Annotated in this window: 44 protein-coding genes, 1 tRNA gene and 1 pseudogene; 18 read left to right on the forward strand and 28 right to left on the reverse strand. The window is 37.8% G+C overall.

The features are described 5' to 3' along the window. Positions 1–192 precede the first annotated feature (192 nt). The 4 genes from H6G69_RS30795 to H6G69_RS30810 form a co-directional block, all read right to left on the reverse strand. Positions 193–2328 (reverse strand): polysaccharide biosynthesis tyrosine autokinase, encoded by a 2136-nt coding sequence (locus H6G69_RS30795; protein WP_190693095.1) that lies wholly within the window; start codon positions 2326–2328, stop codon positions 193–195. A gap of 573 nt (positions 2329–2901) precedes the next feature. After that, positions 2902–2973 (reverse strand) — tRNA-Gln (locus H6G69_RS30800). 70 nt (positions 2974–3043) lie between these two features. After that, positions 3044–4444 carry a hypothetical protein gene (locus H6G69_RS30805; protein WP_190693097.1) on the reverse strand — a complete coding sequence of 467 codons (1401 nt, stop codon included), beginning with the start codon at positions 4442–4444 and terminating at the stop codon, positions 3044–3046. Positions 4445–4532: 88 nt separating this feature from the next. Further along, on the reverse strand, positions 4533–4898 hold the full coding sequence (locus tag H6G69_RS30810; RefSeq protein WP_242072250.1) for a hypothetical protein: 366 nt from the start codon (positions 4896–4898) through the stop codon (positions 4533–4535). A gap of 902 nt (positions 4899–5800) precedes the next feature. Here H6G69_RS30810 and H6G69_RS34585 point away from each other — a divergent pair. Then, positions 5801–6040, forward strand: coding sequence for a peptide chain release factor-like protein (locus H6G69_RS34585; protein WP_190693170.1), 240 nt, complete (start codon positions 5801–5803; stop codon positions 6038–6040). Here the strand turns inward: H6G69_RS34585 and H6G69_RS30820 are convergent, their stop codons facing one another. Both H6G69_RS30820 and H6G69_RS30825 read right to left on the reverse strand, forming a co-directional pair. Continuing rightward, positions 6041–8785 (reverse strand): S-layer family protein, encoded by a 2745-nt coding sequence (locus tag H6G69_RS30820; RefSeq protein WP_190693101.1) that lies wholly within the window; start codon positions 8783–8785, stop codon positions 6041–6043. 378 nt (positions 8786–9163) lie between these two features. Further along, the gene (locus tag H6G69_RS30825) at positions 9164–10768 is read right to left on the reverse strand and encodes a hypothetical protein (protein WP_190693104.1); all 1605 of its coding nucleotides are present in this window, start codon (positions 10766–10768) and stop codon (positions 9164–9166) included. 253 nt (positions 10769–11021) lie between these two features. Here H6G69_RS30825 and H6G69_RS30830 point away from each other — a divergent pair, with 253 nt between their 5' ends. Next, positions 11022–12656 (forward strand): glycosyltransferase family 39 protein, encoded by a 1635-nt coding sequence (locus H6G69_RS30830; protein ID WP_190693106.1) that lies wholly within the window; start codon positions 11022–11024, stop codon positions 12654–12656. 217 nt (positions 12657–12873) lie between these two features. Here the strand turns inward: H6G69_RS30830 and H6G69_RS30835 are convergent, their stop codons facing one another. Further along, complete coding sequence (locus tag H6G69_RS30835) at positions 12874–13275, reverse strand: fasciclin domain-containing protein (protein WP_190693107.1); 402 nt, start codon at positions 13273–13275, stop codon at positions 12874–12876. Positions 13276–13872: 597 nt separating this feature from the next. Between H6G69_RS30835 and H6G69_RS30840 the strand changes: the two genes are divergently transcribed. Together H6G69_RS30840 and H6G69_RS30845 are read left to right on the forward strand one after the other, a co-directional pair. Then, entirely contained in the window at positions 13873–14358 is a 486-nt protein-coding gene (locus H6G69_RS30840; RefSeq protein WP_190693109.1) for an allophycocyanin, read from the forward strand. Between the two features lie 187 nt (positions 14359–14545). Beyond that, positions 14546–14968 carry a hypothetical protein gene (locus H6G69_RS30845; protein WP_190693111.1) on the forward strand — a complete coding sequence of 141 codons (423 nt, stop codon included), beginning with the start codon at positions 14546–14548 and terminating at the stop codon, positions 14966–14968. Between the two features lie 352 nt (positions 14969–15320). Here the strand turns inward: H6G69_RS30845 and H6G69_RS30850 are convergent, their stop codons facing one another. Beyond that, entirely contained in the window at positions 15321–15527 is a 207-nt protein-coding gene (locus H6G69_RS30850; protein WP_190693112.1) for a hypothetical protein, read from the reverse strand. Positions 15528–15839: 312 nt separating this feature from the next. Between H6G69_RS30850 and H6G69_RS30860 the strand changes: the two genes are divergently transcribed. Together H6G69_RS30860 and H6G69_RS30865 are read left to right on the forward strand one after the other, a co-directional pair. Beyond that, complete coding sequence (locus H6G69_RS30860; protein ID WP_190693117.1) at positions 15840–16445, forward strand: hypothetical protein; 606 nt, start codon at positions 15840–15842, stop codon at positions 16443–16445. Between the two features lie 110 nt (positions 16446–16555). Beyond that, entirely contained in the window at positions 16556–17038 is a 483-nt protein-coding gene (locus tag H6G69_RS30865) for a hydrogenase maturation protease (RefSeq protein ID WP_190693119.1), read from the forward strand. Positions 17039–17068: 30 nt separating this feature from the next. Here H6G69_RS30865 and H6G69_RS30870 read toward each other — a convergent pair whose 3' ends face one another. The 4 genes from H6G69_RS30870 to H6G69_RS30885 all read right to left on the reverse strand — a co-directional run bounded on the left by H6G69_RS30870 (position 17069) and on the right by H6G69_RS30885 (position 19943). Beyond that, positions 17069–17437 carry a hypothetical protein gene (locus H6G69_RS30870; RefSeq protein ID WP_396020674.1) on the reverse strand — a complete coding sequence of 123 codons (369 nt, stop codon included), beginning with the start codon at positions 17435–17437 and terminating at the stop codon, positions 17069–17071. A 30-nt stretch (positions 17438–17467) separates the two neighbouring features. Then, on the reverse strand, positions 17468–18754 hold the full coding sequence (locus tag H6G69_RS30875; protein ID WP_190693121.1) for a nitroreductase family protein: 1287 nt from the start codon (positions 18752–18754) through the stop codon (positions 17468–17470). Then, entirely contained in the window at positions 18741–19205 is a 465-nt protein-coding gene (locus H6G69_RS30880) for an ankyrin repeat domain-containing protein (protein ID WP_190693123.1), read from the reverse strand. Before H6G69_RS30880 ends, H6G69_RS30875 begins: the two co-directional genes overlap by 14 nt. Positions 19206–19316: 111 nt before the next feature. Beyond that, positions 19317–19943 carry a CBS domain-containing protein gene (locus H6G69_RS30885; protein WP_190693130.1) on the reverse strand — a complete coding sequence of 209 codons (627 nt, stop codon included), beginning with the start codon at positions 19941–19943 and terminating at the stop codon, positions 19317–19319. 766 nt (positions 19944–20709) lie between these two features. On the opposite strand from H6G69_RS30885, the gene H6G69_RS30890 reads away from it, so the two are divergent. Beyond that, complete coding sequence (locus tag H6G69_RS30890) at positions 20710–20919, forward strand: molybdopterin-binding protein (protein WP_190669937.1); 210 nt, start codon at positions 20710–20712, stop codon at positions 20917–20919. Positions 20920–21039: 120 nt separating this feature from the next. On the opposite strand, the gene H6G69_RS30895 is transcribed toward H6G69_RS30890, so the two are convergent. The 13 genes and pseudogenes from H6G69_RS30895 to H6G69_RS34265 form a co-directional block, all read right to left on the reverse strand. Next, positions 21040–21291, reverse strand: a complete 252-nt coding sequence (locus H6G69_RS30895) for a FeoA family protein (protein ID WP_190693132.1) — start codon at positions 21289–21291, stop codon at positions 21040–21042. Positions 21292–21466: 175 nt separating this feature from the next. Beyond that, positions 21467–21766: a 2Fe-2S iron-sulfur cluster-binding protein gene (locus H6G69_RS30900; protein ID WP_062292521.1), complete on the reverse strand. Its 300-nt coding sequence runs from the start codon at positions 21764–21766 to the stop codon at positions 21467–21469. A 180-nt stretch (positions 21767–21946) separates the two neighbouring features. Beyond that, positions 21947–22315, reverse strand: coding sequence for an iron-sulfur cluster assembly accessory protein (locus H6G69_RS30905; RefSeq protein ID WP_190589853.1), 369 nt, complete (start codon positions 22313–22315; stop codon positions 21947–21949). Between the two features lie 113 nt (positions 22316–22428). Then, positions 22429–23229, reverse strand: coding sequence for a ThiF family adenylyltransferase (locus tag H6G69_RS30910; RefSeq protein WP_190693134.1), 801 nt, complete (start codon positions 23227–23229; stop codon positions 22429–22431). 10 nt (positions 23230–23239) lie between these two features. Next, the gene (gene nifW, locus H6G69_RS30915) at positions 23240–23557 is read right to left on the reverse strand and encodes a nitrogenase-stabilizing/protective protein NifW (protein ID WP_190589855.1); all 318 of its coding nucleotides are present in this window, start codon (positions 23555–23557) and stop codon (positions 23240–23242) included. Further along, positions 23554–23751 carry a CCE_0567 family metalloprotein gene (locus H6G69_RS30920; RefSeq protein ID WP_190589856.1) on the reverse strand — a complete coding sequence of 66 codons (198 nt, stop codon included), beginning with the start codon at positions 23749–23751 and terminating at the stop codon, positions 23554–23556. Before H6G69_RS30920 ends, nifW begins: the two co-directional genes overlap by 4 nt. A 173-nt stretch (positions 23752–23924) precedes the next feature. Continuing rightward, positions 23925–24401, reverse strand: a complete 477-nt coding sequence (locus tag H6G69_RS30925; protein ID WP_190693135.1) for a NifX-associated nitrogen fixation protein — start codon at positions 24399–24401, stop codon at positions 23925–23927. Then, the gene (gene nifX / locus H6G69_RS30930) at positions 24398–24811 is read right to left on the reverse strand and encodes a nitrogen fixation protein NifX (protein ID WP_190693138.1); all 414 of its coding nucleotides are present in this window, start codon (positions 24809–24811) and stop codon (positions 24398–24400) included. Before nifX ends, H6G69_RS30925 begins: the two co-directional genes overlap by 4 nt. 262 nt (positions 24812–25073) lie before the next feature. Further along, positions 25074–26393: a nitrogenase iron-molybdenum cofactor biosynthesis protein NifN gene (nifN, locus tag H6G69_RS30935; protein ID WP_190693140.1), complete on the reverse strand. Its 1320-nt coding sequence runs from the start codon at positions 26391–26393 to the stop codon at positions 25074–25076. Positions 26394–26531: 138 nt separating this feature from the next. After that, complete coding sequence (gene nifE, locus H6G69_RS30940; RefSeq protein WP_190693142.1) at positions 26532–27965, reverse strand: nitrogenase iron-molybdenum cofactor biosynthesis protein NifE; 1434 nt, start codon at positions 27963–27965, stop codon at positions 26532–26534. A gap of 592 nt (positions 27966–28557) precedes the next feature. Next, positions 28558–28875 (reverse strand): Mo-dependent nitrogenase C-terminal domain-containing protein, encoded by a 318-nt coding sequence (locus tag H6G69_RS30945; RefSeq protein ID WP_190589861.1) that lies wholly within the window; start codon positions 28873–28875, stop codon positions 28558–28560. A 140-nt stretch (positions 28876–29015) separates the two neighbouring features. Further along, positions 29016–30554: a nitrogenase molybdenum-iron protein subunit beta gene (gene nifK / locus H6G69_RS30950; RefSeq protein ID WP_190693144.1), complete on the reverse strand. Its 1539-nt coding sequence runs from the start codon at positions 30552–30554 to the stop codon at positions 29016–29018. A gap of 201 nt (positions 30555–30755) precedes the next feature. Then, a pseudogene (locus H6G69_RS34265) lies at positions 30756–30905 on the reverse strand (nitrogenase molybdenum-iron protein subunit alpha); the annotation flags it as partial. A gap of 110 nt (positions 30906–31015) precedes the next feature. Between H6G69_RS34265 and H6G69_RS30955 the strand changes: the two are divergent. Both H6G69_RS30955 and H6G69_RS30960 read left to right on the forward strand, forming a co-directional pair. Next, on the forward strand, positions 31016–32434 hold the full coding sequence (locus tag H6G69_RS30955; protein ID WP_190693146.1) for a site-specific integrase: 1419 nt from the start codon (positions 31016–31018) through the stop codon (positions 32432–32434). 265 nt (positions 32435–32699) lie between these two features. After that, positions 32700–34511, forward strand: a complete 1812-nt coding sequence (locus tag H6G69_RS30960; RefSeq protein ID WP_190693148.1) for an AIPR family protein — start codon at positions 32700–32702, stop codon at positions 34509–34511. A gap of 135 nt (positions 34512–34646) precedes the next feature. On the opposite strand, the gene H6G69_RS30965 is transcribed toward H6G69_RS30960, so the two are convergent. After that, the gene (locus tag H6G69_RS30965) at positions 34647–34823 is read right to left on the reverse strand and encodes a hypothetical protein (protein ID WP_190693149.1); all 177 of its coding nucleotides are present in this window, start codon (positions 34821–34823) and stop codon (positions 34647–34649) included. Positions 34824–35053: 230 nt separating this feature from the next. Here H6G69_RS30965 and H6G69_RS30970 point away from each other — a divergent pair, with 230 nt between their 5' ends. From H6G69_RS30970 to H6G69_RS30990, 6 genes are all read left to right on the forward strand, one after another. Then, entirely contained in the window at positions 35054–36193 is a 1140-nt protein-coding gene (locus tag H6G69_RS30970; RefSeq protein ID WP_190693151.1) for an AAA family ATPase, read from the forward strand. Further along, positions 36186–36950, forward strand: coding sequence for a hypothetical protein (locus tag H6G69_RS30975; RefSeq protein ID WP_190693153.1), 765 nt, complete (start codon positions 36186–36188; stop codon positions 36948–36950). Before H6G69_RS30970 ends, H6G69_RS30975 begins: the two co-directional genes overlap by 8 nt. Then, positions 36947–37072, forward strand: a complete 126-nt coding sequence (locus H6G69_RS34590) for a hypothetical protein (protein ID WP_277883505.1) — start codon at positions 36947–36949, stop codon at positions 37070–37072. Before H6G69_RS30975 ends, H6G69_RS34590 begins: the two co-directional genes overlap by 4 nt. 170 nt (positions 37073–37242) lie before the next feature. Further along, positions 37243–37455, forward strand: coding sequence for a hypothetical protein (locus tag H6G69_RS30980; protein ID WP_190693155.1), 213 nt, complete (start codon positions 37243–37245; stop codon positions 37453–37455). Positions 37456–37762: 307 nt separating this feature from the next. Further along, positions 37763–38179 carry a XisH family protein gene (locus H6G69_RS30985; RefSeq protein ID WP_190693158.1) on the forward strand — a complete coding sequence of 139 codons (417 nt, stop codon included), beginning with the start codon at positions 37763–37765 and terminating at the stop codon, positions 38177–38179. Further along, positions 38167–38502 (forward strand): XisI protein, encoded by a 336-nt coding sequence (locus tag H6G69_RS30990; protein ID WP_190693160.1) that lies wholly within the window; start codon positions 38167–38169, stop codon positions 38500–38502. The genes H6G69_RS30985 and H6G69_RS30990 overlap by 13 nt, the downstream gene beginning before the upstream one ends. A gap of 53 nt (positions 38503–38555) precedes the next feature. Here H6G69_RS30990 and H6G69_RS30995 read toward each other — a convergent pair whose 3' ends face one another. After that, positions 38556–39998 carry an SAM-dependent methyltransferase gene (locus H6G69_RS30995; RefSeq protein WP_190693162.1) on the reverse strand — a complete coding sequence of 481 codons (1443 nt, stop codon included), beginning with the start codon at positions 39996–39998 and terminating at the stop codon, positions 38556–38558. Then, on the reverse strand, positions 39995–40657 hold the full coding sequence (locus H6G69_RS31000; RefSeq protein ID WP_190693164.1) for a restriction endonuclease: 663 nt from the start codon (positions 40655–40657) through the stop codon (positions 39995–39997). The genes H6G69_RS30995 and H6G69_RS31000 overlap by 4 nt, the downstream gene beginning before the upstream one ends. A gap of 114 nt (positions 40658–40771) precedes the next feature. Between H6G69_RS31000 and H6G69_RS31005 the strand changes: the two genes are divergently transcribed. The 3 genes from H6G69_RS31005 (at position 40772) to H6G69_RS34595 (ending at position 42049) form a co-directional block, all read left to right on the forward strand. Next, complete coding sequence (locus H6G69_RS31005; RefSeq protein ID WP_190693166.1) at positions 40772–40888, forward strand: element excision factor XisI family protein; 117 nt, start codon at positions 40772–40774, stop codon at positions 40886–40888. A gap of 194 nt (positions 40889–41082) precedes the next feature. Next, positions 41083–41829, forward strand: a complete 747-nt coding sequence (locus tag H6G69_RS31010) for a Shedu anti-phage system protein SduA domain-containing protein (protein WP_190693168.1) — start codon at positions 41083–41085, stop codon at positions 41827–41829. Positions 41830–41917: 88 nt separating this feature from the next. Then, on the forward strand, positions 41918–42049 hold the full coding sequence (locus H6G69_RS34595; RefSeq protein WP_277883506.1) for a hypothetical protein: 132 nt from the start codon (positions 41918–41920) through the stop codon (positions 42047–42049). Positions 42050–42488 lie beyond the last annotated feature (439 nt).

The raw sequence follows: 42488 nt of genomic DNA on the forward strand, positions 1-42488 counted from the left end.
TGCGAATCCACGCATGATAGGGACGTGAACGCCGCAGTTAATATTAAAGTTGCCGGAGGACATTCGGAAACTCAAAACTGACGTGGAGGAAAGCGTCAGACTGCCGTAAAGGTAGCAGCATCCTGTGAAGCGTCAACCCGCCAAGAATTCATACAGTTCAGTCTGTTTGATTAGATTGGAATCCTCACGCCTTCAGGCTGAGGAGGATGTCAAAACACTGATTGTATCTGGGGAATGTTGCTGATAGTGCTGTTGAACAACAGGTTTGGCATCTTTGGATTTGTTCGCAACTATACCTAATAAGGAAATCCCAGATACTTGGATTTCTGACAAAACTTGCTGGAGAGCAGTACGTTTTAAATGACCTAAACCTGCCACAAGCACAATACCGTTACTATTAGCCGCTAATAAGTGGGCATCGGCAGATTCTAATAAAGATGGCGTGTCATAAATGACTAAATCAAAATTGGCTTGCAGTTCGCTCATTAAATGCTGCATTTTTTGAGAAGCCAGTAATCTCGCAGAATCAGGAGGAATTTGCCCTGCTGTCAGTATATACAAGTTGTCTTTAATAGGCGATCGCTCAATTATATTTTGCCAGTCCACACTTTGGGTAATGACATCTGTTAACCCCTGAATATTCAATACACCAACGCGCTGATGCAGGCTGGGACAACGCAGATTAGTATCTACTAACAATACTCTTTTTCCCATTGCCGCAGCGACCTGGGCTAAATGTACCGCCACGGTAGATTTACCTTCTCCTTGACTGGCTGAACTAATGACAACAGAGGAGATAGGCGAGTCTGCACCCAACAGCATCATGTTGCTGTAAAGGGAATGGAAAATGTCAAACAATGAGGCGCGATTTGTTTGCAGTAAACGTCTCGAAAGATGAATTTGAGATGCCCTATTTAGTTCTTTTCTCCAAGCAACTGTGCCTAGTAATGGTAGTTTAGTATGATTTTTTAGTTCTTGAGCCGAATAGAATATATTACTCAGTTTATCTACAACTAAAGCTGCACCTACACCTAGTATTAACCCTAAAGCACCTTCAAGGGCGAAGTTTCTCTTGGCATTATCTGAAATTACAGCAGGTTGATTTACCGGGGTTAATTTTTGCTGGAGTAATTGCCAAGGTTGTTGTTTTTGGGCTTTTTCGATTTCTAATGCTTGTTGTTTGGCTGTAATTTGAGCTAAACGACTATTAGCTGTTTGCAATTGTTGTTGAATATTATCGTAATTGCGGCTGAGAGTGACTATATATTTTATGTCATGATTGAGAGTTTTAATTTGGTTTTCCAAAAAGCGATCTCGTCCTGCAAGGCTACGAATCTGGCTTTGTAATTCCCTTTGGACTCTAATTTCTTCCCCAGCCAACAAAGGTAGTAAATAAGCTTTCTTTTCTTTGAGGGTAATTATTTCTGGATGAGTTTCCCAAAAAACTGCTGACTTTTGAGCAATTTCCACATCTAAAGCTTGGATTTGCTCAAGTATTTTCTGATAACGTTGATTCTCACTCAGCAATGAATTACTTGCTCTTTCGCCTTGTTTTTGTGAAATTTCTTTTTGTAAATCCTGATATTTAGCTGTTAATTCTTCTAGTTGTAAGCGATTTTCGGTCTGTTGCTGTTGTAAACTAGCAACTTGACTAGTTAATTCTTGATATTTTTGTCCTGGTTCAATTAAATTATTTTCTGTTTGCAGTTTGCGTAATTGCTCTTGCCAATATTTTACCTGTGCTTGAGTTGATTTTGTTTGTTGATTAACAAATGCCAATACTTGATTAACATTCAACTGAGTTTCTTTTAAACTATATTGTAAATAAGCATCCGCCAATAATTTTGCAACATCATCAGCTAGTTTTTGGTCGGAGCTAGTATATTGTACATTGACAATATTTGGCACTTCTGAATTAATAACTAAGCTATCAGCTAGCTGATGATAATCAAGGGCAGGATATTTTTGTTTTAGTTTATCAACAATCGGCTCAATAACTTGGGGACTGCGTAATACTTGAATAATTGTTTCAACGCTGCTGATTTCTTTGGTAGAGCTAATTTTAGCATCAGCAGTGTTTTGATTACTATCTATAACGTGAGTTGCTTGAGTAAGTGGTTTTGTTAAAATTTCAAACGAACCTATATAAATGGTTGGTTTTTGTTCAGCCTTTGGTAATGATGTGGTCGCTACTAAAGCAGTGACACCTGATATCAAGAAAAAACGACGACGCAGCACTGATAAAATTTGTTTAATATGCAGTTCATTGTCATCTTTATGATTAAAAGTAACGGATTTAGTCGGTAATGGATAATCTGTATTCAACATAGAGTTAATAAATTAAAAGCTGAGGTTTGATGCAAATAAAACTGCTAGGTCATTTTGGGATAAATACTTAAAATGCTTAAATTTCAACTCTGTCTACTGTTGCGTCTTAGCAAATTCATTTAATGTTGAATTAATCAGTAAGCTAGATGATTAGAAGTAAGCAGATATGTGGTTAAAAATTTACAAATAAATCTGATTAGCAATTACGTAGTATAAATACAGTAACATTGCATCCCAAAAATGTGTTACTTAGATTCTGTATTCAATCTTAGCTACACAAAATTTTTACAAAAATAACAACAACAATTTAATATAGCAATTCCCAGTTAAGTGAGGTACAGGTAATATTTTGAAACGCAGAGGGTCGCAGAGTTAAGCGCAGAGGTACGCAGAAATTTGTACTTCAGCAGACTAGGAAACGCTATATTCCAGCTAATATGCGTTCAAGTTGCACATTAGCTAATAAATATGTTGTAGCTCGAAGTTGTCATTTTGTGTTGCACAGATGTGCTGAATCATCGCTGATTAGTCGGACATAAAAAAAGAAGGGTAGTTTTTACCCTTCTTTTACTACTGGGGCGCTAGGATTCGAACCTAGGGATGGCGGGACCAAAACCCGCTGCCTTACCACTTGGCTACGCCCCATCGCTTCACATCTGCTAATATAGCAGTCCCTAGTGGGGTAATGTCAAGTATTTTGTGCAGAAAATTTTAATTATTTAGCGCGGTCTTCTATTGGTAAACTGTACCAGCCATACCAGTGACGCACTGCTAACCAAACTGCGCTTAACAAGCCGGCGACGCTTAAGGTCAGACCGCTAAACGGAACCAATAACCCAAAGACAGGTAACACTGCACCAGCAATAGTGCAGATAATAGCAGCTAGAGAAGCACTGCGGTTTAAGCCTAAGCCCCAACTTAGCGTGAGAAAGATGAGGGAAATCATCGTCCAAGCTAATTCGGCATTCATAAAGCGGGACAGGTAGGTCAAAGTTAACATACAAGCAAAAAAGATACCAGATGCGATCGCTACATTTTTCAGACTCATAGGCAAAGATAAATACAGCAGCAATATCCACCACAGAAATATTGCGGGTGTCAGCAATAACAAACGCGGAATAATCCCCGTGTTACGAATAGGTGCAGTGTTGGTAAACACGCCAAAGGGATTTTTGACAGAAACATTGTCTTTAAATATCCAAGTGTATTGGGTACTGTTGCGATCGGCTTTAATTTCGGTTGGTACAATACCGCTGGCAAATTCAACAGGTGTGTTGGCTATTGCTGTGAGCCGAAAGTTAGTGAGCATTTGTCCTGTGGCGTTATAAACCCAACGCGGCCCGCTTTGCGCTTGATAAGTCACGCGAAAGTTTGTCTGTTCTCCTGGTTGCAAGTTAAAAGCATAGCGATACTCTCCAGGATTTAGTGGTTCGAGTCGAGTACCAGAACGCTCTACTTTGTAGTTAGCAAGTAATGAGTAGCCGTCGGGTGGCGGTGCTTCAAAGAAAAAACTTTTAATATCATTAAGTCGATTGACGACTTGATAATCTGCACCATAATCTACACGATAAACGGCACTGCGACCTTGAACATCTACGTTTTGTTCTAGCTTGACTTGAACTTGTGAACTAGCTAGTGACAGTAAACGCTTAACTTCTCGTTTGTCGTTAACTTTAATTATCTTGCCGTTAACTTGGGTGTCATAAGTAAACGGTTCTTGAATGACATAGCTAATTTGAGGTGCGATTTGTTCTAGCTTATCACCAGCGACACTTTGAGCAACTTGCGTGACTTTTGCTTGTTCCCAGTGGTGATAGCGATTACCTAAAGTTGCAGATAGAAAAAATCCGACCACCAACAGAACTAATACCAGTGTGAGATGCTGCAAACCCCGAAGAAGTTGAGAGTAACGAAAAGACCATTCACTCAGAGAAATTACGGTTTCTGGTTGCTGTTGGCGTAAAGCAAAACTGACAAGTGCGATCGCCACTCCTAAAGCTAAAACCAGAAATACTAATACAAGAAAAGCTTTTAATCCTTGACTACCAAACTGGATGAGTTCTGCTGGATGTGTCAGATCGGGTAATCCAGGAATACCCTGATTAGAAGGAGGCATTGACGTTTTTTTTACATAATTTGGAAACTCAGACTGAGGAAATCTCGCAAAAGTTTCACAAACACATGAATTATGACATTGCTAATACTTATTGACCAGTACCATTATTTGCTGCTTGACAAACAATCTCCATCGAATTAGCTTCTGGAGTTCCAGGTTGAGGAGAAATTTCTTTTTGGGTTTGCCGTTCTCTAATTAACTGTCCAGATGCGTTGTAGACTGAAGATTTTTCTGTAAATAACCGACCTTCACTACAAGCAGCACGAAAAGTAGTTTTTTCTATACCGTTACCTTGTTTTTGTAAGATTGTGTATTGGCTGCCTTGGACTGAATCTGCATCTAAAACGATGGGATTACCTTCGTTGTCAGCACCTACTTGCATATGAAAAGCTACTTGATTATTGGTGGTCTGAGCAATAGCTGTACCGCCTACTGATAAAGTAATCGCTATCATTACGCTACCAAAGCTTTTGTAAAACATACGGTTTAAACTTGCTGAACTCTATATTCTTTTGTATTCATATTTTCTTAATTTTTGGTGCGGTGAAATCACTGGAAATTTTCTCGAGTAAAATTAGATTTTCGGGAAAATTCTGATAATTACGTCTAATAAATCTGATTTTTTGCTACACTTAAAAATGACTAAATTTAAGTTGTTTTACGTATTAGATTTACTAATTGCTTTGGATAAAAATGTTTTACTAAGCAATTTCAAATTTGTCAAATTATTGAAAATATCTGCTTTACTTATTTCTTGAAATAATAAAAAAACCGTAGGGGAACAGCTACGGTTTTTTAACTTAAATACTGAACTCTAACCTATGTTAAAAGCTGGTGTCTTACAACTTCAGCTCTTTACCTAATCTCTAATCTCTTCGGCAATTAGTTTAACTGTTGAAAATTTATTCGTCATCACTGATTTTGCTAACAAAGGATTGTGAAATATTCATCTGTATATCTAGTAAATTATGTTGATTGTGTAAACTTTGAAGAATAAAATGAGAATTTTAGACAGTAATTTTACTGGGCTTTAAAAATTAAAATATACTTATATCCCAAAATTCTGCAGAAAAAATGTTATAATTATTACACATATAACCAAATAAAAATCAGTAAGCAAATTTTTGCAAAACAGCAAAATCTTACACAGCCGCCGAAATAACACTGACTGCACAAGACTAAAAAAGTGCAGCAATTATTAGGATCAAGTTAATATTATTCTATTATTCGAGATAATCTATCTATTTGCTGTGTATTTAGGTATATATAGGAATCCGGTTTAATTGTTGAAATTATTGCGTCGTCTGGGAGTAGGGCGTGGGGAATGGGGAGTAGGAAAGAGTGAGTATAGAAGTTATGCTGCAAATTAAGAATAAAATCATCATCCCCCATAGCGAACTCGAAATTAGCGCGATTCGTTCTCAAGGAGCAGGGGGTCAAAACGTCAATAAAGTCGCTACAGCTATTCACTTAAGCTTCAATGTCGAAGCTTCATTACATTCTCAGACACGCAGGCACTTGGCTAAGGGCTACGCCTACGTTCCAAAAACAAGACACCCGACTTTGTGGAAAAGTCGGGTATTGATAACTAAGTAATTAAGCAATTAAACTGAAATCGCTACTACTTAAAGCAATATCAGGATTACCTAAACGGGCAAACTCAAACACGGTACTTGCACCCAAAAGACTACCATCCTGGTTGTAGAACAAGCTACCACTACTTTGGCTAAAGACAATCCGCGCACTACTGGCGTTGACAAATTCATTATCACTGACAACCGCAAAATCAGTTAAAGCTTGTCCCGCAGCATTAGTAATTGCATTAAAAGTCGCTTTACTTAACACAATTTTGTCTTGTCCCACCTCAAACAGGCTAATGTAATCAACCCCTAAACTGGAACTAAACGCACCACTAGCTTGGAATAAATATTGATCGTTACCAGTACCGCCCGTCAAAATATCATCCCCTAGTCCACCCCAGAGGGTATCATTTCCGCCTAACCCTTGCAGTTGGTCATTTCCACTACCACCAGCCAGGAGATTATTTAAGCCATTACCTGTGAGACGGTCATTGCCTGTACCACCTGTAGCATTTTCGATGACGTTGTTAGCAGAGAGAATTAGCTTGAGATTGCTATTCACTGTTTGTGATGTAGTCACTCCCAGATTAGCTTGGACAGCTACAGTAGTACCACTGAAGTTAATAGTATCAACACCACCTGTAGCGGTTTCAACAATTGTGTCAGTTCCCAGAGCAGTATTAGCTACGTAGGCATAAGTATCATTTCCATTTGCACCAGAGAGAGTATTATTGGCACTATTACCTGTAAGGACATTATTTCCGGCATTACCTGTACCATTAATAGCTGCTGTTCCTGTGAGAGTGAGATTTTCGACGTTGGTAGGCAGAGTAGTAGTCGAAGAAGTTGAGAGAGTATCGGTGATAGTTGTAGTAACAGTGTTCGTACCCAAGCTGGCATTAGTGGGAGAAGTCAGGCTGAGTGTAAAGGTTTCATTTGCTTCATTGGTGGAATCATTGAGAATGGCGATATTAATGACTTTACTAGTTTCCCCTGGGTTGAAAGTTAGAGTTCCAGTGGTGTTGGTGTAGTCTACTCCTGCTGTAGCTGTACCATTAGCAGTGGCATACCGCACAGTGATAGTTTGGCTACTGGCTTGGGACAGACTAACTGTATAGGTGGCGTTTTGAGGGCTAGTTAAGCCTTCGACTATGGTTTGGCCAGCACTAAGATTTATGGTGATGCCGGAGGGATCATCATCAGTAATGGTTCCGGTTACAGGTGTTGTCGTACCGATGGTGTAACCTGTACCGCTTGCTAAAGTCAAAGCAACGGTTTCATTACTTTCATCGGTGGTGTCGGCCGTGGGGTTAATAGTCAGGATGGCTGTACTTGCACCCGCAGCAAAGGTAATTGTGCCTGTGGTAGTGGTGAAACTGGCTGCACCGCTTTGAGTGTAGTCAGTGTTCAAGGTAGCTGTACCAGCAACTCCAAAGTTAATTGTTAAGGCGTTGGTAGTACTGCCTGTGCGGGTGAAGGTGTAAATCAGATTGGGAGTACCGTCTTCAGTTACGCTACTGGGAGAGACGGCTAGTGTGATAGAGGGTAAAGCAGTGCCAATGGGGATAGTTTGATCTAAAAATTGTGCTTGTTCGATGTCATTCAATATATCTACACCATCACGATTAGCCACTGTATCGGTAATTGTGAATACTCCATTTGAACTTGTAATTTGATATTGGGAACGATTACCTGAATAAACAGCGATATCATTACCCGCACCACCGTAGAGGGTATCAGAACCAAATCCACCTAATAATCTGTCATTTCCTTGTTCCCCAAACAAACGGTCATTACCATCATTGCCTTGAAGAGTGTCATCACCCAAACCACCAAACAAATCGTCATTGTAGTCTGTGCCTGTGATATTGTCATTCACCACTGCCGTACTGAAAATGAAATCCGTGGTTAGCAGTTGGGTTTTACTCAAGCCATTGATTTTGAGTTGGTAGTTGCCACTGGAGAAGTTGTTGAAGCGCGCCGCAATGGTGGCATTTCCTACTGAGTCATCATTGAGGAGTAGTTGCAGGGTATTGTTGTCGCTAATGCCCACAGTTCTCAAGTCGATTTTGTCTTGTCCCTGTACAAAATCTGTGACTACATCCACCGACTGGGCCGATGTGAAACTGTTGAAGGTCTCAAACACAAACACGTCATTACCCGCACCACCGTAGAGGGTATCAGAACCAAATCCACCTAATAATCTGTCATTTCCTTGTTCCCCAAACAAACGGTCATTACCATCATTGCCTTGAAGAGTGTCATCACCCAAACCACCAAACAAATCGTCATTGTAGTCTGTGCCTGTGATATTGTCATTCACCACTGCCGTACTGAAAATGAAATCCGTGGTTAGCAGTTGGGTTTTACTCAAGCCACTGATTTTGAGTTGGTAGTTGCCACTGGAGAAGTTGTTGAAGCGCGCCGCAATGGTGGCATTGCCGGCTGAGTCATTATTGAGGAGTAGTTGCAGGGTATTGTTGTCGCTGATGCCCACAGTCCTCAAGTCGATTTTGTCTTGTCCCTGTACGAAATCTGTGACTACATCCACATCCTGGGCCGATGTGGAAGTGTTGAAGGTCTCGAACACAAACACGTCATTACCTGCACCACCAGTTAGCGTATCAGAACCAGAACCTCCTGATAATTGATCATTTCCACCTAGTCCAGAGAGTGTGTCATTACCAGCCAATCCCTGAATAATATCGCCTCCAGATGTCCCTATTAAGTTGTCGTTGTTGTTGGTTCCTAGAATATCCATGTTTATCTTGTCCTTTTGAGTATCAACCTCATTTCATGAACACAATCAATAGTTGGCAGAGAGATTTGTTAGCAATCTCTGTCAATCACATTGCATGTTCATACAAATTCGGTGGCAATGTATAACCTGGCAATGCCTATAGAACCTATTGGACATCTTTTACGGTATTAAAGTAAAGTGGGGTACGGATTTTTTTCAAAAATCAAATATGAGTCCTATAGTTAGATAACTCTCAGAATTATTTCCCAGAGGACAAGGAACAAGCAATAGACCATAAAGAAATCCCCATAATTAAAATTTGGGGATTTGAAGTACAGGTCTACACAAATTTTCTCTCAAGTTCTCAAAGCTATTCCCTGAATAAACAGCTTCATCGCTTTAATTGCTACTTTCTCCTTCAGTAGTCTGTTCATTAGTTGATACTACGGGTTTTTTACCTGAATTTCTGACATTAACGATTTTACTTAGTAAGTCGAACCAAAAAGGCGCACCCATCGAAATTGCAATTCCACTAATAAACCAGCCACTAAGCATTACTAAATAATTAGTGAACCGCACAGGTTTATTTTTAGTTACTCTATCAAGTTGTTGATTTAAATTATTTTCGTTCCAGCCAAGCGGCAGAGATACTTCTGTCAAAGCTTGGTCAGTTTCTTTTTTAAGCAATTTTAAATCTGGTTGTGCATTACCACTATTTCTTTCAACTATTGACCCAGCATTATTGACAATAGCTGTGCGAATGGCAGTATCTTTAGATAATCTGCTGATAATATGGAAGGTATCAGCATTGGCAATAATGGCGATCGCCAAGCCAATTAACAATGCTACACCTTTAGCATTCCGCTTATAAACTCCCGAAGCTCGCTCCATTGAGTTATTAAAAGTTTGCTCAATTTCTCGGCGGAGTATATTAATACCTTCTTCTGTTGACTCGGCTTTCATTTGAGCGCGCTTTGCTAATGTCGCCATGTTCTCTACTACAGATGGCGGGAGTTTGCGACTCAGATTTTCGAGCTTTTGAGTTACTTCATAAAATGTTTGGTATGCTTCGCTATCTTTATCTTTAAATTCGTTGACAAATTCTTGATGAATATCGCTGCCGACATTAATTAATTGCACAACTTCGTTAATATTAGGACGCAATGCTTTCAAACAGATAGTCTGCTCAATATCATCAAAAACATCTTGTCTTAAAACTTTTAATTTCTGTAGACTTTTATGCAATAATTCATGTTCAGGCATGTCAGCTTCAAATAGCCCTATATATCTATCTACACACTTAGCCATACGTCGAATGCTAGTATGTAAATCAGCTTTATTTTTGTGAAAATCAGTCATAATAGTTCTAAAATTACCTTCAACTATTTGACTAAAATCTCCACGGGTATTCTCTAAAAATTGGCGGACATAATCATCGTTTTGATCGACCCTTTCTTGTAACCTTAACAAGACATTTTGAATTTCATCTAATTGCTGATCTGTAAAATTGATGAGTCTAGATTCTGTTAATTTTTGCACTAGTTGGGGCAACCCTAAAGTATCCATTAAGGTTGTTGCAAAAGTTTCTGCTGGTATATAAGAAGGCGCGCTGTGCTTTAACTTGGTTTCATTTCGTTGACCATTTCTGACATAGCCAAAAATGCTTTGGTTTCTTTTCTCTCCTGACAGAGATAGCTTGATAGGAATAGAAGATAATAACCAAATAAACTTACGAGGTAATGTAGTTAAAAATCCTTTAGCTTCTTGATTGACACTTTGCAGTAACGGATGATTATATAAATCGTTGACTAGTTCTAGTACATTATTATCATCTGATTTACTGACATCCCCAGCTATAAGAATTTCAATGGATTTTTTTAAGTGTACAGCCCGCCACTGCAAGATTGTAGTAATTAATTCTTGAATTTCTGATGCTAAGAGACTTAATATTAAGTAAATAAATACTAATCCAATTGTTATATCTAGTATAAAAGGTAGATTCATTGACTGCTTCCTAACGATTAATTAACACACCTGGTTGCTCATAGTTGTATCATTTCTATCATTTAATGAGTGTTAAAAAAAGTGAAAAAAAGATTATATTCTACCTCAAAAAATTTATCGCTAATCAGAGAAAATTGAGTTAACCTTGGAATCTAGCAATTGTAAAGACAAATGTTGTTACTGGGTGCAAAATTAGAGATGCGATTTGGTCTCTATGTAATTAAACCAGCTAGTAAAAAGATGATCGTAGAATATGCAACAAGGAAGCTTTATTTGGGGTCATCGAGAAAAGCAGCATCGCGCGCTTGACAAATGGATTGATCGAGTTTGGCTAGTCGTACTTTTATTAGCGGCTGTGGTTCTGTTTAGTGTCAATTTAGGAAGTTTACCGCTACGAGATTGGGATGAAGGAACGGTAGCCCATGTGGCGCGGGAAATTTGGAATGCTCCAATAGGTTCACTGCGTTGGCTTTATCCTACTTTAGGCGGCGAACCTTACTATAACAAGCCACCTTTAATGCATTGGCTGATTGCTGGGGTTTACTCGATTGTCGGGGTGAATGAGTGGGCAACTCGTTTACCAGGAGCAATTTTAACAGCAGTTTCCGTACCATTACTGTATTGCATTGGGCGAGAAATATTTCGTCAACGTTGGGCAGCTATTTATAGTGCTTTAATTTACTTAACGATGCTGCCTGTGGTACGTTATGGCAGATTGGCAATGTTAGATGGCGCAGCAGTCAGCTTTTTATTAGTGATGATGCTGTGTTTGTTGCGATCGCGGCGTGATTTGCGTTATTGTTTGGGCGTTGGTGTAAGTTTTGGATTAATTTGCTTAACTCAAGGATTTTTTGGTATATTTCTTGGTGCGATCGCCATTGTCTTTTTATTTTGGGATACCCCTAGATTGCTGAATAGTTACTATTTCTGGACAGCAATTTTCATTGGGATTTTACCTGCGATCGGTTGGTATATCGCCCAGATATGGCATTATGGGTATGAATTTGCCAAAGTGGGTTTGTTAAATCCATCTCTGAACCGGATTGAGACATTTTTTGCTAAGGATTCTCAAGCACCTTGGTATTACATTTTAGAATTGCTCAAGTGGACATGGCCTTGGTTAGTGTTTTTACCGCAAACGGTAAATTTAACGTGGGAAAATCGGAATCTTAGCTGGTCTAAACTCATTCTGGTATGGTGTGGCGTTTATTTGCTGATGATTTCGCTGATGGATGCTAAATTACCTTGGTATATCTTCCCCATTTATCCAGGTTTAGCTTTAGCTTTGGGTGCTTTGTTAGCCGAGACAGAGAATTCATCTTTTTTATCATCTTCTTACCCGCGTAGTTGGGTAGTTAGTTTGTCTATACTTGCGGTTGTGGCTTCTGCGGGTAGCATTTATTTTAGTTGGGGTATACCACCAAAAACTGACTTACAACTAATTTTTGCTGCTGTAGCTTTAACAATGATTTTGGCAGCGATTTTAGCAGAACGAGGCGACGGTCAATTTTTAAGAATTTTGTTTTGGGGAAGTTATATTTCACTATTTTTATTAATGAAATCTAACTATTGGGTTTGGGAATTATCTGAGGCTTATCCCGTTAAACCAGTCGCCGCCATGATATCCCGTGCGAAATTACCTCTGAATGTGAAAAAGATTTATACGTCTTTTCCTTACCATCGTTCTTCGTTGGATTTTTATAGCGATCGCACAATCATTCCCGCTAAAATTGGAGAACTGCAATATTATTGGTACTACAACGGCAAAGACCAGCCATACTTTTTACTAAACGCATCTGCGCTTCACAACCTGCAACTAGAATCGATGGAAATAATCGATCAAGCTGAAGGCTGGAAATTAGTTACAAAAGAAACTCCTCGTTTATGAAGGTATCAGGAATTGGTTGCTGGGGATAGAGAAATTTTTTATTCTCTGCTACTCAATAGTCCCTAGTTTCCAGTTCCTTACTGCCACTAACCAACTATCTCAAAATATCTCTAAATAAATTTGTTTTTAAATCAAATATAATCCTGTATAAAAATGTGCGGCAGCAATTATAAATAGTTGCTGCCACACATCTAATAATCTCTATCTAAGAACTTACTTAGGCAGGAATTAATACGGTGTCAATGATGTGAATGACACCATTATCAGCAGCAACATCGGCGGTTGCAACTGTAGCATCATTAATTTTGACACCATTAGAAGCATCAATTTTCACATCAGAGCCTTCAACTGTAGTAGCTGATTTTAGCTTCACTACATCACCTGATAATACCTTGCCGGAAACGACATGATATGTCAGAATTTTCGTGAGTTTTGGAATGTCTTTAAGTAGTGTATCTACTGTGCCTTCTGGAAGTTTAGCAAATGCTTCATCAGTAGGTGCAAAAACAGTAAATGGCCCAGCACCTTTAAGAGTATCTACCAGATTAGCAGCTTTGATTGCAGCAACTAGGGTATTGAAAGAACCAGCCTCAACGGCAGTATCAATTATATCAGCCAAGGTTTTTACCTAGTTTTGTGTAATCTATAATCACTATAGCCTACTTTTAAAAAAATAGTAGCTATAGTTACAGATTAGTCAGATTTAATTTAAGTGAAATTAATAAAATTAGTGTACCTATTTTTTTATACAAAAAAATACAATACTCTAATGCTAAATCGATACCATAAATACTGACCTGTAAAAAATTGAAGTATAACTGCTATAGTAAATAAGGAAAGTCAAAAATCACCTAAACTAATAGTGTAAAAAGTAACAATTAAGTTGCATTTTACGAGGATGTCAGTAAAATTTTGAGGCGATTGCAGCTATCAAAAATCGCTAATTTACTCAATTTTTGCCAGATTCAAGATACTTTACAGGCATTAAATTTTCCTAAATAAAGTGGAAATATCTTAGATTTTCGTACGATATTTCTGCAATATTAAATGCCGATTCTTGCCTTCATAACTTTTTCATTTAAAAGATGAAGGTTTTCAGCCTTGATGCAAAGTCACTAGAACTCTGGACTAGTAGCTTATTTTCAGCTAACTAGCTAGTAACCATTGGGATTTTGCGGTAGTAAACATAATTTCACGTTTTTAAGGAGTCTATATAATGAGTCTGATTATGAAGTTAATTCTCAACGCAGATGCAGAAGCTCGCTATTTCACCCCTGGAGAATTAGAGCCAATTAAAAACATTGTTAAGACTGGGGAACGTCGTCTGCGCGTGGTTCAGGCTTTAACAGAAAACCGCGAGCGCATAGTTAAACAAGCGGGAAATCAACTGTTTCAAAAGCGTCCAGATATTGTCTCGCCTGGTGGTAACGCTTACGGCCAAGAGATGACTGCAACTTGCTTGCGTGATATGGATTATTATCTGCGTTTGATTACGTATAGTGTCGTCGCTGGAGATAGTACACCTATTCAAGAAGTTGGAATTCTAGGCGCTCGTGAAATGTATCGGTCTCTTGGTACTCCAATTGAAGCTGTGGTAGAAGGTATCCGTGGGATGAAAAATGCCACCACCTCTATGATGTCATCAGAAGACTCTAACGAAGTTAACGCTTACTTCGATTATCTAATTGCTGGTCTTCAGTAGAGACAATAGGATTTGGATAAAAAGTTTGTTTGTGAAGACAAGCAAAGAGCGTTATTACATCAGGGCAAAGTCTAACAGCTTCACTATTTATTCAACAGTCGTAGCGTAACACACTAAAACCACTGGAAACAGTGCGTTAGGCTTGCCTTAATAGACTTCAAAAACATGAAATTTATAAGGTAAGCTTGTGTCTGATTTAGAACTACACAAATATCTTCCCAAACTTCCCGAACCAGCCCTGCAAGAATTTACAGAATGGTGTGTTTTAGAACAATCAAAAGCCGCAGGTATAGAATTTACGCCTAACAAAACCAAGTTAGAAAATCTCATACCAAACGAGTATATTTGGCAACTAATTGATCAGTTCATGAAAGAGAAACCAGACCCAATCAAAGCGGGTTTAGTAGCAACAATGGCTGGTCAAGAAGCTGATAGTCATGGTTTGATAGGTTCAGCAATTATGGCTGATTTTATCGCTATTTATGTGAAGTACTTAATTCCTGCAAATGGCACAACGCCAGAAGAGGCGAAACAGTTAATCACGGAAGCCGCTATTCAGCAGTATGAAAAAATATCTGAACTAGCTGATAAATATAATGTAACGTTCTAAGGATGATTTGTTAATTATTCTGAGGCTTTGTCTATTTCACAAGGCAGAGCCTTTGTACTGCTATTTTGAATAGAAAAAATATTTCTTATTACACTTCATTATGACTACCAACATCTACAAATACAGCATCTCCATCATCTGTAAAGTAAAATATTACTCTCTCATCATAATCAATACTAAAACTCCACAATTCATTTAATTTCCCTGATAATTTATGAGTTCTCAAGCTTTGCTCAAATAGATCAGATGTAAACAGTTCTAGCTTTTGCCAAAACCTTTGTTCTAAATCAATATTGCCTCTGATTTTTTTTGAAAGCTCGTTTAAAGGCAGAAATAAAGCTGATTTTAACCATTACTCCTCAATCAATTGTCTCAGTTCGTTAATATTAGATGAAAATTTTAATTCTGCATTTTCTTCTTCTAGCTGTGCTGTTTTAAAGTTATTAACTATTTCTTCTCGAAGTTCTTCACGTAGATACTGTTTTAGTAAAAGTTCAAGTTCTTGCTTTTCTTCTAAGGAAAGGCTTTTGATTGCCTCGACTACATCACTAAAGCTCATAAAATAAAATGCTTGTTTGAAATCTTATTTATTCAATTTAACATGATCAATGTTTGTTAGGGCAACGATAGTATATTCTTACTTCTTATAACTGATTCTAACCATTGATGCTGAAATTATTTGAAGGTTTTATTCACGAGACTGGTGTAGTTTGTTTGAAAGAACTTAACCCAACATCCACACATACTTTGTTAGGTTACGCCTATTGCTACACCCAACCTACTATTCTCTTAAATGAAAAGTATTGTATTATGAGGCAAAGCCATTAAGTTGTAACATAAGAATACAACAAAGCAGATTAAGAATTCAATTATGCCCTACAGTGACTTTACACTCAAAAAGGTAAAAAAAGATTTTGTGCTGACGGTGATTGAACCTTTTGATTTTCTCCAAGATATTCAATCTGTAACTCCTAGCCAATTTTTAACAGAAACTATTAATAAACGCTTAAGTTTAGCTTTAGCAGTTAATACCGAAAAAGCTAGAAGTGAGTGGTTGGTGTCTCCCATTCTTTCAGAATTAAAAGATATTCTATCTAACGAAATTAGCTTATTTTCTGGCACAGATTTCACAGTAGATCCGGCTTTAGGATTAACTGGAGTTTGTGATTTTTTGATCAGCCGTTCTCCAGAACAATTAGAGATTGAAGCCCCCGCCGTTGTAGTAGTTGAAGCGAAAAAAGCCGATTTGAATCCGGGTATTGGTCAGTGTATCGCTGAAATGGTCGCAGCCCAGAAGTTTAATGAAATTAATAATAGTCCAATACCTATAATTTACGGTGCAATTACGTCAGGCGATCGCTGGAAGTTTCTCAAACTAGAATCCCAAACCGTCACAATTGGTCTAACAGAGTACAACATTCCTCCAGTCGATAAGGTTTTGGGGATATTGTTAAGCTTTGTTTCTAGTGGCAGTTGAGTAGTTTTTATTCAATTTGGACAGGTAAATAAATGTTCTTGTGACATAAACTGCTTTTTTATTCAAGCTGCACTATTAAAAATTAAGTATAGTGTCACAATTAGTAATTTATGCTAACTATTATTGGTTGCGGAAATCTTAATCGCTGCGATGATGCTGTAGGTGTAATTATCGCCCAACGCTTACAACAATATCTAGCCGAAAATCCTCACCCTTATGTGCGCGTGTATGACTGTGGAACCGCAGGGATGGAGGTAATGTTTCAAGCTAGAGGTAGTAAAAAATTAGTAATTATTGATGCTAGTTCAACCCATTCTGAAGCGGGTGCAATATTTAAGGTTCCAGGTAAAGAATTAGAAGCTTTACCGGAACCTAGTTATAACTTGCATGATTTTCGTTGGGATAATGCACTAGCCGCCGGAAGGAAAATATTTCAGGATGAATTTCCTGAAGATGTGACAGTTTATTTAATTGAGGCGGCAAATCTTAGCCTTGGACTAGAGTTAAGTCCTGTGGTGAAAAGTTCGGCTAACTTAGTTTTTGAAGAGGTAGTTACAATTATTTGTAATTGGTCAATGATAAATAATCAATAGTCTTTCCTACTCTCTTCATACACGCTTTTTCTAACCAGCCATATCACGGTAAACAGCAATTTCATCTACCCGCATTTCAAAGGGTATACCTTGGCTTTCGGGAGGACAAACGCGGATTTTAGCACTGGTAACAATTGACTGGAGTAATGACCCCATTGCGACGATTTGTTGTAGAACTCGCCAGTTGGTAACAGGATCGGGACATTCAATTACTAAGGTCATCGCACTAGCGTCACTGGTGACATACCAGCGACAATGAGAAAGAAGATTTTGAATTGTGCGATCGCACGCTTCATAAAAGTATTTACTAATAGAATGCTCTAGTTGTTGCCGTAAAATAATATCTGCCGATGACGGTTGCATTGGACGGTAATCGTAATCATCGTTGTAACAGAACATATACCTAGCCATCTCTACTTACAAAACTACTTAATTGCCAATAGCCATTGCGTAGAGAATATCCATTTTTGTTTCTAAGAAACTCTGGGTTTCATCGTCATAAAACGCGCCAATTCCGCTACATTGTATCCCCAAGTAATTACTACTCAGGTAAACTCTGTGTCCTAAAAAACCTGCTAACTGCATAGCGGTTTGATAACTTGTATAGTCAGACACAAAAAACAAAGTTACTGCACAATCACGCGCAATAGCCTGATTAATGCACAAATAACCAGTATGTTCGCTAAAATCGCCACTTTTAATCAGATGATTGTTTTGATATAACCCAGGGGATATCCCCTCTACTCGATGCACGACTGAATAAACTTTGATTGCTTCACAACTTTCTGTGGGAATTGGTTGCTTTAGTTGTTGCAATATCCTGAAATAATCTTCTTGAGAAATCAACTGTTTCCGGAAACGTCTATTTGAACGTCTATGCCAAACAGTTTGATAAAATTTATCCTTGTCAAACTTAAATTTGGGATGCTCTAGCTGTTGTTTTGGACTCTTGTGTAAAGCTGTTACCTGATAGCCATCTTCAATAAATTGATGAGCTTCAAAATAATCTGTACCACTCACAAAAGGAATTTTCAGCCTTAAGCGTCTCACATGCTTTTCTTCTACTTCCCCACATAGAACACTAGCAGTCACAAACTCTTTATTCTCAAAACCTAAGTCAGAATTAAGAGCTAACTTATCAAAGTCAAACATTAGCTGGATATTTTTGTCATAGAGATCCGCCGATGCGGCAATTGTACCTAAATGGTGTCCGCTATCTAAAAAGCAATATCTCAGACTTCTGTTTTTATATTTCCAACTAGACCTATAATAAACGCAACTAATTAAAAAAATGATTCCCTTGATACATTTGCCCGGTATAATATAACTTTCTAAGCCATCATCGATTAATTCATAGATGAGTGTTAGACAATTATTCTCAACTTCTAGATGGTAGATGCCATCAACTATTTCCGGGATGCCACGAATTTGTACATAAATCTCGGTAGGATATAACCCACCCGCAGAAGGATTAACACGTAGTTGATAGGCTACATCCTTATAAGTCTTTTCTAAGGTGATTGCACTTGTTAAGTAAATGAAAGAATGAATGGGATGATTGAGATTTAATTGCAGCCTGCGATAAAATTTTGGATATTGCTTAAAAGCAGATGGTTGCGTTGTTGGGTCTACATAATTAGGGTCAAGCTGCACTGATAGGTAAGAATGTTTAGTCCTTTGATGAAAACTTTTGCTAGATAATTCATTTTGTAGCATCTTTCAGCATCCTTAAAACTTCGATAGTGCTGGCAAAATCTATAGCTTTGTAATCGTCTAAGTTTTTTAAATTTAAATTAGGATGATGTTGTAAAAGTAACTTGACTACTTCTGCCTTACCTGCTGAAGCTGCATACATTAACACTGTTGCACCGTTATCGTTTTGGTTATCGATATTAATTTTCATTTCTAGCAGCAAATTAATTAATTCATAATGATTGCCAAAGCAAGCAAACCATAAGGCATTATTACTATCATTATTTCTGGCATTAATATCCGCGCCTGCACTAATCAATTCTTGAACGACTGAATAATTACCTATCCTAGTGGCTTTCATTAAAGCTGTATCACCATTTTCACCACGCTGATTTAAATCTTCAGGATTATAATTATTACCTATCAACCATTCACAAGTTGTTTTACTCAAACTTTGCTGATTTTGTTGTTTCATAAACTGCTTTAATTCACTAATAAAAGGGAATGGTGGACAATGCCCACCATTCACAAAAAACTCTTGGCAAATACTGTCTAAGGAGTTGTAAAAACTCCTGTCAATTTATACTTAGACAGCATTCATAGTTTGGTTAGGTTGTTCACTTGCAACCATTGGTTTGGGTTCTTCAGAGAATAGTTCTCTAGAAGATTTATCTTGCTTGGGTGCGCCATAAAAACCAGCTTCAGCTTCGAGTTCATCTACGAAATCCCAAGCTTCAATTGTGCGTTTAGAGTCTGGGCCATAGTTCGCAGAAATTGCCCGTGCGTTGGAGACAGCTTTATATATCTCTTTTTGCAAGAATAGGAGTTTTGGTTTATCTACAAAGTCGCCTTTGTGGATAATATCGCTAATAGTAATCATCCCAAGTAATTCACCACGGATGACAGGCGCACTCCGCATCCCTGTATTAATCAATAACCTTGCAGCATATTCTAAATCAAGGTCAGGATCTACAGTGACACAGGGTTTGCTCATTATTTCGTAAACATAAGTTCTTTGAGGATCTTTTCCATAAGCAACCACTTTGCCTGCAATATCACTCTCAGTCACAATGCCGTAAGCATCACCACTATGACGAGGTTCAACAATCAATTCTTGCAGTTGTTTGAGCCTTAATAATTTCACTGCTTCTGCTACTGTAGCGGAGCCGCGAATGGTAGCTACATCTTGAGTCATAATATGTTTGGCTCGCATAATTCCTGCTCCTTATTTATTGCAAGTAAGGGAATTGTTTCTAAACTGCTGCACTTATTCCCAAACTGTTTTTGCTTCGTCTAAGTATGATGAAAATTAGACACAGGTTTTACGCAGTATTAGCCCTAAATTCTACTTAATAGAATCATCAATTATCAGTATAAGATTTACACATTTTCCCTACTCTATTGCTGAAGCGATCGCATCGGCTGTCTAACTTTCAGATGTACCAGGATTTCGGTAGAAATGTCTTTGATTACCCTGTAATCTTTTGCTGCTGAAGTTTGGTTCACTAGCAACAATTTAGCTTACTTATATATTATCACTCTGATAGGTTTGTTCCATAAACAAGTGTGTATTCTCATAAAGATATTGGTTAAATATCACAAAAAAATATCAAAATGCAGCACAAACTACATTTATTTTTTTAATAGTATGTTTATTCAGGATATTTGTTTAATATCAAAATTTATAGATATTGATTTGTTTACTAGGTAACAATTATTTTTGGAAATTAAGTTTTGTAGACAAAGTTCATGTATCAATATTTTAACTAAAAATATTCTTAAGTAGTGATATATTGTGCTAAATTATTTCAACTCAAATTCTCCCTCTAGCGGAGTATTTTTAGTAGTAGACTGTTAGCTATACAGATTTTGTATAAATTATATCTAGTAATCTTATAAAGAAAATCTAAAAAATAACCTTGATATTCCAAAAAGTTGGTATTGTTTCAAACAATCATGATTAAAAAGGAAATAAAAACATGGAAATTAGTGCGCGTAATGCGTTAAAAACCACCGTTAAGAAGGTTGTAACTGGTTCAGTTAATACTGAAGTAACTTTAGAATTAGCACCTGGAATAGAGTTAGTCTCTATTATTACCAAAACCTCAGCCGATAACCTGGGTTTGGTAGAAGGTAAGCAAGCTTATGCTGTTATTAAAGCGTCCGATGTTATTGTTGCTATTGATTGATAAATAACTAATTCATTAACTGGAATTTTTTGATTTTTGTAGAGACTTTGTATACAACGTCTCTACAGAATTTATATCTTACAAATTTTCATATAATTGGCAGTAGATTTTAGCTTGAATTTAGTTATCAACTATCCGCACGTAAATAGTTTGAGCAACTTCTTGGCTTAAACTGATAGATTCTCCAGCGACTTTAATTTGTAATAAAGGAAGTGGCTGTTCTAGAGTAATACAAGTTCCAATTTTTATGCCTGCTGAATGAATCTGGTCTAGGATTTTCTGATCTTGAGTTTGATAAAAAACTATAATACCTTGCTCTCCTGGTTGGAGTAGTGCTAGAGAACAGCCGCTTACACTAAAAGGCTTAAACATTAAAAGTATGAAGTGTGAAGTATGAAGTATGAAAGATAATTTTATTTACATTTCATACTTTTTGGATTGCTAAAAATAGCTGTAGCAATGAAAAATTGCAGCTATACAATCTGAATCTGTGTAGAGAGATTTTGACTGTATAGCTGCAACTTCTGTACATAGTCTAAGACATCAATTATACGAGGTAAGGTTCTTGGTGAGTCTTGATTGTGCAGTTAGAACGAGGATAGGTAACGCACAATAGAGCAAATCCTTTAGATACTTGCTCATCATCCAAGAAGTTTTGATCAGATTGATCAATTTCACCTTCTGTAACTTTACCTACACAGCTAGAGCAAGAACCTGCATGGCAAGAGAAAGGTAACTCAATACCAGCTTCTTCGGCTGCGTCTAAAATTGTAGTGTCTTCATCTACCTCAATTGTGGTATCGATGTCTTCTTTTTTGTTGATTAATCTTACTTGATAGGTAGCCATTTTCCGATTCTCCTCATTACGGTTCGGTTGCTTCTCGAAGTGTGTCAGGCTCCTCTTCGAGAAAATATGAATAGGAAGACACTGCATTTGATGAGTGATTGCGAGTGTCTCTGACATTTAGTGCGGAGTACGTTTACGAAAAGCCTATATGGTTTGACTTAACACTAAAAGAAGACTCTTTTAGCTACAAGGAACACCATCTGGCGTACAGTCTCCTGTTTTGAAAGATTTGCCGCAACCGCAGGTACTAGTTGCATTAGGGTTGGTAAATTTGAAACCGCTTTCTACCACCCCTTCGACAAAATCAATCACGATTCCTTCTAATAAGGGCGCACTTTTGGCATCGACGTAAACCAACACACTACCTTGTTGGATTACTAAATCATCTGGTTGGGGTTGGCTGGTGACATCCATACCATATTCATAGCCATTGCAACCGCCACCTTTGACAGAGATTCGGATACCTTTAGTGCTATTCTCATCAGAACCGGAACCTCGCAGGAAAGCCCGCAAACGAAATTCTGCTTTTTCTGTTAAAGTAACAGTCATTCAATCTCCTAATCTGTAGCGATTGATTGTTCTAATCTAGAATTTGGGTTTTTTGTGATAATTGTCATTAGTCCTTTGTATTCACAAATGACTAATGACAAATGACAAAAATATTAAGTTGTAAAATTACTGGTGGTTTCCATTGATGGAGATTGCGAGTATCTCCAAGGTGCATTATTGCCGCATACTTGACAAGAGCGATCGCGGTATGAACGACGCTTGGCAAATTCCATCCGGTTGAAGTCTATTGTCAGCAATTGTGACAATAAAGGCTGACTAAACCCAGTAATCAGCTTGACTGCTTCTAGTGCTGTCAAACAAGCCAATGTCCCAGAAACCGCACCTAGCACGGAGAAACCACGCCGATCCCACTCAGGCTTTTCGGGAAACAGACAAGATAAACAAGGCGTGACACCGGGAATAATCGTTGTCAGGTAAGCTTCCATCCCGTCCATTGCAGCTTCTACCATTGGTTTGCGCCAGCGCACACAAGCTGCATTCAACAAATCGCGTTCTGTAAAATTATGGGCGCAGTCCAGCGCCATATCTGCGGATTGCACCAAAGAATCTACATTCTCTGGCGTAACATAATCATGAACCGCTACGATTTCGATATCAGGATTGATGGCTTGCAAGGTTTCTTTAGCCTTAAATACCCTTGGCTTACCAACCCAATCATCAGTCATCAGAATCTGACGATTCATATCATCAAGGCGTAAATCACCACCCCGGACGAGAATTAGTTTACCAACGCCTGCTACTGCTAAGTAAAGCGCGGCTGTACCACCTAATCCCCCCACACCTGTAACCAATACTGTCGCTGACTTCAGGCGCTTCTGAGCCGCTTCGCCAAAATTCGGAAGCATCATTTGGCGACTATAACGTTCTAACTCGGTAGGAGTTAGGTTGATCACTATTTACCTCCTAATCAGAAGAGAGTTCTGTCAGCGTAATTACATTTTTAGGCTTGTCTTTAAAGACTTTGAACACCTTTTGTTCTTGGGGTGTTGATTCGAGAAATATCTCGTAAGCCTGTTGTAAAGCCAAGCAATATTGATTTAGTTTTTCTTCAGCAGTTAAATCAGCAGCTTGTTCATCAATTTCTTGGATATATTGCGAGAACTTTTTCAATATATGAAGACGATTTACATTTACAACTTTTTGGTCGTAAGGTAATTCAAAGAATTTCAAAAATTCTTCGGCATCACTTAATTTTTTGAATTCTTCAATAGTTTTACTCATTTACCCTCCAATGCTGTTAGCTGCTGCTTTAACTCATCCAGTTGCCGATATATTTCATAAGTTGCGGCTGCAACATCCATAAGTTGTTTGTAATCTGTTGGCAAACCTTCGGCTAAATCATGCAGATCCATTTTCATTTGACCTGCTTTGCTGTTGAGGCGTTTAATTTGAGTTTTCAATTCCTCGATGGTCATTTGTCATTTGTCCTTTGTCATTAGACTTTTTTTGTCTCGCGCAAAGGCAAGGTAGCGCGTTGGGCGGCTCTGCCGACTTGAAGCGACTGCCGCGCAAAGCCGCAAAGAAAGGCTCAGTCTATTAGTCATTGGCTAAAATTATTTACAAATGACCAATGACTAATGACAAATAGTTAAATCTTTCCTACTTCTGGGAAACGATTAACTAAATCTAGTCCTTTTTGGACAAAAGTTTCGCCTTCTTCTGCTAATTTTTCGAGAGATTCAAAGCCGAAGCGGTGAGCATCTCTTAAGGTTTTAACTGTTAGCAAAAGCCGTCCAGAAAATACTAATGCCCAGCCGAAGCCCTCATGATTGATGTCAATTACAACCTGAGAAATTAGATTGGTTTCTTGTTCAATTCTGGCAGCAACAGCACGGTAAAAAACTAATATCCGGGCTTGAGTTGCGGCATCGACTTCGCCTTCAATGGGGATTTCGCGTTTCTTTTTTTTGGGGACGACGAATGCTTTCAGGATTAATTCATCTGACCAATTACGGTAAAATCCGTAACTGTCTTGCCCACGAATTTGGAGAACTAAAGCCTTAATGAAGGGAGAGTTTAAGGCTGCGAGACTAGTAGTGCCGTTAACAGTATTATCTGCGGTCATACAGTTGCTTCATTTTCAAGTTCATCTGTAAAACTTTTGGTTTTGGGTTGGAGAGCTTTCCGCAACCAAGGTGGAGGATTACCTTTAAGAGTTTGGACTAATTTAGTCAATAACTCTTCAATTTTTTCTTCTTCACTGCGGGCTTTAACTGGGGTGACACCTTTTTTGATTAATTTAGCAGCCGCAGTTCCACCAATTGCTGTTACATAAACAATTGCACAGTCAACCAGTGCATCAAGTTTGGGTGTAATTTTATCGTCATTACCATCTTCTTTTAGCTCACCCTCAAAGTTGAGAGTTTCTAAAAATTGATATCCTTCGCCATCAATTTCGTAGACATCAATTTCTCTCGCCCAGCCAAAGTGAGCATTGACATGAATGTGGTCACTGGTTGTAAAGGCAATTTTCATTCTGTTCTCCTACTTTGTGGGGATTGGGTATTAGGTATTAAGTGTTAAGGTTTGAGTATTAGTGATGAGTAAATTTATTAGACCTCTTACAAAAGTTGTTATTTGCGTACTTTCCTTTGCGTCTTTGCGCGGCAGTCGCTTCAAGTCGGCAGAGCCGCCCAACGCGCTACCTTGCCTTTGCGCGAGACAAAAAAGATTCATGTAAGAAATCGACTATTTCCCATTTACTAATCTCTAAGCCCTAACCTCTAGTCCCTAGCCCCTAAATATCATTGAAAAAGTGTTTAACGCGCTCTTCTTCAGCTTCTAAAAAGAGGTTGCCAATACCAAACAAAAGCTCCATCGTGCCGCGATAGCCAACTTTTGTAAATAGACCATTGCCTAAACGGTCGTAGATGGGCAAACCTAAACGATAAAGAGGAATCGACAGACGTTTTGCGATCGCAGCCAGGTTAGAATTACCAATCACTAGGTCAGAACCTACTGCTAGTTCTTCAAAGTCTTCTAAATCGCCGATAGTAACGCTCTTGATGGGGAGTTTTTCGAGTAAAGGCGATCGCGTTGTGGTGACGGCCGCATGAATTTGACATCCCATCGATTGCAAGAAGCGCACTGTTCCCCAGAGTAAATCAGGCTCTAATGCTAGAGATACCCGTTTTGCACCAAAATAAAAGTGCGTATCGAGCATTGCATCTTGCAACTGGCGACGTTGGCGGCGGTATTTTTCGGGGACTGGGTTGCTGCTTAAAATTGATAATGCTTGCAAAAACTCATCTACTGGTTCTAAACCAGTCAATTCCCCAAACACTTCGTAGGGAATGTTGAACCGTTCATCGAGAATTTTGGCAGCACCCCGCATACTTTCACCCAAAGCGATGGTGAAAGCAGAACAACCTACTTGTCGTAGTTGTTTGACGCTTGTACCGCTACCTGTCACCGCACTATAGTTATCTTCCAAATGACCATCTAAAGAAGCGCCAAGGTCAGGTACAAAGATAGGTTCTAATCCAAAAGCGGTGACAATCTCTTTGATTTCTTGTAAATCGCCGGGAGTAAAAGCAGAACCAGCCAAAATTGTGACTTGTTCGCTTCTAATTCCGCCTGCTTGGGGAATTTCCTTAACAATGCTTTCCACAGCAGTAGCAAAACCATCTTGTAATGCACCTTTAAAATCTGGTGTTGGTGCAAAGATAACGGGGATGTGGTCTAATTCCCGATGGCGATCGCGGATATCCTTTAAGAAGCGTTCAATATCATCGCCTCTGGTTTCTGTTAATCCAGTGGTACACAAACCAATAATTTCTGGCTTCGCCTTCTCAACCAGCGTCAGAAGTGCCTGTTCCACATTCTCTTCGCCACCCAAAATCGTAGTTACTTCAGTCATGGCTGTAGTGGCTAGGGGAATCGCTTCCCGAAAATGCCGTACAAGCACAACCTTGGCGAAGGCGGTACACCCTTGAGAACCGTGAAACAGAGGTATCATTCCCTTTAATCCCAAAAAGGCGAGGGATGCACCTAAAGCTTGGCTTTGTTTGAGGGGATTAACTGCAACTGATTTTTCGGGAACAGTAACGATCGCCATCTAAATATACCTCTTCTATTGACCTTGACCCTTCAGGATGGGTGTGTGGGTATAGGGGTATAGGGGAGGAGCATTAATTTGTAACTATGATTACTTCGGTTTTAATTCTTGCCCTTACACCCTTACCATCCTTACCCCCTACACCCCTATTTCTTCAGAGAAAATATCTTCTGCTGACAAACTAAAATTATTTAAAGTCCCGGCTGTTTCATCCCAAGGCGCAGGTTTACGGATTTGACTCCAAATCGGGCTGTAGAGGGCTTCGTATAACTCCCGTGCCATCTCTAACATTCCCGCGTAGCCAGCATAAGGATGATGGCGTTCTTGGTTGATGTCGAGGAAAGGAATCCGCGCTTTCAGGGCTGTGTATTGGTTACGACCACCCGCAATTAACATATCAGCGTTTGTATCACGTACCAATTGCAACAACTCCTGAGCATTGCCTTTTTCTAGCATCATCCCTTCTGTACCGAGCAAGCGTTTGATTTTTGCCTTATCTTCCTCAGTACTCTTGCGGGTGCTAGTAGCCACAACTTCTATCCCCAAATCCTTAGCGGCAGAGATAATAGACCAACTTTTCACACCGCCAGTATATAGAACTACACGCTTACCCTTGAGGCGGGCGCGATAGGGAGCTAAGGCAATATCCAAAGCGGCTGTTTCTTCAGCAATTAGCTGTTCAGTCCGCGCTTGTAAATCAGGATCGCCCAACTTCGCCGCCACATTCCGCAAACAACGATTTATATCATCAATGCCATAAAAAGACTCTTCAATGTAGGGAATCCCATATTGCTCCTCCATCTTTCTCGCCATATTGAGCAACGCCCGCGAACAAATCATCACGTTCAACTTGGCACGGTGAGCGTAACGAATTTCTTCATAACGAGCATCACCCGTGATTTTGGATAGTACGCGGATGCCTAATTTTTCAAATAAAGGCAGGACTCCCCACATTTCCCCGGCGATATTGTATTCGCCAATTAAGTTTATATCATAGGGGGTTGTGAACTCCGGTTCTGCTGTCCCGACAACATAATCTAATAAAGCTTCACCGCCAAAACGGTTGCCCAAATTCTTACTCCCAATAAATCCCGGCGCAATCACCGGCACAACCGGAGTCCCAATTTTTTCCGCCGCCGCCTTGCAAACAGCATTGATATCATCGCCAATCAACGCCGTCACACAAGTAGCGTAGACAAACACAGCCTTGGGATTGTAACGCTGATGTATTTCTAAAATTGCCTTGTAAAGCTTCTTCTCACCACCGAAAATCACATCATTTTCAGTCATATCGGTAGTGAAACCCGTCTTATAAAGCACAGGCCCAGAAGATAGACTACCACGACTACCCCAAGAATTACCCGCACAAGCGATCGGGCCGTGAACCAAATGCGCCGCATCAGTAATTGGAACCAGAGCAATCATCGCCCCATCAAAAGCACAGCCACCTTGCGCCGCACCAGGTTGCGCTTGTTGCGTACAAGACTTATTCTTCTTCTCGCCCTTCTTCTGCTGATTATGTTCGCAACCCGCCTCATTCAGCAGTTCTTTAACCTTCTTTTGGGTGTTCATCTCTCTTCCTTTGTGGTCTGCTTGTTGGTAATTCGGTAAAAATTTTTCCTAGGACTTAAACAAGAACTCTCTCAAACTCTTAAAGAATGTCCGAGAAATCTTGATCCCCCCTAATACCAATTAAAAAGGGGGGAAGTATCTCAAATTCACCCTTAAAAAGGGGGATTTAGGGGGATCTAAAAATCTTCCAAACATCCTCTTAATTCCTTAGTGTCCTTTGCGTCCTTTGCGGTTCGTTAAATCCTATTTGAGAAAAAGCAGTTAACAATAATCACATATCGATTCATTGATTACTGATTACTGTTAACTGATTACTGTTACAAAAACTTCCTGTAAAAATCTTCTCAATAACCGACACACAATTCCCCGTGTGCATCTGTAATTCATTTCTATAACATCGACTTTTACAAGAAACTTTAAAGTATGCTTGACTACCAATAACAAAAAACTTGCTTTCTGCTCCAAATACTCCTAAATTAATTGTGAAACTCTTTCTTTCCTCCCTTGGCGTACTTTATGTACTTTGCGGTTAGATAAAAAAACTCCGTTCACAACTCACAAGGATGGCGATAACTTCCAGATAATAAGTAAATTAGCAAATATACCTTGTCACATCCTCACCACATTCATCAGCAAGGTAAGACAAAGCCCGAAAACGTAAGCCAACAAACTCATCATAGAGAGGATTTAGCTTACACAAAGCCGGAATATGGTAAGTCCGACCAAATAAACTAATATTTCGCTCAAAAGGACAACAGCAAGGAATTACCTGGCATATTAGATGAGCGAAGCGATTATTTTTAACATTAATTCCGTCCACAAAACGACGCAGAGGATTAAGTAGAGGAGACTTTTTATAGTTAGGTGGATGGTAATTAACGTGAGAATGAGCGTGATTGATGCTGTCCATGATAGAGAAAACGAATCAAGGGATAGGTAGGTTGAAAAGTTGAGTATCTGTTATAGGAATTGGGGATGGGGAATTAAATATTCCCTAGTCCCCAGTTCCTAATCTTTAGCTGTTTTTAACAAACCAGCTTGTAGCAATTTCTAGCGAATCAAGTCGAAGGAGATATCGGTCTTACCAGTGATATTGGTGTTACGATCCATTTCATCCAACAGAGTATTAACAACCCAGTTGAGGATATTTAGACCACCTTGGTAGCCGAGGGTAGCATAACGGTGTAAGTGATGGCGATCGAACAGAGGATAACCAATCCGTACCATTGGGATCTTGGTATCGCGCCACAGGTACTTACCGTAGGAGTTACCGACGAAGAAGTCTACGGGTTCAGTGAACAACAAAGAGCGTAAGTGCCACAAGTCTTTTTGAATCCAAACGGTAGCTTCTTTACCGAAGGGACTAGCAGCGAGAATAGCTTCCATTTCTTTCTTGAAAGCTTCGTCGCCGTTGTTGCAGAGGATGTGTACAGGCTCTGCACCCATTTCTAACAAGAAGCTGGTGATGGAGATGATCAAATCAGGATCGCCGTAGATAGCAAACTTCTTACCATGAATCCAAGCGTAGGAGTCTGTGATAGCATCAACTAAACGACCGCGATCGATTTCCAACTCTTCAGGAATCGCTTTACCAGTCAATTCAGAGATAGCAGTCAAGAACTCGTCAGTACCTTTAACACCGAAGGGACGCAGAACTTGTGTTTCTTGCTTCCATTGGGTTTTAATGTATTCGCGGGTCTTGGGAGTGGTGTAAGCTTGGAGAGCTACTGTTGCCTTAGCGTTGATAGAATCAGCAGCATCTTCCAGCTTTGTACCACCTGGGTACATATCGAATTCACCAGTGTTGGGTGAATCGAAGTAGTCGCTGCTGTCAGACAGAATGGTGTAGTCAACACCCATTGCATTCAACATCCGCTTAACTTCACGGTTGTTACCTACATAGGTATCAAAACCAGGAATGATGTTGATTTTGCCGTTGCTGGTAGCTTTTTTCTTGCCTTCTGTCAGGTTCAACAGAATTCCCTTCATCATGTTGTCGTAACCAGTGATGTGGGAACCTACGAAGCTAGGAGTGTGAGCAAAAGGTACTGGGAAATCTTGAGGAATAGAACCAGCATTCTTAGAGTTGGTGATGAACGCGCCCAAGTCGTCACCTATTACTTCCGCCATACAGGTGGTGCAAACAGCAATCATCTTAGGCTTGTACAGTTGGTATGAAACTTGCATACCTTCAATCATGTTGTTCAAGCCACCGAATACTGCTGCGTCTTCTGTCATGGAAGAAGAAACTGCGGAGCAAGGCTCTTTATAGTGACGGCTGAGGTGTGTACGGAAATAAGCCACACAACCTTGAGAACCTTGAACGAAGGGAAGAGTACCTTCAAAACCCAAAGCAGCGAACATTGCGCCTACGGGTTGGCAACCTTTAGCGGGGTTAACGGTTAAAGCTTCACGAGCGAAGTTCTTTTCCCGGTAGTCCCAAGATTTTGTCCATTCAGACACTCTTTCAACTTCTTCAGGAGAGTGTGCGCCTTCAAAGTTCTTTCTCTTGTTTTCAAATAGCTCGGTGTATTCTGGCTGTTTGAATAGATCAACGTGGTCTACAATTCTTTCAGGATTCTGTGGCATTTGTCTGTCTCTCTACGCTTGCTGGTTGGTGTAGTAATTGAAGTTTTGGGAGAGCCTGGGGACTTCGCTCCTCCACTTTGGGAGTCACGAGTGATGAATCATGAATAATGAATGAAACTATTCATCCAGCATTCAGCATTCACCATTCTTCCCTCGGTTCCTGGGGCGACAAACCCCAGGCTATCCGTTTATTCTTGGGAATTAAGCAGCAGCCTTAGCTTTGGTAGCAGCTTTCTTCCAAGGAGCGCCAATCAAGCCCCAAGTTGGGCTGTTGAGTGCTAAATCCATATCACGAGCGAAGATAGCAAATCCGTCATAACCGTGATAAGGGCCGGAGTAATCCTTTTTGTGGTTTAATAGCTTTTAACAGCGTAATGTTTACCTTAAACAGTGTTAGTTTTAAACATTGTTCGCTGATAACACATTAAGTTTTAGGCTAAATATAGGCTAATACCACAGCGATGCAAAATCAGGGTCAAGACAAATATCAGCAAGCCTTTGCAGATTTAGAGCCACTTTCATCTACCGACGGCAGCTTTATCGGCTCAAGTCTGCAAGCACAGCAGCAAAGAGAACACATGAGAGCAAAAGTCTTACAAGAATTAGAAAAAGTAAATCTGCGTTTGAAGTCTGCAAAGACAAAAGTATCAGTTCGGGAATCGAATGGAAGTCTGCAATTACGAGCGACATTACCAATTAAACCCACAGATAAAGACAGTAACGGCACTGGCAGAAAGCAATACAATATTAGTTTGAATATTCCCGCCAATTTAGACGGACTCAAGACTGCTGAGGAAGAAGCTTATGAATTAGGCAAATTAATCGCTCGTAAAACCTTTGAATGGAACGATAAATATTTAGGCAAAGAAGCGACAAAAAAAGATGTAAAAACCATAGGCGAGTTACTGGCAAAATTCGAGGAAGATTATTTTAAAACTCATAAACGCACAACAAAAAGCGAACATACATTTTTCTATTATTTTTCCCGCACCCAGCGATATACCAATCCTCAAGATTTAGCCACTGCGGAAAATCTCATTAATTCAATTGAACAAATCGATAAAGAATGGGCTAGATATAATGCAGCTAGAGCTATATCTTCATTTTGCCAGACATTCAATATAGAAATTGACTTGTCTAAATATGCCAAAATGCCCGATCGCAATTCTCGCAACATCCCTACAGATGCAGAAATACTATCAGGAATTAGCAAATTTGAAGACTATTTAAATATTAGAGGCAATCAAGTTAATCAAGATGTCAAAGATAGCTGGCAACTTTGGCGATGGACGTATGGAATGTTAGCAGTTTTTGGTTTACGCCCCAGAGAAATTTTTATTAACCCTGATATCGATTGGTGGTTAAGCAAGGAGAATTTAGATTTAACCTGGAAAGTTCACAAAGATTGTAAAACTGGCGAAAGACAAGCTTTGCCATTACATAAAGAATGGATTGATGAGTTTGATTTAAGAAACCCTAAATATTTAGAAATGCTGGCAACAGCAATTAGTAAAAAAGATAAAACTAATCACGCAGAAATAACAGCCTTAACACAACGAGTTAGCTGGTGGTTCCGCAAAATCGGCTTAGATTTCAAGCCTTACGATTTACGCCACGCCTGGGCAATTCGAGCGCACATTTTAGGCATACCAATCAAAGCAGCAGCAGATAATTTAGGTCATAGTGTGCAAGTTCATACTCAAACCTATCAGCGTTGGTTTTCGCTCGATATGCGGAAGCTGGCGATTAATCAAGCTTTGACTAAGAGGAATGAGATTGAGTTGATTAGAGAGGAGAATGCTAAGTTGAAGATGGAGAATGAGAGATTGAAGCTGGAGATTGAAAAGTTAACAATGGAGTTGGTTTATAAACGGAGTTAATAATTTATCATCAATCAATAGTTAAAAATCTTTTTAAATTTGCATAAAATTTATCTTTGGTGAAGCTGAATTAAGCTCAATATTTTACCTTCTACACACAAATGCGTTTATCCAAATTTTCAATTTAACAAACATACTACAAATTAAGTAGACTTACGGTGTTAATTTCGTATAAATACTAAATATCATTATATATGTGGGTGTAGTTAACTAGTTTCAAAAAAATATTGAAATATAGTATTTAAATATTTGTAAGGAGTAATTTATGAATCAAATTATTGAATCTTATCTAAAAGATTTCTGTAAAGAGTATGGTTTAGAAGAATTAAATAAAAATACAGCGTTTGAATATTTTGTAAACTTTTGTATTGTTTCAAGATTACATTCAGAAAGATTTAGCATTGAAGATATTAGCATTGGTGGCGGAGGAGATAACAGTATTGATGGACTAGCTATCATGGTTAATGAAAATTTAGCTTCTTCAACTGAAGAAATAGATGATTTAAAAAAAGCATTAAATAGACTAGATGCAAAATTTGTTTTTATACAGACAAAAACATCCAGCAAATTTGATTTGGGTCATATAAGCAAGTTTATTCATGGCGTGAGAGACTTTTTCAAAGATACACCATCTAGAGCCATAGGTCAGGAAATTAAAAGCTTAATTGAATTAAAAAAACATATTTATTCTTTAAGCCTGTATATGGAAGAAAGTCCAGTTTGTCATATGTATTATGTTACTACTGGAAAATGGGAGCAAGACGAAAATTTACTAAGTGTTATTAATGATGGGATTGAAGATTTGAAAAGAACTGGTTTATTTTCTCCTGGGCATGAAGGAGTCAAGTTTATTCCAGTTGATGCAGAATATTTACAAAATATGTACAAGGAGATACGCAATAAGGTCACAAGAGAAATTAACTTTGAAAGGCATACTATATTACCACAGATAGAAAAAGTTCAAGAAGCCTATATTGGTATTTTACCTTGCCAAGAATATTTGAAACTTATATCAAGTACAGATGGTACATTACAAAAAAATTTATTTTATGATAATGTCAGAGATTTTCAAGGTGAAAATACTGTTAACTCTGAAATTAATGAAACTATTAAAAATAAAGAACGAAGAGATAGTTTTGTAATGTTAAATAATGGAGTAACTATCGTTGCAAAATCAATTAATAAAACAGGAACATACTTCAAAATCAAAGATTATCAAATTGTCAATGGATGCCAAACAAGTCATATTTTATATAAAAACAAAGATTTATTAGATGAAAAAATATATTTACCCATAAAACTAATTATTACAGCTGATGAAGACATAACAAATCAGATTATTAGGGCGACCAATAGGCAAACAGAAGTAAAACCAGAAGCTTTTTGGTCATTACAACCATTTAATAAAAAGCTTGAAGAATTTTATGAAAGCTTTAATGATGATGAAGGGCGTAAGCATCGATTATACTATGAAAGAAGATCAAAGCAGTACAATAGCTCTAACTCAATTGTTGATAACTATAAAGTAATTTCGACTGCTATTCAAGTTAAATGTTTTCTTGCCATGTTTCTCAATGAACCACACAGTAGTTCATGTAGATATTATGGAGAGCTTCTGAAAAACAATACCCGCAGAATTTTTGTAGAAAATCATAGTTTTTATCCATACTATTTAAGTGCGTATACTTTCTATAAATTAGAAAAATTTATAAGAAATAACAGTTTAAATCAGTTTTACAAACGCTTTAAGTATCAAATTATTATGCTCTTCAGGATACTAGCATTATCTGATTCAAAGCTTGATACTGATTTAATTAATAATAAGGAAAACGAAAAGAAATTTGTTGAATTGCAACAAATATTACGCAATGAAGAGCAGACTTTAATTTTATTTAAGCAATCAATAGATGTTTTGGATAAAGCACTGGAAAACTATAATAGTGGAAAATCAGGTTTTAATAGCCCTCCAGAAAGGCTTAAAGCGTTTACTAATGATTTGATAGAATTTGCACAACAATCTAAACAAAATAAAAGCATAAAATTATTTAATCAACCTGTATTAAAAATAAAAACGTAATTATAATATGCTGTTAATTATCAGATTGTGTATTTAGTAAAAAAGTGATCGCATCAATAAATGCTGGAGTAAAAAAGAAAGTATATCTACAGGCGATCGCTTGCAGATAATTACACATGGTAAAGTGCGATCGCATCAATAAATGCTGTAGAAAAAAGAAAGTATATTCACAGGCGATCGCTCATAGATAAATACACATGGTAAAGCGCGATCGCTTAAATATATGCTGCACGAAAAAGAAGTATGTTGACGGGTGATCGCAGGCTGATAATTAGAGATGATAAAGTGCGATCGCTTTAATAAATGCTGCACGAAAAAGACGGATGTTCACAGGCGAGTGCTTGTTGATAATTACGCATGATAAGGTGCGATCGCCTCAATAGATACTAGAGTCAAAAAGACAGGCGATCGCGGGAGCTATAATTGAACAAGCTTATATAAAATGGATAGTAATCTAGCAGATTTAATCATCACGATTAGTGAGATATTATATTGATAAATGTAATAAATCTACTTTTCTATAGAAGGATGTTAGCAATTATATGCTAGAAAAGGTAATACTTCATAATTTCAAGAGTCATAAATTTACAGAACTTAGTTTTGATAATTCCCGATTACATGGACTTGTAGGAAAAAATAGTGCTGGTAAAACATCAGTGCTACAAGCACTGCACAATTTAAGTAGGCTTGCTGGTGTTGATTCATCATTTGCTAGAATATTTCAATATGACAAATCTCCCCAATTTATTACAACAATTGGGGAAAGAAATATGTCTGTTATTGCTACTGGTTTTTGGGGATTTAAATATCGCCAATATTGGCAAGCTTCATATAGTTGGCATCAAGAAAACAATGACTATTGGCATCCGATAGCATCATGGAAGATGGATGAAAGGGAAAATACCTCAGAAGGATGGACAAGTTCTTTAAATGATTCACCAGATGCAATTCTCAAATCTTTAAAGCACACAGTTTATCTAAAGTTAGTCGCAAGTAATCTTGCTAAGGCAGCTTATAGCGATGAAGAAACACCAAGAGTTGAGTTTGATGGTTCGTTACTAGCACCTACTTTAGATTTTTTGCGTGATGAAGCTCCAGAAAGATTTGAGTTAATAGAAGGAAAATTAAGTAGAATTGTGCCAAGTGTACGTAAAATTGGGATAAAGAGGGCAAAAGTTCCAGTAGTTCGTAAACGTTTAATAGAAGTTGATGGCAAGCCTATTTCTTACGAAGAAACTCAGGAAATGGCAGGACAAGAAGTTATACTAAATATGAATACAGGTGAGCGTATTCCAGCCCATGCAATTAGTGAAGGTACAATATTAACTTTGGGATTGTTAACTGTGTTAATGAACCCTAATCAACCTAATTTAGTTTTATTAGATGATGTCGAACAGGGACTTCACCCGAATGCTCAACGCGAATTGATGACTGTGTTTAAGGAAATTATTGCAGATAATCCAAATCTACAAATTATTTTTTCTACTCACTCACCATATATTATTGATGAGCTTGTTCCTTCTCAAGTACACGTATTAAATAACAGTAATTCAGGCTTTACTATTTCCAAACGTTTGGATGAACATCCTGATGTGGAATGGGCAAAACAAACCTTAACAACTGGTGAATTTTGGGATGCTGAGGGAGAAGAATGGGTTGTGGAAGGAGAAGTGAGTGATTGAGTTTATTGCCATAGTTGAAAGTGGTGCAGATTTTAGAACTGCTACTAAATTAGCCGAGCGTGTTTTGCTAGAAAAAATTGATTGGTTAGAGGAGGATAATCTTCAGTATTCTTTTAAATGGTGTGGCTTACAAGAAGGAACAGAATATTCCTGTTGGAAAGACATTGGTAAAATTTTAGAATCATTGGAATCATCAGGATTAAAATTACCAAGATATCGAGGTCATTATAGTAAAGGTGTACCATTGAAAGCCGATGGCGCAGCATCTATCAAGGTTCTTAATTTGATTAGGTTTTTGCAAAGAACACGACAGATTAAAGCTGTTTTCTTAATTCGTGATTTAGACAATCAACAAGAACGTAGAGAAGGACTTGAACAAGCGCGTTCTCAACATATCCAGCTACAGCCAAAACTAGAAATTATAATTGGTACAGCTAACCCAAAACGTGAAGCATGGGTTTTGAATGGGTTTATTCCTTCTAATCAACGAGAAGAACAAATTTTAGAAGAAATCAAAAAGAAATTGAGTTTTGATCCTTGTATAGAAGCACATAGACTACGCTCTATTTCACAGGAGGAACCTGATAGAATTAGAAATCCAAAAGTAGTAGTGGAACAACTAACAGGTAATGATATGGAACGTGAACGTTTGTGCTGGGAAGCTACAAGTCTAGCAATTTTACGTGAAAGAGGCGTGAATACTGGGTTACTAGAATATATTGGTGAAGTTGAGCAATACTTGACGTTAATTATATGATGATTAGGTTGAAAAAAAGCGATCGCTTCAATAGATGCTGGAGGAAAAACGAAAGTATATCTACAAGCGATCGCTTACTGATAATTACACATGGTAAAGTGCGATCGCATAATCATTTTTGATATATGCTTTAAATATGAGCAAATTAGAGATATAGCGATTCCCAGTTAAGTGAGGTACAGGTAATATTTTGAAACGCAGAGGGTCGCAGAGTTAAGCGCAGAGGTACGCAGAAATTTGTACTTCAGCAGACTAGGAAACGCTATAGTAGCTTATTGCATTAAAAAAGTTTATGGAAATTCACGAACTTAAAGCACTAATTAAAGAGAGCATAAGAGAAGTTTTACGAGAAGAGCGAATGTTGCTTTGCGAAGTTCTCATACCCTATGTGAATGATGACGAACAAACAGAACTGAACGAAATTTTTGGTTCACCATCAGACTATGAAGAAGAGGAAACAGTTGATATGACAGAGTGGGTCAGATATGGCAATAAAATTTCGTAAGAATGCGGTTAAATTTTTAGAAAGTTTATAAATAAATTCTTATATTAGTAATCAATGTGCTGCGTTTGGTGGCAATACAGAATCAATATATTTTAAGATAAATCTACGGTTGAATAAAATTATTAATACTTGCGAGAAGAATTGAGGGATCGCTTCAATAAATGCTGTACGAAAAAGAAGGATGTTCACAGGCGATCGCATCAATGAATAAAGAGTGAAATTGCTGGAGTGAAAAAGTATTGACAATGGCGATCGCTCAATTGTCAATGGTTCGATATTATATGATTATCGGGTTCTGTGATTTCCTGTGCCTGCAAGAGACATTTTTCATCAAGCCGTCAAACGAGGATTAGAAAAAGAAGGGTGGGTTATCACACATGATCCGCTAGTATTAAAGTTTGGCAAAGATAAAATGTCAGTCGATTTAGGTGCGGAAAAAATTTTAGCCGCCGAGCGAGGATCTGAGAAAATTGCTGTTGAGATTAAAAGTTTTTTGGGTGACTCAGAACTGTTTGACTATCACGCTGCTTTAGGACAGTTTCTTAATTATCGATTAGCCCTGCGATTTAGCGAACCTGAACGAGTTTTGTTTTTAGCAGTTCCAGTTTTAACATATCGCTCACTATTTAGCCGAGATTTTGCCCAAGCCTCGGTACGAGAATATCAAGTTCATTTAATAGTTTATGATCCAAGCAGTGAGGTAATTTTGCAATGGCAAAGTTAGACAAATATCGTGAATATATTCAAAGCTTACTAACACAGTATGGTAGTTATAAACCGTTGGAAGAAAACATCGAAGTTCAACTGATATTCGATACTGTGCGAGACCATTATCAAATTTTAGACATTGGTTGGGATGGATATGACCGAATTTACAATTGTGTCATACATCTTGATATCAAAAATGAAAAGATATGGATTCAGCGTAATATGACGGATATTCAAATCGCTGAAGATTTGATTGATATGGGAGTACCAAAAGAAGATATTATTTTAGGCTTACAACCATCACACCTGCGTCAATATACGCAGTATGGCGTAGCGTAAAAGATAAGCTGATGCAGTTAATGAATTTTGGCTGAAATTTCATTGTAGTAAAATTAGTTTGCTGATTCTGCTAAAGCCTTCAAATTCAAACTATTTAGAACACTAGACTTAATGGGTCGCTTTTCATCCCAAAATATTAAAGATGAATAAAAATCTTTTGCTTGGTTAGTATTCAAAATTTCAAAAGTTTTACTTGCTAAAATTTCATCATCAAAGCTGAGAAAATAAACTGTATCATCAAAAATAGTAGGTTTATCAGATATTTTCCCAACCAATCGAAAATCCAATTTCTTGTAAAGTCCACAAATCGCAATTTTCCAAGGAGAAAAAGTATACGAACCTACACCAAAAATAGAAAATTTAGGATTATTCTGATAAATTTTACTTTTTCTTTTATCTAATAAATTCTCATGTTTTTCTAAATATTTCCATGTTTTAGGGGCTATATCTCTTATATTTTCAGTAGGTTCACCAACAAACTTTTGAGTGACTAAAATATATCTATCAGTTGCCTTTGTTTGATTTTGAGCAACATAAGAACCTTTGAGTAATGGAAAAACGTAAGTTTCCTCTATATCAATAACTTCTCCTAATCCATTTATAAGAGTATTATCAATTCGGTGAAATTCCATAACACTAGCACAATCATGCTTAATACCTGAACGCCATTTTAATTCAGATTTACTATCATATAGATTCTCTAGCTTTTCAAAAGTAACTAAATCCTTTACTAAAATATTATTCCAATAACCTATACGATAATATTTTGAAGTTTCTAAATTATCAAAGACATCACAAAAATAGTTTTTTGAATTTAAATCAAATTTACAAAAAAATAAACAAGCATCAACATTTGCATTAAAATACTTTTGAGCATCTATCTTATAAGTTGCAGAGTAAGCCAGATTTATTTTTTGAGAGCGAATATAGCTTAATATTTTCCGAGAAACAGAAGTTTTGCATAGCATGGCTAAATAACCATCATGCTTCTGTAAATATTTCACGACCTGGATTAACATCCATTCTGATATATCAAAGTTACTCTTACCTGTGATTGCATCTAAACCATTATGGTTTTGAAAATTAGTCTTGGTTGGCAGGTTTGCGCTATCGATACTACCTAACTGTGAGTTAGTCACCCAAGGAAAATTACCAATTACTAAGACTTCTTTATTTGATGAACTTATTAATGATGACCAATCAAGATAGAAAAAGTCTTCACATCGAATCTCAATTCTGTCATCGTATAAAAATTTCCGACTTTTTTCAATTATTTCTAAATAACTAGAATTTATTTCAATTCCTAAAATCTTATTTGCTGATGAAAATGAATTTGAGGCTGCTTCAATAAAATTACCCAATCCACAGGTAGGTTCCACTATAGTCTCTGGATTGATACCTAATTCGATTAACTTTTTACAGACTTTTTCAGCTAATACTAACGGTGTTTGAAAATCACCGTATTCTACTTTAGCTTTCTCGATATTACGAATCATGGATTAGCTCTATAAACAGTCATTATGCCATCTTCTTGACCAGCGCGTTCTATTACTCTTCCATATTGGAGCCGCCATTGTAAAGCATTGGAAATGGTCAAAAACCCTTGTCTTGGTGGATTTATCAGAATTTCGTCTGCAATGTTACTGGCTTCAATTTCATCGACTGGTAAATTTCGGTCATTCATAAAGGCAATTAAATCATCTTTGTTACCTTCATTAGCCAAAATATTCCGAATTCCGCGAGTCATTTGGAAATCGGCTGTTCTTTCTGCGCTGACATAAATTGTATGCAAGATGTTTAAGGTGGCTGTGCGGGTTGTACTATTATCTGTCTTATCGTAAACGAATATCAGCAATGAGTACCCAAGCCCAAAAATCTTTTGACGTGCAGACTTGAAAGGACATGATGATTGTGGCTGTCTAATGCTTGTTACCTTAACATCCACAAGCAATCCCGGAAAGTCAATACCGCTTGCAGAATTACCCTCGACAAACTCATAGCGTTGTTTGAGATAAAGCCTAAACTTTTGTTCTAGATATGTGCCAACAGCTTTCCCATCCGTAACACCATAAAGTAATGCTTCTGGGTGTATTGACTCGGCGGCTGAAAATATCGCAGCCTCCGAACAGAGGGCTTTTATGTTTAAGATTGTCATGGGTATAGTAAAAATTAGTGCAAAAATTATAAATTGAGAAGTAGCTTGAAGTTAACTAGTATAAATGTGAAACCTAGCATTCTTTGAGTGCGATCGCTTTCTATAGTGCGTAATATGACAGATATTCAAATTGCTGAAGATTTAGTTGATATGGAAGTACCAAAAGAAGATATTGTTTTAGGCTTACAAACATCTCACCTACGTCAATATACGCAATATGGCGTAGCGTGAGATATGACCCAGTGCAGGTATCGGATAACTTTGTAAAGTGCCTTATCTTCCAAGGTAACGTAATGTAAACATATTTGATGTATAGTATACAACTATATAAAGTGATAAACACTTATAAAAAACAGTTTAGCGATTAACTCAATTAAATACAAGTGTACTACTATTTGCAATAGTCAACTATTTCAGATATTATTATGCGCTTCGCTAATGCTCTCGAAGGAGATTATCCACCAAAGGAATATAGAGTTGATCCTCATAACTTTAGTGAAGATGATCTAACAAAGTTAATTTTTCTCATCTCTAAAAATGCTAGTGAAACTGAAATCGATTCTTTTCTCAGGCACAATCTATCTTTATTATCTTTCACGTCGGCTTTCTTTCGTACTGGTCATCACGATAGTTGGATTATTAAACAAGCCAAAATAAAACCTTCAGGTTTCGTCAATGGAGACGGGAAAATTCCAGATTACCTGTTTGCTGGAGAAAACTCTGATGGAGTGACATGGTGGGTTGTTGATTTAAAGTCCCCTAGAGATCGTCTTTACAAACAAGATAAAAATGGACGAATTGTTGAAACCGCCCAACTAGCAAGTGGTATTAGTCAAATTAGAGATTACATCGACTTCTGTACAAAATATCAAGGTCATATTCGAGATGTACTAGGAGTGAAATCATTTACTTCTCCTTTTGGTGTTCTGATTATTGGCAGAGAATCAGAACTCAAGCAAAATTTAAAAAAGCAAGCTTATAAGGCACAGTTCAATAATTCTAAACACAACATTCAGATACGCACTTATGATGCTTTTCTGCGCCAAATTGAATTCTATTCCAGAAGTTCATATAAGCTCCCGTTTCTGGCGAAGCTTTATAAATCTTTCTTTGTTAGGGATGAATTATCACCTTGGGATAGATGGTGCAAGTATTCTTCATCTGAAGATTAATCGTAAGAAGTTTAATGTAGATGTTAGTGTTTATCTTCATCTTATTTCAATAAATTTTGCATAAAATTACATAATCGGAAAAAATAGAATGACTGAACAAGAAAAACAAGCTTTGAATAGATTATTAACAGCCTTAAAACGACGACTTAGCTTGCAAATTTGCCTTTTTCAAGAAATAGTATTTGAGTATGGTACAGCAGATGCGATCGCATTAAGATGATTGCAAAAGCAGAAACGGAAGATGATCTTGACGGTGAAGCAGAACTGAGCGAATAGTTTTATTTTGGCGATCGCTTACACTAAGTCTGTATATCTGTGGCTCAAAGACTGGTTTGGCTTTCTCAGACTGAGCCACAAAAACAATTCATTCCGTTTATTAATGACTAATTCCTTTCAGCTTCAGCTGTTCAACTCAAATTCTGATGATTTGCCAAAAATTGTTAAAGAAAGAGCAGGAACTTTCACTGACAATATGAAATTACCTATTCATAGGTGGTTTCGTTATTCTGCTGGTTTCTCTGCGGCTTGGGTTGAACAATTAATTAAAGACTTATACCAATTTAATATGAAGCTGCATAGAATAGAGCTTCCAGGATAAAGTTATAAGAAGACACAGAAATTACCTGCTCAAATGTGAGTTGGTCAAAGATTTCTTGGAT

The organism is Nostoc sp. FACHB-110, assembly GCF_014697425.1.
Classification (GTDB): Bacteria; Cyanobacteriota; Cyanobacteriia; order Cyanobacteriales; family Nostocaceae; genus Nostoc_B.

Excerpts from the sequence above, each read along its gene's own strand:
- H6G69_RS30925 (WP_190693135.1), bottom strand. The coding sequence starts at position 24,401 with ATGACCGCAGATAATACTGTTAACGGCACTACTAGTCTCGCAGCCTTA.
- H6G69_RS30830 (WP_190693106.1), top strand. The coding sequence starts at position 11,022 with ATGCAACAAGGAAGCTTTATTTGGGGTCATCGAGAAAAGCAGCATCGC.
- H6G69_RS30995 (WP_190693162.1), bottom strand. The coding sequence starts at position 39,998 with ATGATTCGTAATATCGAGAAAGCTAAAGTAGAATACGGTGATTTTCAA.
- H6G69_RS34595 (WP_277883506.1), top strand. The coding sequence starts at position 41,918 with ATGACTGAACAAGAAAAACAAGCTTTGAATAGATTATTAACAGCCTTA.
- H6G69_RS30805 (WP_190693097.1), bottom strand. The coding sequence starts at position 4,444 with ATGCCTCCTTCTAATCAGGGTATTCCTGGATTACCCGATCTGACACAT.
- nifW (WP_190589855.1), bottom strand. The coding sequence starts at position 23,557 with ATGAGTAAAACTATTGAAGAATTCAAAAAATTAAGTGATGCCGAAGAA.
- H6G69_RS30945 (WP_190589861.1), bottom strand. The coding sequence starts at position 28,875 with ATGGACAGCATCAATCACGCTCATTCTCACGTTAATTACCATCCACCT.
- H6G69_RS30955 (WP_190693146.1), top strand. The coding sequence starts at position 31,016 with ATGCAAAATCAGGGTCAAGACAAATATCAGCAAGCCTTTGCAGATTTA.
- H6G69_RS30880 (WP_190693123.1), bottom strand. The coding sequence starts at position 19,205 with ATGAAACAACAAAATCAGCAAAGTTTGAGTAAAACAACTTGTGAATGG.
- H6G69_RS31010 (WP_190693168.1), top strand. The coding sequence starts at position 41,083 with ATGCGCTTCGCTAATGCTCTCGAAGGAGATTATCCACCAAAGGAATAT.
- nifN (WP_190693140.1), bottom strand. The coding sequence starts at position 26,393 with ATGGCGATCGTTACTGTTCCCGAAAAATCAGTTGCAGTTAATCCCCTC.
- H6G69_RS30960 (WP_190693148.1), top strand. The coding sequence starts at position 32,700 with ATGAATCAAATTATTGAATCTTATCTAAAAGATTTCTGTAAAGAGTAT.
- H6G69_RS30890 (WP_190669937.1), top strand. The coding sequence starts at position 20,710 with ATGGAAATTAGTGCGCGTAATGCGTTAAAAACCACCGTTAAGAAGGTT.
- H6G69_RS30850 (WP_190693112.1), bottom strand. The coding sequence starts at position 15,527 with ATGAGCTTTAGTGATGTAGTCGAGGCAATCAAAAGCCTTTCCTTAGAA.
- H6G69_RS30900 (WP_062292521.1), bottom strand. The coding sequence starts at position 21,766 with ATGGCTACCTATCAAGTAAGATTAATCAACAAAAAAGAAGACATCGAT.
- nifE (WP_190693142.1), bottom strand. The coding sequence starts at position 27,965 with ATGAACACCCAAAAGAAGGTTAAAGAACTGCTGAATGAGGCGGGTTGC.
- H6G69_RS30980 (WP_190693155.1), top strand. The coding sequence starts at position 37,243 with ATGGAAATTCACGAACTTAAAGCACTAATTAAAGAGAGCATAAGAGAA.
- H6G69_RS31005 (WP_190693166.1), top strand. The coding sequence starts at position 40,772 with ATGACAGATATTCAAATTGCTGAAGATTTAGTTGATATGGAAGTACCA.
- H6G69_RS30865 (WP_190693119.1), top strand. The coding sequence starts at position 16,556 with ATGCTAACTATTATTGGTTGCGGAAATCTTAATCGCTGCGATGATGCT.
- H6G69_RS34590 (WP_277883505.1), top strand. The coding sequence starts at position 36,947 with ATGATGATTAGGTTGAAAAAAAGCGATCGCTTCAATAGATGCTGGAGG.
- H6G69_RS30875 (WP_190693121.1), bottom strand. The coding sequence starts at position 18,754 with ATGCTACAAAATGAATTATCTAGCAAAAGTTTTCATCAAAGGACTAAA.
- H6G69_RS30870 (WP_396020674.1), bottom strand. The coding sequence starts at position 17,437 with ATGTTCTGTTACAACGATGATTACGATTACCGTCCAATGCAACCGTCA.
- H6G69_RS30895 (WP_190693132.1), bottom strand. The coding sequence starts at position 21,291 with ATGTTTAAGCCTTTTAGTGTAAGCGGCTGTTCTCTAGCACTACTCCAA.
- H6G69_RS30905 (WP_190589853.1), bottom strand. The coding sequence starts at position 22,315 with ATGACTGTTACTTTAACAGAAAAAGCAGAATTTCGTTTGCGGGCTTTC.
- H6G69_RS31000 (WP_190693164.1), bottom strand. The coding sequence starts at position 40,657 with ATGACAATCTTAAACATAAAAGCCCTCTGTTCGGAGGCTGCGATATTT.
- H6G69_RS30990 (WP_190693160.1), top strand. The coding sequence starts at position 38,167 with ATGGCAAAGTTAGACAAATATCGTGAATATATTCAAAGCTTACTAACA.
- H6G69_RS30795 (WP_190693095.1), bottom strand. The coding sequence starts at position 2,328 with ATGTTGAATACAGATTATCCATTACCGACTAAATCCGTTACTTTTAAT.
- nifX (WP_190693138.1), bottom strand. The coding sequence starts at position 24,811 with ATGAAAATTGCCTTTACAACCAGTGACCACATTCATGTCAATGCTCAC.
- nifK (WP_190693144.1), bottom strand. The coding sequence starts at position 30,554 with ATGCCACAGAATCCTGAAAGAATTGTAGACCACGTTGATCTATTCAAA.
- H6G69_RS30810 (WP_242072250.1), bottom strand. The coding sequence starts at position 4,898 with ATGATAGCGATTACTTTATCAGTAGGCGGTACAGCTATTGCTCAGACC.
- H6G69_RS30860 (WP_190693117.1), top strand. The coding sequence starts at position 15,840 with ATGCCCTACAGTGACTTTACACTCAAAAAGGTAAAAAAAGATTTTGTG.
- H6G69_RS34585 (WP_190693170.1), top strand. The coding sequence starts at position 5,801 with ATGCTGCAAATTAAGAATAAAATCATCATCCCCCATAGCGAACTCGAA.
- H6G69_RS30920 (WP_190589856.1), bottom strand. The coding sequence starts at position 23,751 with ATGACCATCGAGGAATTGAAAACTCAAATTAAACGCCTCAACAGCAAA.
- H6G69_RS30970 (WP_190693151.1), top strand. The coding sequence starts at position 35,054 with ATGCTAGAAAAGGTAATACTTCATAATTTCAAGAGTCATAAATTTACA.
- H6G69_RS30820 (WP_190693101.1), bottom strand. The coding sequence starts at position 8,785 with ATGGATATTCTAGGAACCAACAACAACGACAACTTAATAGGGACATCT.
- H6G69_RS30885 (WP_190693130.1), bottom strand. The coding sequence starts at position 19,943 with ATGCGAGCCAAACATATTATGACTCAAGATGTAGCTACCATTCGCGGC.
- H6G69_RS30840 (WP_190693109.1), top strand. The coding sequence starts at position 13,873 with ATGAGTCTGATTATGAAGTTAATTCTCAACGCAGATGCAGAAGCTCGC.
- H6G69_RS30825 (WP_190693104.1), bottom strand. The coding sequence starts at position 10,768 with ATGAATCTACCTTTTATACTAGATATAACAATTGGATTAGTATTTATT.